This window comes from Arenimonas composti TR7-09 = DSM 18010 (assembly GCF_000426365.1).
Lineage (GTDB): Bacteria > Pseudomonadota > Gammaproteobacteria > Xanthomonadales > Xanthomonadaceae > Arenimonas > Arenimonas composti.
On record NZ_AUFF01000012.1, the window covers coordinates 1 to 54,037 of the forward strand.

Sequence of the window (54,037 nt, forward strand, 5' to 3'; positions counted from 1 at the left end):
GCGCGCTCGGGCCATCATGAATATCCGCGGGTCGGGGCCTATCGTTCAAAGCGGCTTCGCGAGCCGGAATTGTTATCGGCCTTGCCCGACCCGGGGACCGAACCCTTCGTCATGACTCGGATCGTGGTGCACTCCTGGCGGTGAACCGGTTCAGGGCTTGCGGCTGATGTGCTTCGGATCGAACGCGGCGCCGTGTCGATCGATCGCCCACAGGCGTCGTGCCAGCTTGTTGGCGACCGCCACGGCGGCCTTGTTGTGTCCCTGGCGCTGCTGCACATCGAGTGCCCAGGCCTGCAGCGGTTCGAGTTCGCGACCGGCCCGTCGTCGCATCGCTGCCGATCTCAGGATGGCGCGGCCACCGTGGATCAGCAGCGTGCGTAGATAGCCGTCGCCGCGTTTGGTGATCTTTCCGAGCCTTCTGTGCTGGCCGGACGAATGCTCGCGCGGCACCAGTCCGAGCCAGGCAGCCAGATGACGTCCGCTGCGGAAACGGCTCCTCGTTCTCGCCGTCCTCCAACGCATCGCGGGCGGCCGGCGCCACTTTCGCCGCGCCGTTGGGAATGACGACGCCATAGTCGCGCAGCAGGCCGCGCACCAGATTGATCACTCGCCCATGCGCTGATAGTCCAGCACCACCTGCAGCATCGCCCGCGTACCGACCTTGAGCGCCTCCTCGTCGAGGAAGAACTCCGGCGAGTGATTCGACGGCGCGGTGACCGGATCGGTGCCGCGTGGCGTGGCGCCGACGAAGAAGAAGAACCCGGGCACTTCGCGCGCGTAGAACGAGAAGTCCTCGGCGCCCATGTTGAGGTCCATCTCGACGACGTTCGCGGCGCCGACGGCGCGTTCCAGGCTCGGCACCGCGCGCGCGGTCAGCGCCGGGTGGTTGACGGTGACCGGATTGCCCTTGGTGTCGGGGATGTTCGCGACCACCGACGCGCCGTGCGCCGCCGCCACGTGCTCGGCGACGTTGCGCAGGTCGGCGAACACCGCCGCGCGCATGTCCTCGTCGAACGTGCGGATCGTGCCGACCAGCTCCACTTCGTCGGGGATGATGTTGTAGCGGATGCCGCCCTTGATCGCGCCGAAGCTCACGACCACCGGCTGCTTGGAGATGTTCTGCCGCCGCGACACGATCGTCTGCGCGCTGCCGATCAGGTCCGCCGCCGCGACGATCGGATCGACGCCGCCCCACGGCCGCGAGCCGTGCGTCTGCCGCCCCTTCACGACGATGTTGAAGCGGTCGCTCGCCGCCATCGCCGGGCCGCTGCGCCAGCCCACCTGGCCGGCGTTCAAGGTGCTGAACACGTGCAGCCCGAACACCGCCTCCGGCCGGAAGCGCTCGAAGATGCCCTGCGCGAGCATCTCCTCGGCGCCGCCTTCCTCGCCGTCCGGCGGGCCTTCCTCGGCGGGCTGGAAGATGAAGAGGATCTCGCCCGGCAGTTCGGCCTTCATCGACGCGAGCGCCTCGGCGACGCCCATCAGGATGCCGGTGTGGGCGTCGTGGCCGCAGGCGTGCATCACGCCGACGGTCTCGCCGCGGAACTCGGCGGTCGCCCGCGACGCGAACGGCAGCCCGCTGCGTTCGGTGACCGGCAGCGCGTCCATGTCGGCGCGGATGGCGATGCGCGGGCCGGGCTTGCCGCCGCGCAGCACCGCGGTGACGCCGGTGGTGGCGATGCCGGTGCGCACGTCCTCGAGCCCGAGCGCGCGCAGGTGCTCGGCGACGAGCGCTGCCGTGCGGATCTCCCGGTTGCCGAGCTCCGGATGCTGGTGGATATCACGCCGCCATGCCTGGACCTTCGCGTCGACCGCCGCCGCCAGCGCCTCCACGTCGGCATCGGCCGCCTGCACGGACATCGGCAACAGCGCCGCCAACACGGCAGCCAGCATCGTCTTGCGCATCACGGCACTCCCCTGGGTCATCGCCGCACCGATCCTACACCGCGGACTGGGGCCCGAACTCTTTGCCACGGTCGCGCACGAAGAAGTTGATCACAACGGATCAAAGCCGAAACAGCGGATCAAGCCAATTGAAGATCGGCTCTTATCGGCCTTGATCCGTTGTGAATGCTCCTGCCCTGTCGTGGCAGCAATGAGGTCAGGGCGAAGCGAGGTGGTCGGTGGCGAGCTGGAGCATCGCGCGCACGCCGGTGTGCAGCGCGGCTTCGTCGAGCAGGAACTGCGGGGAGTGGTTGGCCGGCGCGGTCGCGGGGTCGACGCCGCCCCCGGTGCTGCCGACGAAGAAGAAGAAGGTCGGCGCCACCGTGGCGTACTGCGAGAAATCCTCGGCGACCGTGAGCAACGGCATCTCGACCACCGCATCGTCGCCGAGCCCGCGGCGCAGCGAGGCGATCGCGCGCGCCGCCAGCGCGGGGTCGTTCGCGGTGACCGGCGCGTTCTCGACGACGCGCAGCTCGGCCTCGGCGCCCGACGCGGCCGCGAAGTGGTCGGCGATGCGCTGCATGCGTGCGATCACGTCGGCCCGCACCTGCGGGTCGAACGTGCGCAGCGTACCGGTCATGTCGACGCGGTCGGGGATGATGTTGAAGCGCACGCCACCGTCGATCGCGCCGGTGGTCAGCACGACCGGCGAGCGGGTGATGTCGACCTGGCGCGCGAGGATGCCCTGCCAGCCGAGCTGCACCTGCGCCGCGACGCTGATCGGGTCGACGCCGTCCCAGGGCTTCGAGCCATGCGTCTGCTTGCCGCGCAGCACCAGCGTCCACTCGTCGGCGGCGGCCATCGCCGGGCCGCTGCGCACGCCGACCTGGCCGGCCGGCAGCGACGACCACACGTGCAGGCCGTAGACCGCGTGGGGTTCGAACCGCGCGAACAGGCCCTCGTCGAGCATGCGGCGGGCGCCGAAGACCTCGCCGACCTGCGGCGGTCCTTCCTCCGCCGGCTGGAAGACGAACATCACCTCGCCGCGCAGTTCGTCCTTCACCGCCGCCAGCGCCTGCGCGACGCCCATCAGCATCGCCACATGCGCATCGTGGCCGCAGGCGTGCATCACCCCGACCGGCTGGCCGCGGTAGTCGGCGCGCACGGTCGAGGCGAAAGGCAGGCCGGTGGTCTCGGTGACCGGCAGCGCGTCCATGTCGGCGCGGATCGCGATGCGCGGGCCGGCGCGGCGGCCACGCAGGATCGCGCTGACGCCGGTCGGGCCGAGGCCGGTGCGCACGTCCTCGAGCCCGAGCGCGCGCAGATGCGCGGCGATCTTCGCGGCGGTGCGGGTTTCCTGGTTGCCGAGCTCCGGATTCCGGTGGAAATCGCGGCGCCAGCTGACGACGTCGGCGCGCACCGCTTCGGCGAGCTGGTCCAGACGTTCCGGAGGAAGTGCGGCGGCGGGCAGGGAGATCAGCGCGGCGAGGCTGGCGGCGAGGAACGGGCGCATCGCGTGGCTCCTGGATGACGGCGGAATCTTAACCAGTTCGTAGTTCGTACCTCGTACGAACTACGCACTACGAACTACGAACTCTTCCCGGCGGTCAGCGCGAGCGCGAACAGGCTCGCCGCGACGCTCCACATCAGATAGCGGAAGTCGGAACTGGGCGCCGCCAGCACGAGCGGCGCCGCCAGCGCCAACGACGACAGCGCGGTGATGCCGGACAGCGCGCCGAAACCGCCGTCGCGCCGCCACAGCCAGCGCAGCACCAGCCCCGCCGCCAGCAGCAGGTAGACCCAGCCGGCGAACACCGGCGTGTCGACCAGCGCTGACAGCTTCGGCTGCAGCCAGCGGTTCAGCGCGCCGTCGTTGCGCTGCAGCGGCGGGTTGTCGGCGAAGGCGGTGATGTCCGGCGACAGCACCAGGCCGTCGGCGTGTTCCGCCTGGCGCAGCCCGAACAGGAAGGCCGACACGCGTGCGCGGTGGGCGAAATAGGCGCGGGGATGTTCGCGCGGCAGCGCCAGCCAGGCGTCGCGGAGTTCGGCGTACTGCGCGGGCGTGTAGTCGTAGTAGAAGTTCAGGCGCAGCTGGCCGCCGACGAAGCTCGGCACGTTCACCGACGGGTCGAAGTCGCGGCGCAGGTCGGCGACGGTCAGGGTCGGCTCGATCCAGTCGGACGGGAACAGCAGTTCGTCGGCCTCGATCGACACCGCGGCCATGTCCCACAGCGCGATCGCCGGCCACACCGGCATCGGTTTCGCGGTGCTGAAGTTCGCGAGCGCGGCGCCGCCGACCGCGACGATGCCGGCGACCATGGTCGCGGCACCGGCACGCAGCAGATGCTGCCGCGTCGCGCGGCGGCGCGAGTTGCCGCTGCTCAGCGCCGACGGCGTGCTGCGGCCGTCACCGGTGGCGCGCCAGCCGATCCACGCCAGCAGCGGCAAGGCCGCGGTGATCGCGTTCGAACGGAAGGCGATGCCGGCGGCGAGCGCCAGCAGCGCCGCCGCCAGCCAGGCGATCCGGCGGCCGCCGCGCAGCTCCATCGCCAAACAGGCCAGCGCGAGCGCGAACAGCGCCGTCATCCAGACGTCCTTCCACAGGTGCGGCAGCAGCGCCAGCAGCGGCGGCCAGGCGCCGAGCAGCAGCACCGTGAACCCGCGCCGCCACGCGCTGCCGCCGAGCGCGTGCGCGAACAGCGCCACCGCCGCCCACCACAGCGTCGCCTGCACGGCGAACACCCCGCCCGGATCCGGCAGCAGCGCGCGCAGCGCGATCCACGTGCGCACCATCACCGGCGGATGCGCCGGGTCCAGCGGCACCGCGCCGCGCGCCTGCGCCCACTGGTAGGCGGAATCCCAGCTCAGGTAGCCGGGCCAGAACGCCGCGAGGGTCAGCGCGAACGCCGCGAGCGCGAGCCAGAAACCGGGGTCGGAGTACTTTTCCTTCGGCATGGGGGGAGACACCGGGGTCAGGCTACGTTTCCGCCGGATGCGCCTTCGCCGGCATCGTGATCGGGGGCGGAAAAGTACTCCGACCCCGGTTTTCGCACGTGCCCACCCGCCAGGTAGTCGTGGCTGCGCATCTCGATCAGGCGCGAGGCGGTGCGCTCGAACTCCTGCACCAGCTTGCCGTCGGTGTAGAGCCATTCCGGTTCGGCGGCGGCGCTGAGCAGCAGGTTCACGCCGCGGTCGTAGAGCTCGTCGACCAGGTGCACGAAGCGGCGTGCGGCGTTGTCGTTGCGGCCGTCGAACAGCGGCACGCCCGACACCAGCACCGTGTGGAAGTCGGTCGCCAGTTCGATGTAATCGGCCGCCGCGCGCGGGCCCTCGCAGATCGGCCCGAAATCGAACCACACCAGGCCTTCCGCCAGCCCGCGCACCGGCACCGGCCGGCCGTTGAGCAGCAGCGGTCCCGGCTCGGAAGGTACGTCCGCGCTCAGCCGCTGCCAGTGCGCGGCCATCGCCGCCTCGGCGGCGGACCCGAGCGGGCTGACGTAGGTCGCCGCGCGCGTCAGCTGGCGCAGCCGGTAATCGGTGCTGCTGACCAGCTCGTGCACCGCGCAGTGCCGCTGCAGCAGCGCGATCGCCGGCAGGAAGCGGGCGCGCTGCAGGCCGTCGCGGTAGAGGTTCTCCGGCGCGGTGTTCGAGGTCGTCGCCAGGGTCACGCCGCGCGCGAACAGGCGCTCGAGCAGGCGGCCGAGGATCATCGCGTCGGCGATGTCGGCGACCAGGAATTCGTCGAGCACCAGCAGCCGCAGCTCGTCGGCCCAGGCGTCGGCGACCACCGCGACGGTGTCGGCGGTGCCGGCCGGCAGCGCCCGCAGGCGCTCGTGCGTCGCCGCCATGAAGCGGTGGAAATGCCAGCGCTGGTGCGGCACGCCGGCCACCGATTCGACCAGCAGGTCCTCGAGCAGGGTCTTGCCGCGGCCGACCCCGCCCCAGAGGTACAGACCGCGCACCGGCGTGGGCGCGCCGCCGCCGAACCAGCGCCGCCAGCCGCCGGCGCGGGCCGTCCCCGCGCGCAGTTCGCGGGCGATGCGGTCGAGTTCCTGCAGCGCCGCGCGCTGCGCCGGATCGTCCTGCCAGCGCCCGGCGGCGACACCGGCGGCATAGCGGCCGGAAGGCAGCGTGTGGGCGGCGGCCGTCACTCCGGACTCAGGACTTACGCGGCGGTGGCAGATTCCGGCGGACGCCGTTCTTGATCGCCCCGCGCAGGTCCATCAACCGGCGGTGGAAGAAGTGGCCGGTGTCGGGCATGCGCACCAGCGCGGGCTTCTGCGGCAGCGAATCGATCCAGTCGTAGACCTTCTGCGGGTCGACGATGTCGTCGGCCTCGCCCATCACCACCAGCCACGGGCAGGGCGGCGGCAGCACGCCGTCGAAGGCGCGCAGGCCGACCGGCGGCGCGATCGAGATCATCTGCTTCACCGGCACCTGGCGTGCGCCCTGCAACGCGACCCAGCTGCCGAACGAGAACCCGGCCAGCCAGAGCTGGTCGTCGGGGCGTTGCCTGCGCACCCAGTCGGTGACCGCGAGCAGGTCGAGCACCTCGCCGCGGCCCTGGTCGAAGCTGCCCTCCGACTGGCCGACGCCGCGGAAGTTGAAGCGCACCACCGCCAGCCCGAGCTCGTTGAGCGCGCGCCCGGTCATCGTCACGACCTTGTTGTGCAGGGTGCCGCCATCCGGCGGATTCGGATGGCAGATCACGGCCACGCCGGCACGCTCGGTGCCCGGCTCGGGCAGGTCGACCATCAGCTCGAGGCGACCCGCCGGACCGGCGAGGTACAGCGGGCCGGATTCGTCCGGGAACGCGGGAATGCTCATGCGCGGATCTTAACCCTCGTCGCGCAGGTCGAAGCCGAGCAGCACCGGGTCGTGGTCCGAGGCCCGCCACGGGCCGGGCGTACCCGGGCGTTCGGTACGGTAGTCGAACAGATCGGCTTCGGCGGCGTTGACGTTCCAGTACGCGACGCCGCGCAGCCGTTCGCTGAGCACGCCGCGCAGCAGCGCGTGGTCGAGGCGGCCGCGCTGGCCGCCGTAGATGAACGAATACGGCCGCTCGCCGCCGGTCGGCGGCACCAGCGCGAAGGCGTCGCGCCAGCCGAAGTTGCGCAGCAGGCGCACCGGGTCCTCTTCCGAATAGGCGTTGAGGTCGCCGATCACCACCGTGCCGACCGGGCTGGCGCCGGTCGGGTTCTCCTCGAGCCACATGTGCAGCGCGCGTGCCGAGGCCTGGCGGGTGTCGTTCCAGCAGCCCTGGCCGTCGTTGCGGTCGACGTCGTCGCCGCGGGCCTCGTCGCAGCCGCCCTTCGACTTGAAGTGGTTCACCGCCACCGCGAACACCGGGCCGCTACCGGCGCGGAACGCCTGCAGCAGCGGTGCCCGGCTGCGTCCGGCGAACGGGCCGGTGAGCAGCGTCTGGGGGTCGCCGACCGGCGCCACGCGCTCGCCGCGGTAGACCAGCGCGACCCGGATCATGTCCTCGCCGGGACCGGCGCCGGCATCGACGAAGCGCCAGTCCGAATGCGGCCCGGCGGCATTGAGCGCGGCGACGAACTGGGCGATCGCCGATTCCGGCCCGAAGCCGTCGTTCTCGATCTCCATCAGGCCGATGATGTCGGCATCCAGGCCCTGCGCCAGCGCGACCAGCTTCTTCTGCTGGCGCTGGTACTCGCCGGCATTGCGGGCGCCGCGGCCTTCCTCGAAGGCGCCGCCGCGGCCGTCGCCATTGAACAGGTTCAGCACGTTCAGGCTGGCGATGCGCAGGTCGCCCGGCACCTGCGGCGGCGCCGGCCGGTCGGCCTGGGACACCGCGCCGAGCTTGTCGGTGAGCTGGATGCGCCAGCCGCCGAAGCGCTGGTCGACGACGCCCTCGATGCCGGTGATCCGGCTGCCGGCGCGCAGCGGGGCGACATCGCCCGGCTTCGCCGGCAGGTACCAGAGCGCGTCCGGATCGCGGCGGCTGCTGCCGTCGTCGAGACGGATCGTGCGGGCGGCGTTCTGCGCCGCGATCGCGCCGGCGCCGGCGGGCGCCGACAGTTCGGTGGGGACGTACACCGGGCCGTCGAAGGCGACGGCGAGTTCGCCGAAGCGGCCGAGGCTTTCCAGGCCGACCACGTCCAGGCCGATCTCGATGCGCACGCGCATGCCCTCGAGCGCTTCCCAGTCGGCCGGCGGCGCCTCCAGTTTCAGCGGCTGGAAGGCGACGCCCTGCGCCAGCACCTCGACCTGGGCATCGGCGAGCGCGGTGAGGGTCGCGTCGCCCTCGCCGATCTCGGCGACGGTGCCGGTGGCGCGCACGTGGTCGCCGGCGCGCAGGCGCGGTTCGGCGTTCTCCGGCCGCGGCAGCCACAGGCCTTCGGAGGTCGCCGGGTTGCCGTCGTCCTGCAGCGACTGGATGAAGACGCCGCCGAGGCCGCCGAGGAAGGGGCCGGTGACGACGCCTTCGACCACCGCGTACTCGCCGACATAGGCGCTGCGCGCGCCGGTGCCCTGCAGCGCGGCGATCGTCGCCGGGCGTGCCGGCCCGGTCGGCGCGGCGGGGGCGGCCGGGACCGCACTGGCGGGCAGCGGCGCTGGCGCTTCGCCTTCCGGGCCGCTGCAGCCGGCCAGCAGCAGGCCGAGGACGAACAGGGGGGAACGACGCATCACGGCCTCCGTTCGGGCGCTCATCGGGGTTCGGGCAGGGCCCGGAAAGGACGACGCCGCCCGGAGGCGGCGTCGTGGGCCGGGCAGTGCCCAGCATAGTGCGTTCGCGCCCGGCGGGCGCCGAAGCTCACTGCAGGTTGTCGAGCATCCAGTCGACCGTGGCGATCACCTGCTCGTCGGTCAGGGCCGGGTTGCCGCCCTTGGCCGGCATCAGGCCGGCGTTGCCCTGGAAGCCTTCGATCGCGTGCTTGTGCAGGGTGTCCACGCCCTGGGCGATGCGCGCGGCCCACTCGCCACGGACCAGCTTCGGCGCGCCGGCGGCGCCCGAGGTATGGCAGGCGCTGCAGAGGGCGCTGTAGATCACCGAGCCGTCGAGGGTGCCGTCGTAGGCGACCTGGCCGGCCGCCGCCTCGCGCGCCGCGGCCTGGGCGGCCGCCTGCGCGGCGGCACCGGTGGCACCGGCGAAGACGTCGCCGACCGGGCGCAGGCGCGCGGCGGTCGCGGCCTCGCGGGCCGGGTTCGGCTCGGCCGGCGTGTCGTTCAGGAACCACGCCAGCACGATCAGCGCGATGGTGAGGGCGACCAGAAAGCCGATCACCTGCGAGAAGTGCTTGAGGAATACCAGATCGTGATTACGCACAGTTTGCTCCCCGGCCACGGGCCAGGGCCCTGGAAACGAAAGCCGGGATTATATCGGCCCCGTCCCGGGCAAGGAAGGCGCGTGCGCAGCACTTCACGCGCGGGAGTCCGGAGGGGCATGCTGGCCGGACACGGGGACGTCGGGATCGGGACCGGATGGCGCGGGATGCGCTGATGAAGTTGCAGGTGGCGGCGACGGGCGACTGGCGGCGCTGGCTCCTGGTTGCGGGCGTCGTGCTGCTGGCCTGGCTGGTGCTCGAGCGCCTGTCCGGGCAACTCTGGTTCCTGCCGGCCGGGCTGCGCCTGGCCCTGCTGTGGCTGGTGCCGACCCGGCGCTGGGGCTGGCTCGCCGCGGCCGAGGTCGGCGGCCAGCTGATCAAGACCCTGGTGCTCGGCTACTCGCCGTCGACGTGGACCTTCGTCGCGGTCTGCGTGCTGCCGTGGTTCGTCTACGCGACCGCGGTGCGGGTGATGCGCGGCCCGGAGCCGGCGCCGGCGATCGACGGCCCGGGGCGGATGATCGTGCTGCTGCTGACCGGCCTGATCGCCGCGGCCGCGGTGTCGCCGCTGCTGTGGACCTTCCTGGTCACGGTGCCGATGAACGCCGCCGACACCCTGGTCAGCATGTTCGCCTTCCTCTACGGCGACCTGATCGGCCAGCTCGTGCTGGCGCCGCTGGTGCTGGTGCTGGTGCACGGGCTGCCGGAGCGGCGGCGCCCCGGCTTCTGGCGCGACATCGCCGCGACCGTGCTCGGCGGCCTGACGGTCTGCCTGCTGCTGCAGGCCTATGGGCGGCTCGCCGATTACGTGCTGCTGCTGGCCTTCGCGCCGCTGTTCTTCCTCGGCTTCCGGCACGGCTGGGAGGGCGCGGCGATCGGCACGTCCCTGCTCGGCGGCGTCGTGCAGGTGGTCGCCGGCACCGCGGTGCTGACGATCAGCGTGTCGATGCTGCAGCTGGTGCTGATCGTGGTCGGCGCCGGCGCGCTGGTGCTCGGCGCCGCCAGCACGGCGCTGCGCGAGAGCCACGCGATCCTCGCGGAACGTCATCGCGAGCTGGCGACCAAGAACGACGAACTGGCCGGCCTGGCCGAGGAATTGCGGCAGATCAGCCAGCGCCTGGTGCGCGTCGAGGAGCAGGGCCAGCGCGAACTCGCGGCCGAACTCGATTACGAGCTCGGGCATGCGATCCACGCGCTCGGCACCCGCATCAGCCTGGCCTTCCGCGACACCCGCGACGAGCAGGTCACGCGCCTGCTGGAGTCGCTGCGCGAGCAGGTGCGCGAGATCCAGGACAGCCTGCGCCGCGCGCTGCGCCAGCTGCGGCCACCGATGCTCGACAGCCACGGCCTGCGCCACGCGCTCGAGAACGGCCCGCTGCGCGACATGCTCGACGATGCCGGCGTCGGTTTCGAAACCCGCTTCGAAGGCCCCCTCGACGCGCTCGACGACGACACCCGCACCACCGTCTACCGCATCTGCCAGGCGGTCGTGCGCGAAGCGGTGCGGCTGGAGACGGTGCACCAGGTCGCGCTGCACGTCGCGCTCGGGGCGTCGCGGCTGCACGTGGCGGTCGACATCGACTATTCGCCCTACGCCCGCGACCTGCCGCCGCTGCAGGCGCTGCCGGCGATCCGCGACCGCGTGCTCGCCGAGCGCGGCCAGTACCTGGTCGAGCCGCTGGTGCACGGACAGCGGCATTGCGTCGATCTCGCGGTGAACTGAGCAACCCCGGCGGGCGTCGTCGTGCGTTCAGCCATCCACCCGCGGCTCGCCGCCTGCCAGGAACCTTCGATGCCGACGTCCCGGATCCGCACCGCCCTGATCGCCGGCCTGCTCGCGGCGGCGTCCCTCGTCCCGGCGCACGCCGGTGAGCCGGAGCGCCCTTTCATCGAGCGCAGCCTGGTGCTGGCCCCCGCGCGGGTGGCCGGCTGGCGTCTCACCAAGGCGCAGGACTTCGAGGGTCGGCCGGAGCTGGGCGTCGGCTTCAGCTACCGGCACGGCGACCATCCGGACGTGCTGGTGTCGGTCTTCGTCTATCCGCACGGCCGCCAGGAAGGCGTCGACGTGGTCGGCCAGCTCGCGCTGGCGATGCGCCGGGAACTCGAGGATGTCGCGGCCGGAGGTACCTACGAGGACCTGGTGTTCGGCGAGGAGACCGATTTCCATGTCGTGACGCCGGTGAAGCAGGCCGAAGCAGCGAACGAGGCGGCGAACGACGCAGGGAACGACGCAGGGAACGACGCGGTGGAACCGCGTGACGGCGCGGAGTCCGGGGACATCGCGATCGCCGCGATCGAGGAGGTCGAGGCCGAGCTGGCGGTCAACGACCCCGACCGCGGTCGCCGGCAGCCGGTGACGATGACGCGCGCGGGCGAGCCGATCCTCTCGGTGTCCTACCTGTTCCACCGCCAGCTCTACGCCTTCAAGCTGCGCATCAGCGCGCGGCAGGAACACATCGACGCCGCCACCTTCGCGGCCTTCGCCGACATGGCGGTGCACGCGATCGCGCCGCTGATCGACGTGCGCAATACCGGCGGCTGTGCGTCCGCGACGATCCACGTGGACGGATCCGCCGGCGAAGCGTCCGAGGGCTTCGCCGATTTCGTGCGCCAACTCGCGCGCGCCAAGGCCCGCGGCGAGCGCGAGGGCTGCGCGCCGACGCTCGACACGGCCGTGCCGGCGGGCTTCGAAGGCATCGAGCTGGACGTCAGCGGCCTCTGGGGCCGGCGCTGAGCCTCGCAGCGGCAGCGCACGTGCCGCCTTCCTGAATGTACTCCGACCCCGGTTTTTCCTTGCCGGGCGCGGGTTTGCGGGCCGTCGTCACGCGCGGCCGACAAGGACTTCACGGCGTCTCGCAGGCGGATGCGGAGGCTGGCGCCCAGGTTCGCGGGCCCGGCCTGCCGACCCATCCCCCACGAAAGGAGTAACGCCATGAACCGCATGACCCTGAAGGCTTCGATGCTCGCCACCGCCCTGGCCCTCGGCTTCGGCGCCCCGTCGGCGTTCGCGCAGGACGACAACGTGACCGATCGCGCCGAGCGCAGCGCCAGCCAGGTCGCCACCGATGCCGCGATCACCGCCGCGCTGAAGGCCAAGCTGCTCGCCGACAGCCGCACCGAGGGCTTCGACATCAACGTCGACACCTACAACGGCATCGTCACGATGACCGGTGGCGCCGACACCCAGGCCGCGAAGGACGCCGCGACCGAACTGGCGAACACCGTCGACAACGTCGTGCTGATCAAGAACGAGCTGGTCGTGGCCGCCGACGGCAGCGCCGAGCGCATCGCCGCGAACTCCGCCACCGCCTCGGGCGCCGTACGCGAGGCCGTCGCCGATGCCACCGACGGCGTCGACGAGGAAGGCAACAACCCGGACCTCGATGTCGACGGTGACGTCGACGGTACCCCGCCGGGTGGCGACGCCTGGATCACCAGCAAGGTGAAGGCGCAGCTGCTGGCCGATGCGCGCGTCAAGGGCCTGGACATCGACGTCGACACCGAGAACCAGGTCGTGACCCTGACCGGTACCGTCGAGACCGCCGAGGCCCGCACCGCCGCGATCGAGATCGCCCGCACCACCTCGGGCGTCAAGAACGTCGTCGCCGACGCCCTCGTCGTCCAGTAACCACGACCGTAACGGTGCCGCGCACGGTTATCGCGGGATAACGGTGCCCGGCACCGTTAAGCTCGGGATAACGGTGCCCGGCACCGTCACGCTGTCTGCGCAGGGGGGGAGCCATGAAGAATCGCCACGTCTACGTGCTGCCGTCGGCGGCGATGCTGGAAACCGCGCTGGAGGTCGCGCGCCGGGTCGGTGTCGACGATGCCGATCTCGCGGTCGTCGCCCGCCACGACATCGAACTGCAGCTCGATCCCGAGCCGCTGATGCAGGAAACCAGCCGCCTCAGCGGCGTGCTCAACGGCCTGAGCGCGGTCACCGTGCCTACCCTCGGCGTCAGCGTCGCCGGCGCCGGCTTGCTGGCCCAGCTCGGCGACAACCTGGCGAACTGGTTCCCCGCGCTCGCCGGCCACGACGAGGCCGACGTCCGCCGCGCCTACCACGACCGCGTCGAGGCCGGGCAGATCCTGCTGGTCATCGATGCCGGCCAGGAGCTGTGGAATGCCGTCGTCGCGGCGCTCACGGTCGAGGTCGGCGGCGAGGCGCTCGCCTAGGGTTTTGAAGGCTCCACAAGCGGAACACGGATGAACACGGACGAGCACGGATCGCACGAATAGGGCGGATCCGCGGCAACAATCGACAGCTTTGTCCGTGCTCGTCCGTGTCACTCCGCGCTCGTCCGCCGATTTATGCTCCTGGTTCGGACCAGACCGAACCAGAGCCGCCATGCGCCTTGCCCTGCTGATTTTCCTGCTCGCCCTGCCGTGCCTAGCATCGGGCGCGGCGCCGGCGACGCTGCGCGTCGACCTGCAGCACGGCGGCGACGCCACCCGCGAGCACTATGCGCTCGAACGGGTGGTGATCGAGCCGCTGCCCTGGCCGGGCAATCCCGACCGGCCGATCGACGACAGCAACCGCGGCATGAACCTGTTCGAGGTCGTCGACCCCGACAGCGGCGCGGTGCTGTATTCGCGCGGCTACAGCACGATCTTCGGCGAGTGGCAGTCGACCGACGAGGCTAAGGCCACCGCGCGCAGCTTCCAGGAATCGCTGCGCTTCCCGCGCCCCGACGGCCCGGTGGAACTGCGCGTCCACGCCCGCGACGAGACCAACGGCTGGAAACAGGTCTGGAGCCTGCGCGTCGACCCCGACGCCCCCGACGTCGAGCGCGTGCTCGCGCCGGCCCCGGCACGGCCGATCGCGATCCACCACAGCGGCGATTCCGCGCACAAGGTCGACCTGCTGATCCTCGGTGACGGCTATGCGGCCGACGAGCTCGACGCGTTCGAGGCCGACGCGCGGCGCATGGTCGCCCACCTGTTCACGGTCTCGCCGTTCCGCGAGCGCCGCGACGACTTCAACGTCTGGGCACTGACCGTGCCGGTGCCCGAGAGCGGCGTCAGCCGGCCGTCCACCGGCCTGCACCGCGCCAGCGCCACCGGCCTGCGCTACGACATCTTCGGCAGCGAACGCTACGCGCTGAGCGTCGACAACCGCGCGTGGCGCGAGCTGGCGCAGTACGCGCCGTACGAGTTCGTCGAGATCATCTTCAACAGCGAGACCTACGGCGGCGGCGGCATCTTCGGCATGTTCAGCACCGCCGCAGCCGACAGCGACTGGGCCGACTACCTGTTCGTGCACGAGTTCGGCCACCACTTCGCCGGCCTCGCCGACGAGTACTACACTTCGCCGGTCGCCTACGACCACGCGGCGCCCGGCGAACGGCCCGAACCCTGGGAACCGAACGCCACCGCGAACACCGACCCGGCGACGCTGAAATGGCGGGAACTGCTGACGCCGGGCACGGCGTTGCCGACGGACTGGCCGAAGGCCGAATTCGAGGCCTTCCAGCGCGAGAACCAGGCCGAACGCGCGCGCATCCGCGCCGAGCGCCGGCCGGAAGCGGAAATGAGCGAACTGTTCCGCCGCGAGCAGGCCTTCATCGACGCGCTGTTCGACCCGCATGCCAACCGCAGCGTCGTCGGTGCCTTCGAAGGCGCGAACTACCAGGCCACCGGCTATTTCCGGCCGCAGCTACAATGCCTTATGTTCACCCGCCACGACGCGTTCTGCGATGTTTGCCGGGATGGGGTCGAGGAGATCATCGACCTTTATTCAGGAGGTAGGAGGTAGGAGGTAAGAGGTATTGGGCGGTACGACGCGCTGCCGGGCATGCGCTTTCCCGACGAGACTCCCCGCTCGCACGGCTGGACTACCTCTTACCTCCTACCTACTACCTCCTGTTGGTCGCCATAGATCCACCGCGAAGTCCCCCTCGTACGGCGGCACATTGCATTCGATCACGTCGCCCGGCGCGATCTTCAGGGTGATGCCGACGATGTCGGCATGCACCGGCAGGCGGTGGCGCTGGCGGTCGACCAGCACGGCGGCGTGCACCGCGGCGGGCTTCTGGGTGGCCAGCCATTCGAAAACGCGGAACAGCGAATAGCCCTGGTAGAGGACGTCGTCGACGACGATCACGCGGCGGCCGAGCAGGTTGCACTCGGCCGGCGCCTCGAGCGCGGTTTCCGGGTGCAGCAGTTCGAGGTTGTCGGCGTAGCGCTTCACCTTCAGGTCGAGGCGGGTGATCTCGGCCCAGGGGGCGTGCACGCGCACCCGCGCCAGCAGCCGGTCGGCGAGCGGGGCACCGCGGCGCAGCATGCCGAGCAGCACGGTCGGGGTCGGGTCGAGCAGGGCGACGGTCTGCCGCGCCATGTCGTCGATCACCGCATCCAGATCGGCGTCGGAATACAGGCGGTAGCGGTCGGGTGCGGTCATCGGGCTCCTCCCTCGAAGGCGGCCCAGCCTACCTGACGCCCCGCGGAGGCGTCTCCGGCCGGGGGCCGGGGAGCGGGATAACCTGACAATCCATCGCCGATAACCTGTCAATCACGACGCACGGGCATACAATCCGCGCATGGCCCGCCCCAGCCGCCGCCACGAAATCGACAGCGCCCTGCTGGCCGCGGTCGGCGCGCATCCGCGCGACCTGGTGCGGGTCGTCATGAATGCGTTGGGGCTGAGCCGCCCGCAGGTGCTGGCACGCGTCGATGCGCTGATCGACGCCGGCTTCCTGGCGCGCGACGACAACCCCACCCGGCCGTCGTACCGCCATGGCCCGCGCCGGCGGCATTCGTTCACGCGCGCGGTCGCCGGCGCCGAGGAACACGTGCTCTGGGAGCATCAGCTGGCACCGCTGCTCGCCGGGCTTCCGCGCAACGTCTACGACATCTGCCATTACGGCTTCACCGAAATGGTCAACAACGTGGTCGACCATTCCGGGGGCCGCCGGCTGGTGACGAGCGTCGACCTCGAGCCGGGACGCGTGGCGATCACCGTGCAGGACGACGGCGTCGGCATCTTCCGCAAGATCAGCCGCCACCTCGCCCTGCCCGACGAGCGGCTCGCCCTGCTCGAGCTCGCCAAGGGCAAGCTCACGACCGACCCGCGCCGCCATTCCGGCGAGGGCGTGTTCTTCACCTCGCGGGTGTTCGACCACTTCATGATCCTGTCGGGCGGGCTGAGCTTCGACCACGACCACCGCCATCCCGAGGACGTGTTGTTCGACGATGACGACGGCAGCGAAGGCACCACCGTGGTGATGGAGATCGCGGACGACAGCCGGCGCACCTGCGCCGGGGTCTTCGCGCGCTTCTCGAGCGGGCCCGAAGACTATTCGTTCGCGCGCACGATCGTGCCGGTGCGCATGGCCGGTCTTGGCGACGGGAACCTGGTGTCGCGCTCGCAGGCCCGGCGCGTGCTGCAGCGGGTGGACCGCTTCCGCATCGTCGTGTTCGACTTCGCGGCGGTGACGGCGATCGGCCAGGGATTCGCCGACGAGATCTTCCGCGTCTTCGCCGCCGGACATCCAGAAGTCGAGCTGGAGTTCATCAATGCCGATGCGGCGGTCGTCGCGATGATCCGCCGCGCGCAAGCCGCCGCCGCCGAGTCCTGGCGCATCGAGGAAGCGCAGGGCGACCTTTTCGAGGAGCCGAAACCATGAAGAACCGCAACGAATCCGACGACGACGCCTGCCGCCTGGCCGTGCTGATCGACGCCGACAACGCCCAGCCGGCGGTGATCGACGGCCTGCTCGCCGAAGTCGCGCGCTACGGCGTCGCCTCGGTGAAGCGGATCTACGGCGACTTCACCTCGCAGCGCCTGCAGGGCTGGAAATCGGTGCTGCTCGACCACTCGATCCAGCCGATGCAGCAGTTCGCCTACACCAGCGGCAAGAACGCCACCGACTCGTCGCTGATCATCGACGCGATGGACCTGATGTACACCCGCCGTTTCGACGGCTTCTGCCTGGTCAGCAGCGACAGCGACTTCACCCGCCTCGCCCAGCGCCTGCGCGAGGAAGGCCTGAAGGTCTACGGCTTCGGCGAGCGCAAGACGCCGGATGCCTTCGTGCAGGCCTGCGACAAGTTCATTTACACAGAAGTCCTGCGCCCGCGCGCGGCTTCCGGCGCCGCCGCGAAGCCGAAGGGCGACGGCGGCAGGCCCGAGCCCGCGAAGCAGGACGCCAGAGCGGAGGCGAAGCCGGCCGGCAAGCCCGCGAAGGCGAGCAAGGCGGCGAAGAAGCCGGCACAGAAGACCCAGCCCCAGGGCGGCCCGGTGAAGCCCGGCAGCGTCGGCGACATCGCGGCGGCCGCGGCGAAACCGGCGGCGCTCAGCGAGCAGACCGTGCTCGACGCGCCGTCGCCGGAGCCGTCGGCGCCGCTGCCGATCCCGCGCGCGCTGCTCGAACAGGCGATCGACGAATGCGGCGACGACCAGGGCTGGGCCCACCTCGGCGCGGTCGGCAGCTACCTCAACAAGCTGCGGCCGGACTTCGACACCCGCCTCTACGGCCACCGCAAGCTCAGCGACCTGATCCGCGCCCGCCCCGACTGGTTCGAGGTGCAGGAACGCGGCGACGGCCAGAACAAGTCGCTGCACGTGCGCGTGCGCTGAACCGGACTTGCGGACGGTGCGCCGGGAGGAACGCGGATTTCGCGGATCAGAGCGGATGGACGCAGATCGAAAGCCGACGACGATCCGTACGCCGACCCGACGGATTGCCGACCCCGCCCGAGCCCACCAGAGTGACGCCTGATCCGCAGTGATCCCCTGAATCTGCGGAATCTGCGTGCAATGACTTCGCCTCACTTCGAGAGGAACACCCCATGCTGCGACGCCTGACCCTGCTGTCCTGGCTCACGCTGCCGCTGGCTGCGCAGGCTGCGATCAATCCCGCGGAGTTCACGAAGGGCGCACCGGTGCAGGTGCAGCTGCGGCCGGTGGTGCAGATCGTCGAGCACTTCCAGCGCGACGGCGACACGCACCGGCGCACGACGATCGTCGCCACCGTCGTCGCCGAACACCGCGACGACCCGGAGATCGAGGTCGGTGACACCGTCACGATCGACTGGACGGTCAACACGGACGCCCTGAAGCGCGCCGCCGCCGACTACAACGAGCGCATGGCCGGCATGGTCGGCCCACAGTTCATGTACGCGCCGAACCCGCCGCAGCCCGATGCCGACGGCCTGATCTGGGCCAACCTCGAGCGCGACCCGGCCGCGACCGCCGAACTGCCGCCGGCCGCGCTCGACCGCGAGACCGCGCACGACGCCGACCGCCGGGTGGGCGAGGTGTTCGTGCCGGCGGCCTCGCAGCACTCCTTCGACCATCCCTGACCACCCAAGGCGCTCCGCTGTAGGAGCGGCTTCAGCCGCGATTCTCCCTGCCCGCGCAAAGCGCGGCCTCCCCCACCGCCTACCCCCACCCCGTCCTGTAGCATTCGCGCCCCCTCCCGCGCCCCGCCCGCCGTGTCCGCAGACCCGAACGACCTCACCGCCCGCCTCGCCGCCGCCGCCGATCTGCTGAACGAGATTGCCGCCGACCGCAGCGCCTTCGAAGCCCTGCCGCGCGAGGTGCAGAAGCAGCTGCAGGCGGCGGTCGGGCGTTTCCACAACCCGGATCCCGAGGCCTACCGGAAGAACCGCAAGGCGAGGGCGCGCGAGGCGGCGGCGGCGAAGATCGCGGCCGAGGAGGCGATCCTCGATCGAACCGGCATCCGCGAACTGCGCCGGCGGCCGGTGTTCACGACACCGAACTACCTGCCGCCGGGCGGTTTCACCGCGGCCGGCTCGGGCGAGTTCGTCGGCGGCGACGTGCACATCGCCGGCGACGAACCGGCGCCTCGCGAGGCGCTCGAGCCGCGCCACTGCTACGTCTGCAAGCGCAAGTACACGCGCCTGCATCCCTTCTACGACCAGATGTGCGTGGAGTGCGGTGACTTCAACTTCATCAAGCGCACCGAAACCGCCGACCTGCGTGGCCGCGTCGCGCTGCTGACCGGCGGCCGGGTGAAGATCGGCTACCAGGCCGGCATCAAGCTGCTGCGCGCCGGCTGCCGGCTGATCGTCACCACCCGTTTCCCGCGCGACAGCGCCCAGCGCTACGCCGAGGAACCCGACTTCGCCGAATGGGGCCACCGGCTCGAGATCCACGGCCTCGACCTCCGCCACACGCCGAGCGTCGAGGCCTTCTGCGAGCTGCTGCTGGCGAAGGAATCGCGGCTCGACTACATCGTCAACAACGCCTGCCAGACCGTGCGCCGCCCGCCGCAGTTCTATGCGCACATGATGGCGCTCGAGCGCGCGGCCCAGGCCGACATGCCCGAACACGTGCGCGGCCTGCTCGGTGCCTACGAGGGCCTGCGTGCGGTCGAGATGCTGCCCGGCGTCGACCCGACCGCGCTGGCGAACCTCGCCGCCGCGCCCGGCATCACCCGCGCCGCCGAACTCTCGCAGGTGCCGCTGCTGGCCGAGGAACTGCTCGGCCAGGCGCATCTGTTCCCGGAAGGCCGGCTCGACCAGGACCGCCAGCAGGTCGACCTGCGCGGCCGCAATTCCTGGCGCCTGCTGATGCACGAGGTGTCGAGCGTCGAGCTGCTGGAAGTGCAGCTGGTGAACGCGGTCGCGCCCTTCATCCTCAACGCGCGCCTGAAGCCGCTGATGCTGCGCACGCCCGAGCGCGACAAGCACATCGTCAACGTGTCCGCGATGGAGGGGCAGTTCTACCGCAACTTCAAGACGACGCGGCACCCGCACACCAACATGGCGAAGGCGGCGCTGAACATGATGACGCGCACGTCCGCCGCCGATTACTTCAACGACGGCATCCACATGAATGCCGTCGACACCGGCTGGATCACCGACGAGGACCCCGTCGAGATCGCCGAGCGCAAGCAGCGCGAGGAACGCTTCCACCCGCCGCTCGACATCGTCGACGGCGCGGCGCGGATCGTCGATCCGATCATCGATGGCGCCAATACGGGGCGGCATGTTTGGGGGCAGTTTCTGAAGGACTATAGGCCGACGGACTGGTGATGCTTAGTTCGTAGTTCGTACGAGGTACGAGGTAGGCGGCGTGGGTGGGGTGGCTCACTCGTCCGTGGAGGCCGGCAAGCGGGTAGATGGAGGCGGAGGGTCGGGCTCGGTGCCGGCCTTCTCTGAGGTGCTCCATTTGCGGCGGAGGGCGGTGAGCATCCGTCCGATTTCGTCGGCGAGGGCGAAGGCGGGTTCCGTCTCCTGCGGATCGAGCCACTGGATGCGGCAGCAGAGCAGCAGCTGGGTGTGCAGTTCGGCCAGCGAGCCGTGGGCGATCGCGAGGAACTGCACCTTCTCGCGCCGGGACTCGCGAACCCAGCCCTCGGCGATGTTGCTCGGCACCGACGTCGCCGCGCGCGTCAGCTGACTGCGGATCCCGAACCGCTCGTCGCGCGGCAACCGCCGCGAAAGCAGCAGCACGAGCTGCGCGAGCCGCATCGACTTCGCCCAGACGACAGATTTCGCATAAACGAGCGACCGTTCCATACCCTGCAGCCTGCCAGCACGCGGCCGCGCACGCCTGCGAAACCACCCCGAAGCCCGGTCCGCCTTCCCTACCTCGTACCTCGTACGAACTACGAACTCAGGATCAGGAATCCGCCTTCCGCCACGACGTCCCCATTCACTTGCACTTCGACGCTGGCCGCCCCCGCATGCATCCTCCGCGTCGTGACCGGCCGCAGCGACAGCTTCCGCCGCAGCGTGCGCGCGTCGCGGCCGGCGAGGCGGAACGTCCAGCCCTTGAAGACCTTTCGGGTCGCGCCGCCGGGGCGCGGAAAGTGCACGATCAGGTCGATCGCGAGGACCTGGCTGCGGGTCGCTTTCGCGCGGAGGTGCAGTTCGAGTTCGACGGCATCGCCGATCGCGACTTCGGCCGGCGTGATCGCCAGCGTCGCGGCGCCGGTGTAGCGGCCGCCGAGTCCCCACGCGGCGAGCGTCGGGCGGTGGCCGTGCTTGAGCAGGGTGCGGCTGGCGTGTTTCAGCAGCGCGCGGCGCGGCGGCTGGGCGTCGGGGAGGAACTCGGCGAGCCAGTCGACGACGCGCTGCGGGTGGTCTCGGGCGATGTCGTTGAGGTGGTTGGCGACGCTGCGGCGCACGTAGGCGCTGGGGTCGTCGACCAGCGCGCGCAGGATCGGCTCCGTCGGCGTCGGGTCGGCGATCAGCGCCTTCAGCTGCAGGCCCCACGGCAGGCGCGGGCGGCTGCCTTCGCTGGCGAGGCGGCGCACGTGCGCCGACGGGTCCACCGTCCAGCGCTGCAGCGTCGCGAAGACCAGGTCCGGGTACGCGACGATCAGCGGGCGGATCGCGAACTCGCCGCTGAAGCGCTGCGTCAGCGCGTGCAGCGCCACGAGGGCGCGGCGCGCGTGCGCCTCCGACGCCACGCCGCGGCGGGCGATGAACTCGCCGAGCGGCCAGCCGATCCAGCCGGCGAGGCCGGCGTCGGTGGTGCGGAAGCCGAGGCTGTCGTCATCCGGCGCCGGCGCGGGCGCGAGGCTGGCTTCGATGACCGTCGCCGCGTGGTCGAAGTCGTCCGGCAGCGTCGCCTCGAACGCGTCGGCGATGTGCATCGCCCGCGCCTTCATCTCGAGCGCCTCGAGCCCGTCGAGGGCATGCGCCTCGAAGCGCGCGCGGTCGAACCCCGGCCACGCGCGGGAAAGATGCGCACCCGCGACGCGCACGAGTTCGGGACTCAGCAGGTTCTTGAACGGCTCCGCCATCGCGCAAGTGTGGCAGAACCGCGCCCCACTACCTCGTACCTCGTACGAACTACGAACTCGCGATCAGTTGTCCACGCCCGGCACCGTCGGCGCCTGGTTCACATCGATCGCGTGCCGTCCGGCCGGCGTCAGCGCGCCGTCGGGGCCGAGCATGCCCTTCGCGGCCAGCGTCTCGAACACCGCGTGCGGCACCGCCGCCTCGTCGCCACGCGACAGCGCGCGCAGCGCCGCGAGTTCGGCGACGTCGAGGACGCAGGGCTGGTCGCTGGTGGTCATGGCGGCATCGTCGCGCGGGCCGCGTCGGGCGGGTGTGAGCGCGGCGAGGTGCGCGAGCAGCGCCACCAGCGACCGCACGTCGGTGTGGTTGTGCTGCAGCACGCGGCGCAGGTCGGTGGCGTCGCCGCCCTGCAGGTACTCGCGCCAGGCGCGCGGGGCCTCGCTGCCGGGCAGGTCGTCCTCGCGCAGCACCTGCAGCACGCGGCGTTCGATCGTCGCCAGCCGGCAGTTCTCCCAGACGCCGCGCCAGCGCCGGCGCGCCGGGTGCAGCAGGTCGAGGTGGGCCAGTGGCGTGATCGGGCACGGCAGTCGCGCCAGCCGGTAGCGGGTCTTCAGCAGCGGCGCGTCGTAGCAGCGGCCGTTGTAGCTCAGCAGCACGGTCGATTCCTGCAGCCAGCCGGCGAAGGTGCGCAGCATCGCGGGCTCGGCGGCGAGCGTGGTGGTCAGCAGCTGGCGCACGCGCAGGCGGCCGTCGACCACGTCGGCGGCGCCGATCATGAACGCGCGGGTGCCGGTGCCGCCGGCGAGGCCGGTGGTCTCGGTGTCGAACGCGAGCACGTGTGCCGCCTCGATTTCGGCGAAGTCCTTCGCGAACGAGCAGTCCAGGCGCGGCGGCAGCGGCGGCGGCGCGTGGTGCGATTCGAGGTAGCGCAGGCCGGGCGCGATCTCGTCGCCGGGGAGCGTGCGGTCCGGCGGGCGGCGGGGGCGCGCCGGCAGCGCGTTCGGCAGGTTCGCGCGCAGGCGGATGCCGAGCAGGCGCCGGATCTCGTCCGGTACCGCCGGTCTTGCCCCTGTAGGAGCGCCTTCAGGCGCGAAGCTCTTCCCGCTTTCCGCCGGATCCGGCAAGGGCTTCGCGCCTGAAGGCGCTCCCACAGGGGGCGCGGTCCCGGCCTGCGCGCGCAGGCGGGCGAGGCGTTGGGCGAGGGCGCTCATGCGTCGGCGGTGGAGAGGAGGGCGAGGACCTGGAGGGCGAGGGATTTGGGGGAGGGGCGGGCTCGGGCGTCGCCGATGGAAAGCTTCGCGCCTGAAGGCGCTCCTACAGGGGTGGGGGCCGGAGCGTCGGCTTCATCGGCTGCCAGCACCGGGCCGACGCAGGCGGGGCAGCCGGCCTTGCAGTCGCAGGCTTCCACGAGCTCGCGCGCGCGCAGCACGATCTCGGCCTGGCGCCGCCACAGCGGCTCGCTCTGGCCGATGCCGCCGGGGTAGTTGTCGTACAGGTACACGGTGGGCGTGAAGCGCTCGGCGACCAGCGGGTTCTCCGCTTCGGCGCCGGCACCGCGCAGCTGCCCGCGGCCGCGGCCGTCGGTGTGCGCGGTCCACGCCCCGTCGCCGGAACCGACCGATTTCTGCAGGTCGCGCCCCTCCGCCATCACCGCCAGTGTCGCCACCAGGTGCAGCACGTGCGCCGCGCCGAGGAAACCGTCCAGCGCGTCCTGCCGCGACACGAACGCGCCCTCGAGCACCCCCTGCGGCAACTGCCACCACACCGCGGTCGTGTGCAGTTCCTGGTCCGGCAGGTTCACCGGCCCGTAGCCGATGTTCTCGTGCGTGTAGTAGCGGATCTTCTTGTAGCCGCTCACCCGCCGCACCACATGCACCTCGCCGTGATGCGCGGTGCCGGCGCCGGCCACGCAGCCGTCGAACTTCTCCAGCACCTTCAGCTTGGTGTAGTCGATCGCGTCGGTGTAGTAGTCGACATGCGTGCGCGTCACGTAGGCCTTGCGGCCCTCCCAGTCCAGCCGCTCCACCTGGAACGGCGTGCTCTGCACCATGTGGATCGCGCCCTCGTACAGCGTCAGTGCGGCGGCGGAGTAGTCGACCTCGGCGATGATCTTCTGCTGCCCGTCGCTGCGGTCGACGACGACGAAATTGCCGTCGGCCACCGAACGCAGCGACACCGCATTGGCCGGATACGAATCGGCGATCCAGTCCCAGCGCCCGCCCTCGCCGTGCAGCACGCCGCTCTCGCCGAGTACTTCCAGGAACGGCGACGGATCCACCGGCCCGAAGGTGTCGCCGGCGATGAACGGCAGCTCGAAGGCCGCGCAGCGGATGTGGTCGAGCAGGATCAACGGCTGGTCGGCGTGCAGGCGCGCGTGTTCGGGCGGCGCGCCCTCGAAGGACTCCGGATGCCGCACCAGGTACTGGTCCAGCGGATCCGACGACGCCACCACCACGCCCAGCGCCGGTTGCTGCCGCCGCCCGGCGCGGCCGAGCCGCTGCCAGGTCGCGGCGATCGAGCCCGGATAGCCGTTGAGCACGACCACATCGAGCGCGCCGATGTCGACGCCCAGCTCCAGCGCCGAGGTCGAGACGATGCCGTCGATGTTGCCCGCGCGCATCGCCTTCTCGACCTCGCGCCGCTCGGTCGGCAGGTAGCCGCCGCGGTAGGCGCGGATGCGCGGCGGCTTGCGCGGGTCGTGGTCGAACACGTCCTTCAGGTATTTGGTCAGCACCTCGACCATCGTCCGCGACTGCGCGAACACCAGCGTCTTCAGCCCCGCCTTGATCGCCAGCCGGGCGATGCGGTTGCTCTGCGAGCGCGCCGACGCGCGCAGCCCGAGGTCCGGGTTCACCACCGGCGGGTTCCACAGCAGCACCGTCTTGTCGCCGGATGGAGCTCCTGACCGAGTAATCGCCGTCACCGGCGCCTCGATCACCGCCTCGGCGTGCTGCTGCGGGTTGCCGATCGTCGCGCTGCACAGGATGAACTGCGGCTGCGCGCCGTAGAACGCGGCGACGCGCTTCAGCCGCCGCAGCACGTTCACCAGGTGCGAGCCGAACACGCCGCGGTAGGTGTGGATCTCGTCGATGACGACGTACTTCAGGTTCTCGAAGAACTGCGCCCACTTCGTGTGGTGCGGCAGGATGCCCTGGTGCAGCATGTCCGGGTTGCTGACGACGATGTCGCCGTGCAGCCGCACCGCCTGCCGCGCGTCGCCGGGGGTGTCGCCGTCGAAGGTGCAGGCGCGCAGGCCGAGGTCGCCGGCGCGGTTGAGTTCGAGGAGTTCGGCGACCTGGTCCTGCGCCAGCGCCTTCGTCGGGAACAGGTACAGGGCCTTTGCGTTCGCCTCCATCGCGCCGGCGACGACCGGCAGCGTGTAGCAGAGCGTCTTGCCCGACGCGGTCGGCGTGACGACGCAGACGTGCTCCCCGCGCCGCGCCGCGGTCCAGGCCTCGGCCTGGTGGCTGTACAGCTGGGACACCCCGCGGGCGCGCAGCGCGTCGGCCAGCTTCGGGGGGAGGTCGGCCGGGAAGGGCGCGTACACGCCCTCCCTCCCCGGCACGTGGAGGGCGCCGGTGATGCGGTCGCCGTATTTGGACTGCAGCCGCGTCGTCAGCTGCCGCGAGCCGCGCGCCAGCACAGTGCCGGGGGCGAGGGGATCGGCGGACGGCACCATCGCGAGGGTGCGGGCGTCGAGGCGGGCGAGGGAACTGGCGGGCGGCGGAGTCATGCCGTGATTGCAACGCGCGAACGTCTCACGCCGTGAGACGCCGGTAGGGTTGGATCCCGTCCTGGGCAACCCGCACGCGCGTCCGCCGCCGTCATCTCTCCGGCCGCGCTCCGGAGGGTCCATAGTGGCCGCCAGGCCCGCTTCCCGACGGCGCCCCGGGGACCCTCACGCATGCGCCTGGCCGACTTCATCCACCACGACATGGAACGCATCCTCGTCCGCTGGGAGGCGTTCGCCACGACGCGGCTGCACGCGAAAGGCATGACGTCGCTGGCGCTCCGCGACCACGCCAGGGAGATCCTGCTGGCCATCGCCCGCGACCTGCGGACCCCGCAGACACGCGAGGAACAGAGCGAGAAATCGATGGGCCGGGCCCCGGCCGATCCCGCCGCGCCGGAGACGGCCGCGCAGACGCACGCGACCCTGCGCGCCGGCAGCGCCTTCGACATCGAGGAACTGGCGTCCGAATACCGCGCGTTGCGCGCGAGCGTGCTGCGGCTCTGGGCCGACCACGGCGGCGGCGAGGCGCTGCACGTGGAGGACATGGTCCGCTTCAACGAGGCGGTCGACCAGGCGCTGGCCGAGTCGATCCAGTTCTTCGACGCCCAGGTCGAACGCTCGCGGAACCTGCTGCTGGGCATGCTCGGGCACGACATGCGCGGGCCGCTGCAGGCGATCCTGATGACCGCCCGGACCCTCGACGCGATCGATGCCGGCGGGGCCGTCGCCGTCGCGTCGTCACGGCTGCTCCGCAGCGGCGAGCGGATGCGCGTGCTGCTGGACGACCTGGTCGACTTCAACCGCAGCAACTTCGGCCTGGGCATCGCGATCCGGCCGGCACCGGCCGACCTCGCGGTCGTGTTCTCCGACGAAGTGGAGGTGCAGCGCGCCGCCCATCCGGGCCGCCGTTTCGAACTGGCGACGTCGGGGTCGACGCAGGGCACATGGGACGCGCCGCGGCTGCAGCAGTTGCTCGGCAACCTGCTGGAGAACGCCGCGAAGTACGGCGACCCGGGGTCGACGATCCGCGTCGCGGTCGTCGACGACGCCGAAGGGGTCCGCTTCGAGGTGGCCAACGACGGGCCGGCGATCGCGACGGACAACCTCGATGCGCTGTTCAGTCCGCTCCGGCGCGGGCCTGGCGCGCACGCGCGTGGCCCCGACGGCAGCCTGGGGCTCGGCCTGTTCATCGCCCGCGAGATCGCCCGCGCGCACGGGGGCGAGATCGGGGCCACGTCGGCGGACGGGGAAACGGTCTTTTCGGTGCGGCTGCCCCACGCCGCATGACGAAACGGCGGCGCCCGAGGCGCCGCCGTTCCGGTACCGCACGCGCGGGAACGATTACTGCCTGGTCGGCAGATTGACCTTGTCGATGCCGTGCAGGTAGCCGTTGCTCGAGTCGATGTCGGCGACCGTGATCCGTGCGCGGCCGACGGCGAGCTTGCCGTCCACCGTCGTGACCGGCGTGGTGCCGCCACCGATCATCTTCGCCGACGGCCACTTGCCGATTTCGGCGACGCCCTTGCGGCCGCGCAGCAGGTGGCCGTTGATCAGCGCCGCCAGCTCCGGCTTGTTCTCCGGCTGGAACAGGAACTCGAGCTTGCCGGCAGGCAGCTGCTCGAAGGCCGCGTCGGTCGGCGCGAACACGGTGAACGGGCCGGGCGCGGAGAGCGTCTCGGTGAGGCCGGCCTGCTCGACGGCGCGGCCGAAGGTCTTGAACGAGCCGTTCGATGCCGCGTTCTGCAGCAGGGTCGGCACACCCGGGTTCGCGGCGGGTGCGACCGGCGGGGTGACGGCGTTCGGAACGGAAGTGCTGGACGGGTTCTTCATGGGTTGCCTCAGGGTGCGGTGCCGCGGAACGCGCGGACCGGAGCGGCCGTAGCCGTGGTCCTGCCGCGAGGCAGGACAGCGAGGCTCAGTGCGGGGTGGGTGGGCGGAAGCGTGGCGCGGCTGAGTGGCCGTTACGACATGGCGTCGTAGTGCCGGCGGACAGTGCGCGCGGAGATGTCGGCGGGGCGTGAGCGCCGCGTGCGCCGCCCCTCGCGCGGCGCGACGTCCGTGTCATCGACGGCGCCGCCGCCGACATCCCAGCTTCCGGAGTTCGCCGGGCCGTCGATTCCCGGGCACCATGGCGGCATCGCGGTGCGCCGCTGATTCGTGGGAACCCCGATGTCGATCCACTCCAAATCCCGCCGCGACGCCCGCCGGAAGAACGCGAAGTCCGCGCCCGCCCAGCGTCCGCCCACCGAACACGCGCACCTCGTCGACGGCCGTGGCGCGGTCTTCGGCGGTGCCGTGTGCCGCGCCGGCGCGTGGGTGCTGGTGCTCGGCGGCAAGCCCGCGGCGCGCACCGACAGCGCGGCGATGGTGCTGGCGATGCTGAAGCACGTCGCGAGCCTGCGCGAAGGCGCCGGCGACGCGGTGCGGCTGACGCTGTCGACGCAGCTGCGCGACGCCGCCACCACCGAAGCCGCGGAAGACGGCAAGACGCTCGACGAGTACCTGGCGCAGCTCGCGGCCGAGCGCGAGGAACGCCTCGCCGAACGGCGCCCGTCCTAGTCGTCGATTCGCGGCGCCGGCTGGTCGCGGCCGCCCTGGTGCAGCACCAGTCCGGTCACCCGGCCGGACGCGTCGGCGACGAAGCTGATCTGCGCGTCGACGGCTTCGAGGAAGAACTTCGACGGCGTCTCGGCGAACAGCGGGAATCGCGGCTGGTCGCCGAGGCGCAGGTGCAGCTGGCCGTCGACGAGCGTGATGTCGAACACCAGCGCCGGCGTCAGCCGGTAGCGACCGACGTAGTGGGCCAGCGCCTCCGGCGCCAGTTCGATCGCGACGCGCCGGTTCGCCAGCAGGTCGTAGCGCGCGAACACCCGTTCGGCGCGCGCGCCGGCGACCTCGCGGCGATCGCACAGCGGCCAGTCGTACTCGTTCGCCACCGCGGCGATCAGCAGGGGCACGAGCGCGTGCCCGCCGTCCGCGTTGGTCATGACGACGATGCCGTCGCCGGTATCGGCCAGCATCTCGAAATGCGCGAAGTAGCCGGCGTTGCCGCCGGAGTGGGCGAAGTAGCCGTGGGCGTCGCCGTCGCGGACGACGAAGCCCAGTCCGGTTCCGTCGTTCTGCGGCGCCAGCGCCGCGTGCGCGGTGGCCGGCGCCAGCAGGTGGCCGCTGTCGCCGCGTCGTGCTTTCGCGATGTCGATGACCAGCGTCGCCAGGTCGGTCGGTGTCGTCCACAGGCCGGCGGCCGCCAGTTCCGGATGCCGGCGCCAGCCGCCTTCGAGCGGTGTGCCGGTACCGGTGTGCCCGTGCGCGGCGCGGGCGCGCATTCCCTCCGGCAGCGGCAGCGCGAACGTGCTGTCGTGCAGGCCCAGCGGCGCCAGCACGGTGTCGTGCACGATGTCGGCGAAGGGGCGTCGCAGCTCGTCTTCCAGCGCGAGCTGCAGCAGCGTGTAGCCCAGACCGCTGTACGCGACCTCCGTGCCCGGCGGCGTCAGCACCCGCGCCGGCGGGTTGTTGGCCGGCGCCGTGCCGGCGAGCACGTCGACGAGCGTGGGCAGCGCTTCGTCCGGCCCGTAGCCGGCGAAACCGCCGGGCGTGATGCCGCCGGCGTGCGCGAGCAGCCGGCGCAGCGTCACGTCGCCCCCGGCACCGGCCCCCGGCTCCGGCGCCGGAAGCGTCCACGACCGCAGGTAGTCGCCGATGCCGGCGTCGAGGTCCATGCGCCCGGCGTCGACTTCGCGCAGCACCGCCAGCGCCGTCACCGGCTTGGCGATCGAGGCGGCCTGGAAGAGCGTGCGCGACGTCACCGGCGATTCCTCCGGGCCGGTGCGGCCGACGCCGTAGCTCCGGATCCAGGCGATGCGGTAGTCGTCGATCACCGCGATGCCGACGCCGGGCACGCCGAGCGCCTGCATCCATTGTTCGAGCGACAGCTGCAGGCGGCGTTCGCCGTCGGTGACCGCGGGCAGCGCGGACGCGATGCGCTGGATGCGTGCATCGGCCGCGGGATCGGGCCGCGGCGGGGTCGCCACCGCCTGGCCGAGCGTCGTCGCCAGCAGGAAGAAGATCGCCAGGCCATCGAAAGGCCGCGCTGCACGTGTCATCGGTTCCCCCGTCGCGTGGCCGCCCGGCCGGCGGCCGCGTCGGACCCGGGCGGGCCTCGACCGTTGCACACGCGTTCGAGCGGGGTCAACACGCACCGCGCGACGGCTCTCCCGACCCGCGTGTCCGCGCGGAACCGGTGGGAGTACAGTCCCGGGCGAGCCCCGACGTACGCGGCGCTCGCAGCTCGCGGCGCGGATGCCCGAGCACGCGCTGTGGAACCGCCGTCGTCGTCGCGCATACAGTGCCGGCGAACGGGTCCGCACCGGGAAACGCCCGGTTCACGCGCGGCGTGGAGGATTCCGCCATGCGCCTGATTCCGCCATTCCTCGCGTTCGCGACGCTTTCCGCCGGCGGGTGCGCGGCGCCGGTGCCCTCCGCGTCCGCGCCACCCGCCGATCGCCCGCGCCCCGCGGAACCCGCCGCGCCCACGGAACCTGCGCCACCCGCGGAACCCGCCGCGCCCGTCGCCGGCGCGAAGCCCGCGGCCGTCTCGACCCTCCCGCCCGCGGGCCGGGACACCTGCCGCGCCGGCGACTACCGCGCGCTGATCGGCGTCGACCACCGCGACGTGCCCGCGGCGCCCGACGACCTCGTCCTCGGCCAGCCGTTCCTGCTGCTGCGCGGCGGGCCGCAGTTCCCGTTCACCGAAGCCGTGAGTTTCCAGGTCGCCATCGACGACCAGGCGGAAACGGACCGGCTGTGGAGCGCGATCGTCGACACCGGCGGCCAGGAATCCGACTGCGGCTGGTGCAAGGACCGCTACGGCCTGAGCTGGCAGATCACGCCGCGCCGCCTCACCGAACTGATCAATGCCGGCGGCGAGACGGCCGCGCGCGCGTTCGGCGCGATGATGACGATGCGGAAGATCGACATCGCCGCGCTCGACCGCGCCGTCGCCGCCGGCTGATCCGCCACGGTTGACCTTTCCACGGTGACCTGGCGGGCGCGTCCAGGCACCTGGAACGCGCGCGCATCCTGGGCCATCGCTTCGTGATCCCGCATGTGCGCAGCCACGTCGCGACGCAGCGCGTGTTCGCCGTTGCGCTGCCGCATGCGGCGGCGGTGGTGAGAAAGGCCGCAGTTCACCGGCCGCGCGCCAGGGTATCGGGTTCCCCTCGCAGAACGCGCACGGGGGCGTGGGAACGATCCGCGACCGCCGGTGGATGCCTCCGGATGCGCTCCCTGGACCTCACCATTGGCCGGTTCACCGGAACGTCATCGACCTCGACGGCGATCCCCACGTTACCCGCGTCCCTGGCGGCGGCGTGTTATTCATCCGGTCGTGACCGGACGTTGCCCGAGATGAGCCGATGCCGACCCGCCCCTGCGTCGCGGCGCTGACCACCCTCGTCCTGCTCGCGCTGCCGTCCATCGCGCTCGCCAGCGATCCGCGGGGAGCCTTCTACGCGCTCGTCGCCTGGCCGATGCTGGCCCTGCAGGCGCTGTTCCTGGGGCTCGCGCTGCGCTTCCCGAAGACGACCCTGGTGCTGGAGGCGATCTGGCTGGTGCCGGTGCTGCTGCTGCTCGCCGCCGCGCTGCAGGCCGGCGGCGTCGACGGGCTGATGCGCGACATGGGGCCGCTACCGGAATTCATCTTCGGCGGCCTTTTCGCCGCGCTCGTGGTCTGCGGCTTCGCCTGGGCGCGGCTGCCGGTCGCCGCTGCGAAGGCCGGCCGCGCTGGCGATGTTCACGCAGGTGATCGCCGCGACGGCGAATCCTAGCCACCATGGCGGCCATCGCGGCCCGCCGCACCGCATCGAGGAAACGCCCATGTCGATCACTTCCAAGGCCCGCCGCGACGCCCGCAAGCGGAGAGAGAAGGCCGCGCCGCGCGGACGGCCGCTGGTCGAACACGCGCACATCGCCGACGGCAGCGGCGCGGTCTTCGGCGGCGCGGTGCGCAAGGGCGACGAGTGGGTGCTCGTGCTCAACGGCAAGCCGGCCGCGCGCACCGACAGCGCGGCGATGGTGCTGGCGATGCTCCGCCACATCGCCGCGCTGCGCGACGGCGCCGGCGATGCCGTGCGGCTGACGATGTCGACCCAGCTGCGCGACGCCGCCACCGCCGAGGCCGAGGCCGAGGGCAAGACCCTCGACGCGTACCTGGACCAGCTCGAGGCGGAGCGGGAAGAGCGGGCGGCGGAGAAGGCGGCGGGTGGTGCGGTCGCGCCCGGGGCGATGCACTGACCCGCCATTGCGACCGGGTGAAGACCCTGCGCGGCGAACCTGCTCCGCGAAGCGCGACAAGACTTCCGGCTAATCGTCGCGGCGCAGCACGATCGCGAACGGCAGCAGGTGGTCCAGCCGCGCCGGCGACGCATACGCCACCACCGCCCCGTCGAGCCGATCGCCGCTGCGCACCAGCTTGAGCAGCAGCAGCGGCGTTTCGCCCGCGGCAAGATCGCGCGCGGGCAGCCGCCCGGGCAGGGCGGCGATGAAGATGTCGCCATTGACCATCGCGCCGAATTCGGCGGTGAAGTCCTCGCCGTCGGCACCGGGCAGGGCCAGCGCACCGCTGCCGTCGGCGCGCAGCTCGAGCGAGGCCGGCAGCGCGCGGCCGTCGACGTGGACCTCGCCGCGCCAGCGGCCCGGGAAGCCGTCCTGGCCGGTGAACGGCGCATACGCCGCCACCGGCACCAGCGCCTCCGCCTGCGCCGCCGGCAGCAGCGCGACCAGCGCCGCATCGGCGAGCGCCTGCGTGAGTGCGTTGACGTCGCTGCGGTTGGCGAGCACGACGATCGCGATGCCGTGCTCCGGATCCAGCCGCAGCAGGCTGCTGGCGCCGGGCATGCCGCCTTCGTGCCAGACCTCGCGGCGGCCGTCGCCGGTGCGGCGCAGGTACCAGCCGAGGCCGTAGGCGGCGTCGCCATAGACGTGCTGGAAGGCGCCGGGGTCGGCGACCTGCTGCATGCGCGCGACCGTCGCGCGATCGAGCCGGGGACCCTCGCCGCCGCGCAGGTGGAAGTCGGCGAAGCGCAGCAGGTCGCGGGCGCTGGCCCAGCCGTTGCCGGCGCCGGGGGTGTCGTTGTGCAGCGGCGGCAGGCGGGCGCCGTCGCTGCCGTAGCGCACGGCGGCGTCGCGGCCGGGTTCCGGTTCGCCGATGAAGCTGTTCGTCATCGCGAGTGGCGCGAACACTTCGGCCGCCATCGCGTCGGCGAAGTCGCGGCGGGCGTGGATCGCCACGAATTCGCCGAGCAGGCCGTAGCCGAGGTTCGCGTACTCGGCGACGCGGCCCGGCGTCGCCACCAGGGTGCCGTAACGCGCGAACTGCGCCATCAACGGCGGCCCGGGGCGCGCGTCGCCGTAGTGGATGCGCGCATAGGTGGCGAGGCCGGCGGTGTGCCCCAGCAGTTGGCGCAGGCTGACGTCGCGCGCGTGGCCGGCGGCGTCGCGGAACACGAAGACCGGCGCGTGCGCGTGTTCCGGCATGTTCGCCATCACGGGGGTGTCGAGATCCAGGCCCTTGCGCTGCACGACCGCCATCACCGCGGTCGCGGTCAGCGGCTTGGTCAGCGAGGCCAGCGGGAAGGCGGTGTCCGGCGTCGCCGGTGTTCCTGCCTCGACGTCGGCGAACCCGAAGCCGCGGGCGTACAGCACCTCGCCGTCGCGCGCCACCGCGACGACCAGCGAGGGCGTGCTGCCGTCGGCGACCGCGCGTTCCGCGAGCGCATCGACGCCGCCGAAATCCGGCGCCTGCGCCGTCGCCTGCGTTCCGGCCGCGAGCGACAGCACGAAGACCAACAGGCGCAGGGACATCGCGATCTCCTCGGATCAGGGCGGCGTGGTCGCCGCGAAGCGGGCACGGAACGACGACGGCGGCACGCCATAGTGGCGTTCGAAGGCGCGGCGGAACACGTCGGTGCTGCGAAAGCCCACCGCGGCGGCGACCGCGTCGATGCCGGCGCCGGCGAGCAGGCGTTCGCCGGCCTCCTCGACCCGCAGCCGTTCGACGCAGGCGGCGGGCGTGATCCCGAGCGCATCGCGGAAACGCCGCGTCAGTTGCCGCGGGCTCACATGGCAGCGTTCGGCGAGCCGTTCCACCGACAGGTCGCCGGCGAGGTTCGTGAGCATCCACTCGCGCAGTTCGGCCAGCCGGCCGGCGCTGCCGCCCTGGAACGCCAGGCGTTCGGAGTACTGGCGCTGGCCGCCGGCGCGGCGCACGTGCACGACCAGCTCGCGCGCGACCGCCAGCGCCAGGCGCGGGCCGTGGTCCTGCTCGATCAGCGCCAGCGCGAGGTCGATGCCGGCGGTGACGCCGGCGGACGTGTAGCAGCGGCCGGCGCGGATCCAGATCGCGTCGGCGTCGACGTCGACAGCCGGATAGCGCGCCGCCAGTTCGGCCGCGAAGCGCCAGTGCGTCGTCGCGCGCCGGCCGTCGAGCAGGCCGGCCTCGGCCAGCGCCCAGGCACCGGTGCACACCGAAGCGATGCGGCGGGTCGCGCGCTGCCGCGTACGCAGCCAGCCGGCGGCGGCGCGCAGCCGGCGCGGCTCGCGCAGGCCGGCACCGCCGGGCACGATCACGGTGTCGAGCGCCGGTGCTGCCGCCATCGCGCAATCGGGCTGCAGGCGCAGGCCCGGCTCCGAGGCGAAGGCGGACTTTCCATCGACTCCCAGCACGAGCAGCCGGTACGGCCGCGGTGTCGCGCCGCCTTCCCGGCCTTCGCCGGGCAGCAGCGCGTTCGCGGTCGCGAAGGCCTCCAGCGGCCCGGTCAGGTCGAGCGCGGTGATGCCCGGATAACCGAGGAAACCGATGCTGCGCGGGCGGGGAGCGGCCATGTGGCGATGCTGGTCCGGCGCGGGCGTGGCCGCAAGGACGGGGTTCCGACGAATCCGGACGCCGGATCGGGTCAGTGCGGCGCTGGCCGGCGGGCCTCGACCGGTGCGGTACCGGCGCCTACAGTTCCCGCATCCCCGACGGAAAACCCCGAATGTGCCTCGCCGTCTACCTGGCCAGCACCATCGCCGTTCCGCGCGAACGGCACGGCGACCCCGCGCTGCCGTCGGTGCACCTGCGCCGGGTCGGCGACGACGATCCCATTCGCCGGCAGGTGTTGCTGCCGCACGTGTACTACGTCGCCTCGCATCAAGGCTGCGGCTGCGGATTCCTGAAGGAGCCCGGCGACGACATCGCGTCGAAGCAGGCGAATCGAGTCCAGCTCGCGCAGCTGATCCGCGACATGCAGGATGCGGGCGCCCGGCTCGAGGTGTTCGCATGCTGGGAGGGCGAGCAGGGCGAGCCGGCCGAGGTCACCGAAACGCGCACGGCCGACGAGATCGCAGCGGAGGATTTCAGGATTCTCGAGTCGCACCACATCACGCTGGCCACGGAGCTCGTGTCATGCCGACCCCGGTAACGCCGGCCCTTTCGCGCGCCCGCCAGATCGCGATCACCGTCGCCGACGTCGAAGCGACTTGCGCCGCGCCGCTGTCCGGCCACGCACTGTGGATCGGCTTCCTGCGGGCGATTCCGCTCGCGCTGCTGCTCTCTGCCAGCCCGGTCACGGCGCATGCGGGCAGCGAACCGCCACCGACGCCGCTGCCCGAACGCGTTCCGGCGGACGAATGCCCGGTTCTCGAAGGCCGCTGGCAGTCCGACCGCGAGCGCACGATGGCCTGGATCGACCGCCACCTGCAGATGAATGCCGAGCTCAAGGGGATGGTGCGGGAAATGAGCGGCCGCGCCGTGCTGGAGATCGGCGCCGACACCATCACCGCCCGCATCGATGCGTGGACGCTGGCGATCGGGGAGGTGCAGGTGCCGATGGAGGCCACCGAACTCGCCTGGCGCTACGAGCTCGTGCACTGCACCCGCAGGGTCGTGGTCACCCGGCAGCCGCAGGCGCAGACGGGTGAGGAGCAGGTCGTCGTCTACCACTTCGAGGCCCCGGACCTGATGTGGACGTACAGTGGCGGCGCCGACTCCGAATCCCCCGACTCCGCGCAGCGCGAGTACTACACCCGGATCCGGGACGTACACCGTTAATCGGGACGTACACCGTCAAGAAGCCATGCCGAGGATCCTGCCGTCGCCTCCGGCGCGGCCCGGGCATTCGGAGATCGCGATGAAGGCAGTCCTGATCCTGGCGGCCCTGATGACGCTACCGGCGCAGGCACACGACGCCGCCACCACGGTGCCCGCGGCTTTCGTCGGCCGCTGGGCCGGCAGCCCCGCGGCCTGCGCGGACCCGGGCGCCGACGACCTTCGGCTCGACATTGCGCCCGACCGCATCGCCTTCTGGGAAAGCGCCGGGCCGCTCCGCGCGGTGGTCGTCCGAGGCGATCAACTCGCGCTGATCGCCGAGCTCTCCGGCGAGGGCGAAACCTGGCTGGCGGCGAGGTCCTTCGAGCTCGCCCACGACGGCCGCCGGCTGATCGATCGTGCCAGCGTTCCTGGCGAGGAGATCGTGCGTCATCGCTGCGGCGATCCACCGCCACCCCTCGCCTCCGGCACCCACGACTTCGAACACCGCTACGCCGAACACCCCGACATGCCCAGCCTCCGCCTGCGCGTGCGCATCGACGGTAGTCACGTGATCGTCGATAACCCGCAGGCCGCGAACCCGTTCCCTGCCGGCGTGATCGACGAGGGCAGGCTGATGTGGCACCCCGTCGCGAAGCGGTGGATCATCGGCCACGAGGACAGCGACCGCCTTCGCCGCGATGTCGGCGGCTGCAGCGACGGCGCGCACGTCATCGAACTGGAGAAGCGGGTGTTCTGGACGTGCTGATGGGCGCCGCGCCCTGCCGCGTCGATATACAGTTGACCGCCGAGCCGTGAACGCCGCTGCGCGTTCCGCTCCCGTCGACCGACAGAAGGGGATCACGGCAATGGGGAACATCCGGACACTCATCGGAACACTGCCGCTGCTGCTCGCCGGCTCGCTCGCCGGCGCCGCCACGGTCTGGGCACCGATCGCCTGCGGCTGCGCAGCGCCCTGGCAGGCGATCGCCTGGCAGCTCGGCCGCAATGACCTGCGCAGCGCCGATGAGCTCGACCCGAAGGTGATCGCCGACGGCATCATCGCGACCTGGCGCGGCAAGCCGGTGCGCGCGTGGGATCTGCCGGTCGCGACCTCCAGCGAGGACTGCGTCGACGCGGCGTCGCGGCAGGCGATCACCTGCACCTGGTGGATCTGGGAGTCGCCGGTCGGCAAGCGTGGCTTCGGGGTGGTCGTGTTCGCCGATGCCGATGGGGTGTTCGAGGACGTGCACGTCGAGCGGATCGAGTGGCTGGCGCCGGTGCCGGGCGACGGTTCCTGAGGCGCTGACCGCGCTCTGCCGACCGGCGCTGGCTGCGGGAACGGCGGCAACCTTTCTAGACGCTGCCCTTGCGCTCCACGACGAGCACCCGTGCCGCGCCGATCGGATGCGCGACGTGCTCGGTGCCGACATCGGCGTGGAAGAGGTCGCCGGGCTCGAGGATGCGGCAGTGTTCGCCGTCGCCATCGGCATCGCGCCAGCGCATCTCGACGCGGCCGTCGAGCACGACGAACACTTCCTCGCCGTCGTTGACGTGCCAGCGGTAGGGCTGGTCGGTCCAGTGCAGGCGCACGCTGGCGCCGTCGATCTCTGCGATGTCGAGCGCGCCCCAGGCGCGGTCGGCGGTGAAGTCGCGGCTGCGGATGAACTTCATGGCGGGGCGAAGTTGGTCAAAACCGGGGTCGGAGTACATTCCCGGCGGCCGGGGTCGGAGTAAATTGCCCGGGAATGTACTCCGACCCCGGTTCTGCGCCCATGACGCCACTGGTACACAGCTTCCACGACCCGGCGACTTTCACCTTCACCCACGTGGTCTACGACCGGATCTGCGGCCGCGCGGCGGTGGTCGACCCGGTGCTGGATTTCGATGTCGCGTCCGGGCGCACCTCGACCGCCTCGGCCGAGCAGGTGCTGGCCTTCCTCGGCGAACACCGGCTGAGCCTGGACTGGGTGCTGGAGACGCATGCCCACGCCGACCACCTCAGCGCCGCCGCCTTCCTGAAGCGGCGTACCGGCGCGAAGGTGGCGATCGGCCGCGGCATCACCGCGGTGCAGGAACGCTTCAAGACGCTGTTCGGGCTCGAAGACGACTTCGCGACCGACGGCCGCCAGTTCGACCGGTTGTTCGACGACGGCGACACTTTCGCGATCGGCGCGCTGCGGGCGCGGGTGCTGGGCACGCCGGGGCATACCTCGGACGGCGTCAGCTACCAGGTCGGCGATGCGGTCTTCGTCGGCGACACCCTGTTCGCGCCCGAGACCGGCACCGCCCGCGCCGATTTCCCCGGCGCCGATGCGCGCACGCTGTACACCTCGCTGCGCCGGCTGCTGGAACTGCCGCCGGAGACGCGACTGTTCCTGTGCCACGACTACCCGTCGCAGACGCACACCGTGCAGGCGATGACGACGGTGGCCGAGCAGCGCGCGCGCAACATCCACGTCGGTGGCGGCGCCGGCGAGGACGCCTACGTCGCGCTACGCACCACCCGCGATGCCGCGCTGCCGGTGCCGAAGCTGATCCTGCCGGCGCTGCAGGCGAACATCCGCGCTGGCGAACTGCCGCCCCCTGTTGCCAATGGCGTCAGGTACCTGCGGCTGCCGCTGGACCAGATTTAGCAAGTGGGGTTAACAACTGGGGTCGGATTCCTTCGTTAAGACGGGCGCCGCCCGTCTTAACGAAGGAATCCGACCCCGGTTGTTAAGCCCAGTTGTCAAGGAGCCACCATGACCAACACCATCACCTGGGACGACTTCACCCGGGTCGAACTGCGCGTCGGCCGCGTGCTCGAGGCGCGCGTTTTCCCGGATGCGCGCAAGCCCGCCTACATCCTGCACGTCGACTTCGGCCCGGAGATCGGCATGCGCAAGTCGAGCGCGCAGATCACCGACCACTACACGCCGGAATCGCTGGTCGGGCGGCTGGTCGTCGGCGTCGTGAACTTCCCGCCGAAGCAGATCGGGCCGCTGCGCTCGGAATGCCTGGTCACCGGCTTCCACGATGCCGACGGGCACGTGTGGCTGTGCGTGCCCGACGGCGAGGTGGCGCCCGGAACGCGGCTGCTCTGACGGCCTGCGCCATCCGACCAAGATCGATACCCTCGCGGAATCGCCCAACGAGGAGTTGCCCATGCGCCGCCTGATCGCCTCCACCTTCGTGTCCCTCGACGGCGTGATGCAGGCCCCCGGCGGGCCCGACGAAGACCGCGACGGCGGCTTCGCGCACGGCGGCTGGACCTTCCCGCACTGGGACGAAACGATGGATGCGGGCGCCGCCGGTTTCGACGCCGCCGGCCGCGAACTGCTGCTGGGCCGGCGCACCTACGACATCTTCGCCGGCTACTGGCCGAACCAGCCCGCCGACGACCCGACGGCGCGCACGCTCAACGCGGTACGCAAGCACGTGGCGTCGCGCACGCTGGCGTCGGTGGCCTGGAACAACGCGACGCTGCTGCGCGGCGAGCTGGTGGAGGCGGTGCGGGCGCTGAAGGCCGCCGATGGCCCCGACCTGCAGATCATCGGCAGCGGCACGATCATCCAGCCGCTGCAGCGCGCCGGCTTGATCGACGAGTTCAACGTGTGGACGTTCCCGGTCGTGCTCGGCGGCGGCAAGCGGCTGTTCGAGCCGGGGGCGACGGCGACGGAACTGCGGCTGGTGTCGTCGGCGGTGTCGAACACCGGGGTGGTGATGAGCCGCTACGAGACCGATGGCGCCGTGCGGACGGGCTCATTCTGACGGGAATAACGGTGTCAGAGACAGTTACCGCCGACGGCCTTGGCCGACGCGACACCGCCGGAGTAACTGTCTCTGACACCGTTATTCCGCGAGCCGGCTGCCGAGCCACACCGCGAACAGGCACACCCCCACGCTGCCGAGCACATACACCGCCGCCAGCGCGGCGTCGCCGCGGCGCATCAGCGTCAGCGTCTCCAGCCCGAAGGCCGAGAAGGTCGTGAATCCGCCCAGCACGCCGGTGACCACGAACAGCCGCAAGGTGTCGCCGTCGGGCGCCCGCGCCAGCACGCCGGCGACCAGGCCGATCAGCAGGCAGCCGAGCACGTTCACCGCGAAGGTCGGCCACGGGAAGCGCGCGGCGCTGCCGGCCAGCGCCAGCGACACGCCGTAGCGCGCGATCGCGCCGAGCGCGCCGCCGAGACCGACCCAGAGCCAGCCGGGCATCAGCGCGTCTCCGGATGCACGCCGGGGATCAGCTCGCGCAGGCGGTCGTCGATCGCCACGAAGACGTTCGCGGACAGGTCGTTGCGCAGTCGGTCGTCGGCGCCGACGGCGTTGCCGCCGGCGTCGGTGGGAATCTGCACCCGGTCGCTGCTGGCGGCGGTCACCCGGAAGCCGCCGAGCAGGGCAGCGTCGGCGAGGCGGAACAGCAGCACGTCGCCGTCGAACGCGCCCGGGCTGAAGTCGCGGTCGGCGCCGACCGACGGCGCCAGCTCGCGATGCACGCGCAGCACGAACACGTACTCGGCACGCGCGCATTCGCCCATGATCAGCGGCGCGCCGCGGTGCAGGGTGCCCGCGTCGGCCGGCAGGTACTCCGCGCAGCTCTGCACGGTCCGCGCGTGCGTCGTGCCGAAGCCGTCGCTGCGCACCGGCGCGGCGGCGCGCACCGCCGGTTCCAGCGCGGCGATGCGCTCGAACACCTGCTGCACCTGCGGGCGCAGTTCCGCGACCTGATCGGCGACCGTTTCGCCGCAGCCGGCGAGCACCAGCGCCGACGCGAGCACCGTCGCCAGCACCGGGGAAAGGATCCTGGCCATCGACACCTCCACGCACAGAAACCGCGGTCGGAAACCGGGGTCGGAGTACATTCCGGGGGCCGTTACTCCGGGTCACGGCAGCGCAAATGTACTCCGACCCCGGCTTGCTCACCGTTGACGTCGAGATCCTCGGCACGCGCTTCATCCTGCTGCGCGGCGGCCCGCAGTTCCGCTTCAGCGAGGCGGTCAGCTTCCAGGTCGCCACCGACGACCAGGCCGAAACCGACCGCATCTGGCATGCGCTCGTCGACGCCGGCGGCGAAGAATCGATGTGCGGCTGGTGCAAGGACCGCTACGGCCTGTCCTGGCAGATCACCCCGAAGCGCCTGATCGAGTTCACCACCGCCGGCGGCGAGACGGCCGCGAAGGCCTTCGCCGCGATGATGACGATGCGGAAGATCGACATCGCGGCGCTGGAGCAGGCGGTCGTGGCCTAGTTCGTAGTTCGTACGAGGTACGAGATAGTGTAGGAGCGGCTTCAGCCGCGATCCCTTGCTTCCCTCCCGACCTGCAGGAAGGGCATCGCGGCTGAAGCCGCTCCCACAGGGGCGACTGATTACTCGTCGGAAAGCGTCGCCCCGCGCATCCACTCGGTCATCAGTTCCAGCGCGGACCGCGAGAAGGTCTCCTCGATCGCGAAGTACTCCGCCGGCGAGCCGGTGTTCGCGGTCTGGAAGTTGTGGTTCAGGCCGGGCAGCTCGCGCACCTCGGCGCGCGGATTGCCGGCGAGTACGCGCCGCAGCTCCGCCAGGTTCTCGGCCGGCGGCACCTGCAGGTCCTTGCTGCCGATCAGCGCCAGCACCGGCACCTTCACTTCGCGCAGGTAGGCGCGCGGGTCGAGTGCGAGGAAGCGGCGGTACCACGGCGACAGCATCCACTCGAAGGCCTCGTCCGGCAGCCCGTCGGCGGGCAGTTCCAGCGTCGTGCGCACGTCCTCGGGCAACGCGGCGGTGGCCGCGTGCATCGCCGCGAGCGCGGCATCGTGGTCGAGCGGGCCGGCGGCGATCTCCAGCAGCTCGCGCTCCTGGTCGCGGTTCATCGCGATCAGCGCCTCGTCCATGCCCTCGGCGCGGCGCAGCGCGGCATCCTGCAGGCTCTTGTTGTCGATACCGGGCAGGCCGGTGCCGCCGAGCAACACGATGAAGGCGACGTCTTCCGGCGCGTCCGCCGCGACCATCGCCGCGATGATGCCGCCCTCGCTGTGACCGGCGAGGCCGACCCGGCCGCCGTCGACGAACGGCTGCATCCGCAGGAACCGCACCGCTGCCAGCGCGTCACTGGCGTAGTCGTCGGTGGTCGAGCCGGGGTGTACCTCGCCGCCGGTGAGACCGACGCCGCGCGTGTGCGGGCCGGTGCCGGCGACCAGCACCACCGCCGGGAACGGGCCGGGGCCCATCGGATACGTCAGCGTGCCGACCGGGGCGACGCCCGGCGTCGGGGTCGCGAACACCACTTCCTGTTCGCGGTAGGGCAGCGCGACCACCGGGTGCTGCGGACGCAGGCGCACGGCGTAGGCGTGCAGCTTGCCGTCGCCGTCCTGTTCGAGCGCGAAGCGGTTCACGTTGCCGCTGCGGCCGGTGATCGTGAAGAAACGGGTGCCACCGCTTGGCGGCGCCTCCACCGCGAAGTCCGCCGCGGCGCCCATCGCCACGAAGCGTGCCTGTACCGCGGCGAGGTCGTCGGCCGAGAACATGTAGCGCTTGATCGCGTTCGCCGGCCAGGCGGTGAGGGGCGCGGCGGCCGGCGAGGCAGCGGCTGCGGAGGCGACGGCCACGTGGTCGGCGGAAGCGGCGGCATCGGCCGCGACCGCGGCCGCCGATGCGGCGAGCCCCAGGGCGATCGCCAGCCCGAGCGCCAGCCCGCGCGAGCGCGACGCGCGCGCGCCGGGCGCCGTGCTGCCGAAGTCGTCGAAAGCGGAAACGTTCATGGGTCCTCCGAGGCGCGTGGGGTCCCGGTGAGGCTAGGCAGCGCCGGCAGCCGCGCCCAGTGCTTTTCGTCCGTCCCCGGATTCCGGCGTCGCGACTACGAACCACCTCTTACGGACTACGAACTACGTCTTGACCTTGCCACGGTGTCAGCCCCGAGCCTCACGCCACGGCATTCCGCCGTCCAGGAGAACCCCGTGAGCACGATCGAAGACACCGCCACCACGCCCTGCCCCTGCTGCGCCTGTGGCGACTGCACCTGCGGCGACTGCCGCTGCTGCGACTGCGCCCCGTGCGGCTGCGGCGGCGACGAGTGAGCCTGCGCATGCCGTCCGCGCGCCGCGCCGCGTTCGCCGCCGAGTGGCAGGCGGCGGCGGACGCGCGGGCGGCCGGCGACCTGGCGCGCGCGTTCCGGCATCTGGAACGCGCGCACATCATCGGCCAGCGCTGGACGATTCCGCACGTGCGCAGCCACCTCGGGATGCTGGCGATCGGCTGGTCGCGCCGCGATCGCCGCGAGGTCCTCGGCCAACTCGCGCGCATCGTCGCCGCGGCGCTGTTCTCGCGGGTGTGGGTGCCGGAAGGCAACACCGGCGGCGCCGACGTGCCGGCGATGCGGAGGATGGAGGTGCCGCGGGATCTGAGGCTCTGACTCACTCGCCCAGCGCGGCGTAGTGGTACAGGGCGTAGCGGTAAGGCAGGGCCGCGCGCACCGCCTGCGACACCGGTTCGTGCAGGGCCGGATCCCAGGTCGTCCACGTCCTGATGAAGGCTTCGGCGCGCTGGCGGTCGCCGGCGGCCTGCACTTCGAGCACCTCGCGCAGCAGCGATTCCACCGCCGCCGGGTACTTCGCGTAATCGATGCGCATGTGCTGGGTCGCCGGGTCGAAGGCGAGCACGCCGCGGTCGAGGAACCAGTTCCACTGCATCAGCTGCATCGTCTGGTAGGGCTGGTCGCGGCGCGGCTTGTTCCGCTGCAGCACGCGCAGGATGCCGGAGGCATAGACCGCGCGCGCATCGTCCGCGCTGTAATAGCCGTCGGCCTGCAGGCGCGGGATCGCATGCAGCGACACCAGGTCCGCCTTCATCTCCTCGAGCAGGTCGGCGGCGTCCTGCAGCGAATCGCCGAGCACGCGGCCGTCGCGACTGCGGTCGACGCCGAGGTAGTGGCCGATCTCGTGCCACAGCGTGCGCTGCACCGAACCTTCGGGCTGCAGGTCATCGGCATGCGCCGGATCGATCGCCGCCGCCCAGGTCGCCGCCGCGATGTCCTGCACTTCCGGGTGCCTCATGATGTTGTCGCGCATCAGGATCGTGCGGCCGTAGCGCGCCGCGTGCAGCGGATCGTTCGGCAGGATGCTGGCGGTGTTGCCGCCGCGCGACTGGCCGAAGTCGGCGACGACGTCGTAGACGCCGACCGGGATCTTCGCGCGCACCTCGCGTTCGTAGTCGACCGGCAGCGCATCGTGGATCGTCTGCAGGCCGCCGAGGGCGCCGGCCACCGCATCGGATTCGGCGTCGCGGCGGACCAGGATCGACATCGACCACGAGGCACGCACGCCGAGCAGCTCGTCGTCGTAGGTCTCGTAGGCGCCGATCTGGGCGTTGAGGTGGCGGAAGCGCGCGGTGACCCAGATCGCGTCGCCGGCTTCGTAATCGTCGGCGAGCAGGTCGCGGGCGCGGGCGCGCAGGTAGCCGGCGAATTCGCGGTCGTCGGCCTGCACCGCCTCGGCGGCGCGCATCAGGTGGTCATGGATCGCCATCGTCTCCGCCGGCCAGGCCAGCGAATACGGCAGGCCGTAGAGGCTGCCGCGGCCGCCATCGCGCGCGGAAGCCGCCGCCGCGCGCAGGGCCTCGAGACGCGTGCGCAGGCCCGGGTGCAGCACGTCGAGCGCCGGATACTTCGCCAGCGTCGCCAGGTCGGTGTCGAGCTGGGCAGCGGTCGCGCGACGGATCACCGTGCGCTCGCCGAGCAGTTCGTCGCGGCGCTGCGGATTCGCGGCGATGAAGGCGTCGAGTTCGGCGCGGCCGAGGTCGGCCGGGTAGAAACCTTTCGCCGGGGTGTTCGCCGGCACGTCGACGAAGCGCATCCGGGTGTTGTCGAGCGTCGTCGCCACCGGACCCTTGAACAGGCGGTAGAGGGTTTCGGCCTGCTCGCGCCCGGGGCCCGCCGGCAACGCCGCGATCCGCGCCCGTGCGGCGGCGGCATGCGGGTGCACCTGCAGCTCGTAGAGCTGCTGCACGATCTCGCCGGCGGCGAGCAGGTGCGGCAGCGCCGCCTGCTCCCCCGGGCCCAGCGTCGCCAGGTCGGGCGCCAGCCGCAGCATGCGCGTCTGCGCCAGGATCGCCTCGCGCTGGTCGGCGTCGAGCGGTCCGGACGGCGCCGCGGCGGCGTGGTCGTGGGCGACGGCGACGACGGTGCTGGCAGTGAAGGCCGGAACGGCGAGCAGCAGTGCGACGGCGAGCGCACGCAGGCGCGGGGTGCGGATGGTCATGCGGAACCTCGGCGGTGAACGATCCGCCCGAGGATAGCGGCTCAGGCGTCGGCTTCGCGCTGGCGCGCGACGTCGGCGAGCAGGCGCTGCACGCGGGCGGCGGCATCGCGGTCGTCGCCGCTCCAGGCCAGGCAGCGGCCGCGCACGGTCTCGCGCCAAGTGCGGAAACTGCGGCGCGGCGCCAGTCGGGTGCCGTCGTCGGTCGCGATCAGGGCCTTGTGCGGCTCGCCGGCCCAGCTGACGTCCTCGACCTGCTCGCGGCGGAACACGTGCAGCGCATCACCGCGTTCGCCGAGCGGGATCGTCAGCACGCCGGCGATCCCGGCCGCAGCCGCGGGTTCCGCCAGCCAGGCCTCGGCGGCGTCATCGGCGACCACCCCGCCGGCCGTCGCGGCGCGCGCGCTCAGCGCCGGCAGCAGCGCTTCGGGTGGCGTGGTGCCGGCGGCCGTCATGCCGTCACCGTGCACCAGCAGGGCGCCATCGCCGCGCAGCAGTTCGACGACGGCCGGCAGTTCGGCGGTGATCGCGGCGTGCGGCGTTCCGCCTTCGCCCAGGCGTGCGCGCAGGCGGTCGGCGAGGCGGTTCGCGGCCTCGCTGCGCTGCAGCGCCAGGTCCTGCAGGCGGCCGGTGACGCGCATCGACACGTACATGCCGAACAGGTCGGCGATCGCGCGCAGCGCCGCCGGTACCCGCCGCGGATTGCGGTGATGGCAGGCGAACAGGCCCCATAGCCGGGCGCCGGTGATGATCGAAATCGACATCGACGCGGTGACGCCCATGTTCGCCAGGTATTCCAGATGCACCGGCGACACGCTGCGCAGCACGTGCTGGCTCAGGTCCAGCGGCGGCTTCGCCGCCGGCAGGATCGGCACCGGCCGGTAGCTGCCGTCGGGGATCACCCGCACGCGGTTGTAGAGGTACAGCCGGCGCGCCTGCGCCGGGATGTCGGTCGCCGGGAAGCGCAGGCCGAGGTAGGGCTCGACGTCGTCGGCACGCGCCTCGGCGACCACCTCGCCGGCGTCGTCGTCGCGGAAGCGGTAGACCATCACCCGGTCGTAGCCGGTGAGTTCGCGCACCAGCGCGGCGGCGCGTTCGAACAGCGCCTCGCCGACCTCGAGCTGGGCGATGCCGGCGATCATCCGCTGGGCGTCGATCACCGGCGGCGCGTGGCTGCGCGCCGGCGCGTTCGCCTCGATCTCGACGTGCACCAGGCCCTGCTGCACGTGCGCGGTCAGGTCGCAGTAGCGGCCGGTCGGGCCGAGGTTGCCGGCGGCGACGAAGCGCGCGGCCAGGCCCGGCTCCATCGTCGGCAGTGCCGTGGCGAGGGCGTCGACCAGTTCGCCGTCGATGTGTTCGCGCAGCGAGCTGCCGAGCAGTTCGTCGGGCTCGAGTTCGAACAGGTCGGCGACGTTCGCGGAGAGGTGGCGGATGGTCCAGTCGGCCGGATCGCAGCTCAGCAGCCAGCCATGCGGCTGGATCGCGCCGGAGAGGTGGATCGGCTCGTCGGCGCAGTCGACCGGCGGCTTCTTCGGGCGGGGGCTTCGGCTCATGCCGGGACTCCTCGGGACATGGCCGCAATGGCGCGGCGAAAAGCGGCTTCGGCCGCGGCGAAGGCCGCGTCGGCGGCGGCGAGCACCGCCGCGACCTCGGCAGGCGGCGCGGTGGAACCGGTCAAGGCGGCGAAGAGCGCCCGCCAGCCATCGCCCTGTGCGTGCGCGGCGAGGAAACGGGCGCCGTGGTCCGGACTGGCGCCGAGCGCGGCGGCCTGGCGCTGCAGTACGCGGGCGCCGAGCGAGGAGCCGTGGATCACGTAACGCCAGCCCAGGCGCTGGGCCTCGCTGTCCGGCAGGGTCGGCGCCGTCGTCTCGATCGCATCGGCGGCGAAGGTCTCGGTATCGACCACGGAATCCGCCGCGATGCTCCGCAGATCGTCCTCGAGCAGCGGCAGCAGCGGGGCCAGTTCCGGCAGCCGAGGAAGCAGCAGGCTCAGCAGCGCCCGCATCCCGAGCAGATAGGCGGCGTAACCTTCACGACCCGTGAAGCCCTCCCCGAACAGCGCATCGACACGGGCGTGCCGCGCCCGCGTGCTTTCCCGCAGCAATGTCCGGAGATCGGAATCGGGCAACTTGCACGGTCCGGGGGTGATGGGGGGCCATTAGACACTACTTGCGCCGCGAGCGAGTGGAGGCGCTTCCGGCCAGGTCATCGAGGATCGGGCAGTCGGGTCGCGCGTCGCCGCCGCATCGTTCCGCCAGTTCGACCAGGGTGCGCTGCATCGACTGCAGTTCGGCGATGCGTCCGGCGAGTTCGGCGGCGTGCTGCTCGGCGAGTCGCTTGACGTCGCAACTGGCGCGGCCGGTGTCGTTCCACAGCGCGAGCAGGGTGGCGATCTGCGCGATCGGGAAGCCGAGGCGGCGGGCGCGCTGGATGAAGCGCAGGCGGTGCACGTCGGCATCGCTGTAGAGGCGGTAGTTGGCGAAGCTGCGCGCGGCCGGCGGGATCAGCCCGGTCGCCTCGTAGTGGCGGATCATGCGCGCGCTGACTCCGCTGGCGGCGGCCGCCTCGCCGATGTCGTGCAGGCCCTCGCGACGGGCATCGGCGAGTTCCGGGCGGGGCGCGTGGCGGCGGCTTGGCGTCGGCCGGGATGAGGTCGGGCGGGTCGGCGTCGGGCGTGGCGGGACGGGGTTCATGCGGGCCTCCTGCGGGATGGCGGGAGCGTGGGCCCCGACATCATGGCAAGGTCCAGCCTAGCGCCTTAGTTTCAGCGTGAGTCCGCGCAGGAAGTTGCGCAGCATCTGGTCGCCGCAGGGCCGGTAGTTCTTGTGGCCCGGGGCGCGGAAGAGCGCCGACAGCTCGGGCTTGGTGACCGGGAAACCGGCGTCCGCGAAGCAGCGGGCGACGTCGACGTCCTGCATCGCGAAGGCGACGCGCAGCTTCTTCAGCACCAGGTTGTTGTCCACGCGCGGCTCGACCGGGCGCGGCGGCCGGCTGTCGTCGCGGCCGCGCAGGTGCACGATCAGGCCGTCGAGGAAATGCGCGAGCACACGGTCCGGCATCGGCGCGTAGCCGGGCTCGTCCTCCTTCTTCAGCCAGGCCTGCACGTCCTCGCGCGAGATCGCGAGCGCCGGGTCCGAGAGGTGGGCGATGTCGGCGACGTGGGCATCGCCGAGGTCGAGCATGAAGCGCAGGCTGCGCAGGATGTCGTTCGGAATCATCGCCGCAGTGTACCCGTGGGACGTACACCGTTAAGCGAAGGCATAGCCGCCATCACGTGATTTGCATCGCCGCTGCGTAGGCTGCGCGCCGGACCGAACGGCAGGAGGCGGCGATGGCGGCACAGGGACGTGACAACGACGACATCGTGCGGGTGCTCTCGCGGCTGATCGCGATCGAGCGCGGCGCCGCGCCGTGGCCGAGTGCGGCGAACGACGATCCCGCGAATCCGCTCGCCGTGGTCGAAGCCCAGGTCGCGCCGGCGGCGGCGCCGACGCTCGCCGACTTCCTGCGTGACCACGCCCACAACGCCGCCGAGCTGCCGCGGGTGCTGGCGGAGCTGCAGCGCGGCGCCTGAGGCGTGCCGCCTGCCTGAAGTGTGCCGCGCACCGTTAATCCGGGTTAACGGTGCGTGGCACGGTTAAGCCGTCGATCTTCAGCCGCAGCGCACGCGCAGCACGCGGTCGTCGCCGTCGACGTCGATGTTCACCCGATCCTCGCGGTAATCCATCGTCGCCATCATTCCCGGCTTCAGCACGCGCACGCCTTCGCTGCCGGTCGCGACGCGGATGCGTTCGATCAGGTTGGTATCCAGCAACAGGCCGACGGCCCAGGCCGCCGGGCCGGAATCGCAGACCGACGGGGTGGCGGGGGCGGGTTCGGGTTTGTCTTCGGCGCGGGGCATCGGCGTCGGCTCCGGTTCGGGGACGGGGGCGGGGGCGGGGGCGGAATCGGCGGGCGGCGGCTCGGCCGGGCCCGAGGCACAGGCGCCGAGGCTCATTGCGGTGGCGAGCAGCAGCAGGGGCAGGCGCAGCGGGGTCATCGTGAAGGCTCCGGAAGTCGGGTTGGTAGGCAGCCTAACCCGGCGCCCGTGAGCCCCGGCTAATCATCCGGCGTTCCACCACGACAACGATGGATTGCCGGCGGCGCAGCTTGTTGCAGAAGCGCCCAGGGGCCAAGACTGGTCCACCCTCCCCGGAGCCCCGTCCATGAATGCCCTGTATACCCCGCTTTCGAGTCCCGCCCTGCGCCTGAAGAACCGCATCGCGATGGCGCCGATGACCCGCTCCCGCGCGCTCGGCAACGTCCCCAACGCGCTGATGGCGACCTATTACGGCCAGCGCAATGAGGCCGGCCTGATCATCAGCGAAGGCACCTCGCCGTCGCCGGACGGCCTCGGCTATGCCCGCGAACCGGGTGCCTTCAGCGCCGAACAGCTCGTCGGCTGGGCCGCGGTCGCGGCCGCGGTACAGGCCGGCGGCGCGAAGTTCTTCATCCAGCTGATGCACACCGGCCGCATCGCCCACCCGGCCAACCTGCCGGCCGGCAGCGCGGTGATCGCACCGTCCGCGGTCGCCGCCGCCGGCGAGATCTGGACCGACACCGCCGGCATGCAGCCGCACCCGCTGCCGAAGGCGATGGACGCGGCCGACCTGGCGCGGGTCCGCGACGAATTCGCCGCGTCCGCCGCGCGCCTGGTGGCGGCCGGCGTCGACGGCGTCGAGCTGCACGCCGCCAACGGCTACCTGCTCAACCAGTTCCTGAACCCGCGCAGCAATCGCCGGGACGACGCTTACGGCGGCAGCGCCGACAACCGCCGCCGCTACCTGCTCGAGGTCGTCGACGCGACGATCGCGGCGGTCGGCGCCGAACGCGTCGGCGTGCGGCTGAGCCCGTTCAACGGCTACAACGACCTGGAAGCGGGCTTCGACGGCGAGCGCGGGGAATTCCTCGACACCGTCGCCGCGCTCGCCGCCCGCGACATCGGCTACCTGCACCTGGGCGGCGGCACCGTCGCCGGCGAGCTGCTCGACGCGGTGCGCGCGCGCTTCCCGGGCCTGCTGATCGTCAACGGCGGCTACGACGCGGCGAAGGCGGAGGACGTGCTGGCGCGTGGTGTGGCCGACATCGTCGCGTTCGGCGCGCCCTTCGTCGCCAATCCCGACCTGCCGACCCGCCTGCGCGCCGGCGCCCCGCTGGCCGCGCTCGACCCGGCGACCCTCTACAGCGCCGACGCGAAGGGCTACACCGACTGGCCGCGGCTGGAGGCGGTCGCCGCCTGAGCGGGGGAATCGGGGACGCGTCCTCGGGGACGTACCCCTTCGGTCCGAAGCTACGGTGTCAGCCGTCGGGCGTCCTGTCATGGAGGACGGGGTACGTCCCCGAGGACGGGGTACGTCCCCTACCCCCGTCCCCTACCCCGACGCAGTGCAGGGGCAGGGCGAAGCCGTCGGCGTGCAGCAGGGCCACCGAGGTCTCCCGGTCGAGCAGCACGGCCACGTCCGCCGGCCGCGGCGCGTCTTCGGGCGCGGTCGAGAATGGCAGTCCGCGGGCGCTGACGGTGAGGTAGCGGTCGTCGCCGTCGGCGCGGCCGCGGCCGTCCCAGCAGCCGGTGTAGGCGCAGACGCTGATCGCGCCGTCGTCGGCGAAGGCCACGCTAAGCGGGGTGGATTCGCCTTCGCCGGCCACCGCGCAGCTGCCGCCGCCGCAGCGGATCTCGAGGTCGTTGCGGCAGTGCCAGGACTCGACCGCGAACGCCGGCATCGCCATGCCGGCCATCAGCGCGGCCATCAGCGCGGCGAACCGCGCGGCGAACCGCGCGGCCCGGGTACGGGCAAACGTCGCGCCGCCACCGGGCAGACATGCGCCGCGGCACCGACGCCCCCGGCTCTGCGGATCCGCATGCGAACGCCTCCTCTTCGATCCCCACCCGACTCCAGCCCGCGCCGCCCCCGGCGCGACGATCGGCCCATACGGTCCGCGACCCCCGCATGCGAAACTCACCGCCATGACCCGATTCCTCCGCGCGCTGGCCGCCGTGCTGGCGCTGGGCGTGCTTTCGGGGTGCGCGACCACGCCCGCGCGTCCCGACCTCGCCCGCCTCTACGAAGCCGACGTCGCGAACACCCGGCAGCCGCCGGTGATCCTGATCCACGGCCTGATGGGCTCGACCCTCGTCGAGCGCGATACCGGCCGCGAATTCTGGCCGGGCTCGCTCGGCGCGCTCGCCTTCAGCGATTATCGCGACCTCGCACGCATGAAGGAAGCCGAGGCCCGCGGCGGCGGCCTCGTGCCCGGCGACCTGTTCTACGGCATCGGCCTGGCACGGGTGGACTACTACCGGGCGCTCGTGGACACGCTCGAGAAGGCCGGCCGCTTCCGCCGCGCCGAACCCGGGCAGCCGGTGCAGGGCGATGCCGACCGCCGTCGCTACTACGTGTTGCTGTACGACTGGCGCAAGGAGAACCTGGATGCGGTGCGCCGCCTGCACGCCCTGATCGACGCGATCCGCCACGACTACGGCGACCCCGACCTGCCGGTCGACATCATCGCGCACAGCAACGGCGGCCTGATCGCCAACTACTACCTGCGCTACGGCCCGAACGACGTGCTGTCGAGCGGCGACTTCAGCAACTGGGACGAAGGCGCCCACCGCGTCCGTCGCGTCGTCATGCTCGGCTCGCCCAGCCTCGGCGCGGTGACCAGCCTCGAGCGCCTGCAGCGTGGGGTCGCCGTCGGCCTGCGCACGGTGCCGGTCGAGGTGCTGGTGACCTTCGCGACCCCGTTCGAGACCCTGCCGCACCCGCAGGCGCAGGTGGTGTTCTCGCGCGCGGGCAAGCCGCTCGCGTTCGACTTCTGGTCGGCCGACACCTGGCGCCTGCGCCGCTGGGGCGTGTTCTCGCCGGAGGTCGAGGCGCGCGTGCTCGCGCAGGCCCCCGACCGCGAGACCGGCGAACTGCGCATGGCCGAGCTGCAGGCGCATTTCGTGCGCAACCTCGAGCGCGCACGCCGGTTCCAGGAAGCGATCAATGCGCCGGTGCGCGGCAACGGCGTCGAGGTCGCGGTGTTCGGCGGCGACTGCGCGCCGACGCCGGGACGCGCGGTGCTCGACATCGGCCCCGACGGCCGCGAGCGCCTGGTGATCCGCCCGAACGAAGTGCACTCCCGGATCGACGGCGTCGACTACGAACGCCTGCTGCTGCTCCCGGGCGACGGCCTGGTGACCCGCGACTCGATGCTCGGCCGCGACCTGCCGGAAGTGTTCGGGCGCCCGTCCGGCGTTTTTCCGATCGCCCAGAGCCTGTTCCTCTGCGAACAGCACGACCAGCTGACGGTCAACCCGTGGTTCCAGAACAATCTGCTGAACTTCCTGCTCGCCCGCTGAGGGCTCCGGAGCCGATTGCATGACCCGACGCCTCGCCACGCTGCTCGCCTCCGTGGCGATGCCCCTCGTTCTCGCCGCCACCGCCGCCACCGCCAGCGCCGCCGCTGCCGCCGCACGCGCCGCCACCGCCGAGCCGGACCCGCCGCCGGTCGAACTGCCCGAGGTCGTCGTCGGCGTGCAGCCCGGCCCGGGCCTCTGGACGGTCGAGGCGGCGAACGGCAACCGCATGCTGGTGCTGGCACGGGTGTCGCCGCTGCCGGCGCGGATGGCGTGGAATTCGCTGGCGATCGAACGCCGCATCGCCGAGTCCGGCGTGGTGCTGCTGCCGCCGCGCGCCGAGGTCAGCGCTGGCGACGCCTGGTTCGGCGGCGTCTTCCTGATCCCGCGGGCGATGCGCGCACGCAACAACCCCGACGGCCGGAGCCTGCAGGACGTGCTGCCGGCCGCCGACTACGCACGCTGGCAGCGGCTGAAGGCGCAGTGGATCGGCCGCGACCGCGGCATCGAGAAGCGGCGGCCGATCGTCGCCGGCAGCGAACTGCAGCAGCGCGCGATCGAACGCAGCGGCCTGTCCTACGACGACATCGTCGGCAAGGTCGTCGACCGCGCCGCGCGCCGCCACCGGGTGCCGGTGCAGCGCTCGACGATCGCGGCGGTGATCCCCGAAGCCAAAAAACTGCTCCGCGAGTTCCAGCAGACGCCGCTGGGCGACGTCGACTGCTTCCGGCGCATGCTCGACCAGGTCGAGAACGACCTCGGCACATTCGCCGCGCGCGCCAATGCGTGGGCGATCGGCGACATGGCCACCCTGCAGTCGCTGACCTGGACGCAGACCGGCGAAGCCTGCGGCGCGCTCTTCACCTCCGGCGCCCTGGCCGAACGCGCCGGTCTCGCCGACCTGCCGCAGCGCATCGAGGCCACCTGGCTCGCCGACGCCGAGAAGGCCCTGCGCGAGCACCCGCAATCCTTCGCGGTGGTGGCGATGGCCGAGGCGGTCGATGCCGACGGCTGGCTGGCCCAGCTGGCCGCCCGCGGCTACCGGGTGATCCCGCCCGCTCGCTAGAATCGCCGCATGAAGGATCTCCGCAACCTGCTGATCGACTGCCGTATCGAGCTGCGCAAGGCGATGCGCGATTTCCAGAAGTCGGAAATCTGCGAGCGCCTCGACCTCGCGATCCAGGCGGTCGCGAATGCGCAGGATCCGCAGGACGTCGAGCTCGAGCCGCCGGCCGAGGGCGTCGCCCACCTCGGCGACAAGGTGCAGACCGTCAGCCAGGTCGCACTGGCCTGGCAGACCGCCGCGCGCGACCTGAAGTTCAGCGATCCGGCGATCCACGCCCGCCTCAGCGACAAGGTGATGCGCCTGCTCGGTGCGAAGACCCTGGTCGACCCGAGCACCGAGATCGTCCAGCTCGAGCAGCAGGTCGCCCAGCTGCGCGCCCAGTTCGAGGCGCAGGCGAAGCTGCAGCAGCAGCTCGAAACCGAACGGGACGCGATCCTCGGCGCGCTGGCTTCCGCGGTGCCGGCACTGAAGGACGGCGGCGACCGCCTCGGCGTCGCACTCGCGCGCCTCGAATGGCTGAAGGCCGAGGCCGCGCGGGGCGGCACCGGCGGTGGTGGTAGCGCTGGCGGCGGCGGTTCGGCTTCGGCGCCGCGCCAGGCGCCGGCGGATCCGATGCCGTCGCCCGAACACCTCGCCGCGGTCGCCACCCGCGCGGCGGCGCTCACGAAGGAACAGCGCGAGTGGTGCGTCGGCGAGG

53 protein-coding genes and 4 pseudogenes (1 of these 57 cut by a window edge) are annotated in these 54,037 nt (G+C 71.9%); 28 read left to right on the forward strand and 29 right to left on the reverse strand.

The features are described from left to right. Positions 1-150 precede the first annotated feature (150 nt). The 9 genes and pseudogenes from K311_RS18465 to K311_RS0112315 form a co-directional block, all read right to left on the reverse strand. Positions 151-495: pseudogene (locus K311_RS18465) on the reverse strand (transposase); the annotation flags it as partial. A gap of 4 nt (positions 496-499) precedes the next feature. Beyond that, positions 500-604: pseudogene (locus K311_RS18980) on the reverse strand (IS110 family transposase); the annotation flags it as partial. Next, positions 604-1,905, reverse strand: a complete 1,302-nt coding sequence (locus K311_RS0112285) for an amidohydrolase (RefSeq protein WP_026817562.1) — start codon at positions 1,903-1,905, stop codon at positions 604-606. The pseudogene K311_RS18980 and the gene K311_RS0112285, both read right to left, overlap by 1 nt. A 196-nt stretch (positions 1,906-2,101) precedes the next feature. Further along, positions 2,102-3,397 (reverse strand): amidohydrolase, encoded by a 1,296-nt coding sequence (locus K311_RS0112290; protein ID WP_026817563.1) that lies wholly within the window; start codon positions 3,395-3,397, stop codon positions 2,102-2,104. A gap of 74 nt (positions 3,398-3,471) precedes the next feature. Then, positions 3,472-4,839, reverse strand: coding sequence for a hypothetical protein (locus K311_RS0112295; protein ID WP_026817564.1), 1,368 nt, complete (start codon positions 4,837-4,839; stop codon positions 3,472-3,474). Positions 4,840-4,937: 98 nt separating this feature from the next. Then, positions 4,938-6,035 (reverse strand): annotated as a pseudogene (gene zapE, locus K311_RS16815) (cell division protein ZapE); the annotation flags it as partial. A 7-nt stretch (positions 6,036-6,042) separates the two neighbouring features. Next, the gene (locus tag K311_RS0112305; RefSeq protein WP_026817565.1) at positions 6,043-6,711 is read right to left on the reverse strand and encodes an alpha/beta hydrolase; all 669 of its coding nucleotides are present in this window, start codon (positions 6,709-6,711) and stop codon (positions 6,043-6,045) included. 9 nt (positions 6,712-6,720) lie between these two features. Beyond that, on the reverse strand, positions 6,721-8,535 hold the full coding sequence (locus tag K311_RS16820) for an ExeM/NucH family extracellular endonuclease (protein WP_052049153.1): 1,815 nt from the start codon (positions 8,533-8,535) through the stop codon (positions 6,721-6,723). 127 nt (positions 8,536-8,662) lie between these two features. Beyond that, on the reverse strand, positions 8,663-9,175 hold the full coding sequence (locus tag K311_RS0112315; protein WP_026817566.1) for a c-type cytochrome: 513 nt from the start codon (positions 9,173-9,175) through the stop codon (positions 8,663-8,665). A gap of 173 nt (positions 9,176-9,348) precedes the next feature. On the opposite strand from K311_RS0112315, the gene K311_RS17845 reads away from it, so the two are divergent. The 5 genes from K311_RS17845 to K311_RS0112340 all read left to right on the forward strand — a co-directional run bounded on the left by K311_RS17845 (position 9,349) and on the right by K311_RS0112340 (position 14,928). After that, positions 9,349-10,896: an MASE1 domain-containing protein gene (locus K311_RS17845; protein WP_161627320.1), complete on the forward strand. Its 1,548-nt coding sequence runs from the start codon at positions 9,349-9,351 to the stop codon at positions 10,894-10,896. Between the two features lie 69 nt (positions 10,897-10,965). Then, positions 10,966-11,907: a hypothetical protein gene (locus K311_RS0112325; protein WP_026817568.1), complete on the forward strand. Its 942-nt coding sequence runs from the start codon at positions 10,966-10,968 to the stop codon at positions 11,905-11,907. A gap of 198 nt (positions 11,908-12,105) precedes the next feature. Then, on the forward strand, positions 12,106-12,801 hold the full coding sequence (locus K311_RS0112330) for a BON domain-containing protein (RefSeq protein ID WP_026817569.1): 696 nt from the start codon (positions 12,106-12,108) through the stop codon (positions 12,799-12,801). 113 nt (positions 12,802-12,914) lie between these two features. Beyond that, on the forward strand, positions 12,915-13,349 hold the full coding sequence (locus K311_RS16835; protein WP_051240098.1) for a hypothetical protein: 435 nt from the start codon (positions 12,915-12,917) through the stop codon (positions 13,347-13,349). Positions 13,350-13,521: 172 nt separating this feature from the next. Further along, positions 13,522-14,928 carry an IgA Peptidase M64 gene (locus K311_RS0112340; protein WP_026817570.1) on the forward strand — a complete coding sequence of 469 codons (1,407 nt, stop codon included), beginning with the start codon at positions 13,522-13,524 and terminating at the stop codon, positions 14,926-14,928. A gap of 93 nt (positions 14,929-15,021) precedes the next feature. On the opposite strand, the gene K311_RS0112345 is transcribed toward K311_RS0112340, so the two are convergent. Continuing rightward, positions 15,022-15,573 carry a phosphoribosyltransferase family protein gene (locus tag K311_RS0112345; RefSeq protein WP_026817571.1) on the reverse strand — a complete coding sequence of 184 codons (552 nt, stop codon included), beginning with the start codon at positions 15,571-15,573 and terminating at the stop codon, positions 15,022-15,024. A gap of 139 nt (positions 15,574-15,712) precedes the next feature. Here K311_RS0112345 and K311_RS16840 point away from each other — a divergent pair, with 139 nt between their 5' ends. From K311_RS16840 to K311_RS0112365, 4 genes are all read left to right on the forward strand, one after another. Next, positions 15,713-16,798: an STAS-like domain-containing protein gene (locus K311_RS16840; protein ID WP_081683447.1), complete on the forward strand. Its 1,086-nt coding sequence runs from the start codon at positions 15,713-15,715 to the stop codon at positions 16,796-16,798. Beyond that, positions 16,795-17,751, forward strand: a complete 957-nt coding sequence (locus K311_RS0112355) for an NYN domain-containing protein (protein ID WP_026817572.1) — start codon at positions 16,795-16,797, stop codon at positions 17,749-17,751. Before K311_RS16840 ends, K311_RS0112355 begins: the two co-directional genes overlap by 4 nt. A 212-nt stretch (positions 17,752-17,963) precedes the next feature. Then, positions 17,964-18,476, forward strand: coding sequence for a hypothetical protein (locus K311_RS0112360; protein WP_026817573.1), 513 nt, complete (start codon positions 17,964-17,966; stop codon positions 18,474-18,476). Positions 18,477-18,608: 132 nt separating this feature from the next. Further along, complete coding sequence (locus K311_RS0112365) at positions 18,609-20,174, forward strand: SDR family NAD(P)-dependent oxidoreductase (protein WP_026817574.1); 1,566 nt, start codon at positions 18,609-18,611, stop codon at positions 20,172-20,174. A 54-nt stretch (positions 20,175-20,228) separates the two neighbouring features. Here the strand turns inward: K311_RS0112365 and K311_RS16845 are convergent, their stop codons facing one another. From K311_RS16845 to K311_RS16855, 4 genes and pseudogenes are all read right to left on the reverse strand, one after another. Further along, a complete protein-coding gene (locus K311_RS16845) occupies positions 20,229-20,660 on the reverse strand; it encodes a four helix bundle protein (protein WP_051240102.1) in 432 nt (143 codons plus the stop codon). Positions 20,661-20,749: 89 nt separating this feature from the next. Next, a complete protein-coding gene (locus K311_RS0112375) occupies positions 20,750-21,892 on the reverse strand; it encodes a DNA alkylation repair protein (RefSeq protein ID WP_026817575.1) in 1,143 nt (380 codons plus the stop codon). A 321-nt stretch (positions 21,893-22,213) separates the two neighbouring features. Continuing rightward, positions 22,214-23,101: pseudogene (locus K311_RS16850) on the reverse strand (ribonuclease H-like domain-containing protein); the annotation flags it as partial. After that, positions 23,098-25,569, reverse strand: a complete 2,472-nt coding sequence (locus K311_RS16855) for a DEAD/DEAH box helicase (protein WP_051240118.1) — start codon at positions 25,567-25,569, stop codon at positions 23,098-23,100. The pseudogene K311_RS16850 and the gene K311_RS16855, both read right to left, overlap by 4 nt. 225 nt (positions 25,570-25,794) lie before the next feature. Between K311_RS16855 and K311_RS0112390 the strand changes: the two genes are divergently transcribed. After that, a complete protein-coding gene (locus K311_RS0112390) occupies positions 25,795-26,910 on the forward strand; it encodes a sensor histidine kinase (RefSeq protein WP_026817576.1) in 1,116 nt (371 codons plus the stop codon). 54 nt (positions 26,911-26,964) lie between these two features. Here the strand turns inward: K311_RS0112390 and K311_RS16860 are convergent, their stop codons facing one another. Further along, positions 26,965-27,453 carry a fasciclin domain-containing protein gene (locus K311_RS16860; protein ID WP_043798167.1) on the reverse strand — a complete coding sequence of 163 codons (489 nt, stop codon included), beginning with the start codon at positions 27,451-27,453 and terminating at the stop codon, positions 26,965-26,967. Positions 27,454-27,792: 339 nt separating this feature from the next. Here K311_RS16860 and K311_RS0112400 point away from each other — a divergent pair, with 339 nt between their 5' ends. Then, complete coding sequence (locus tag K311_RS0112400; RefSeq protein WP_026817577.1) at positions 27,793-28,182, forward strand: hypothetical protein; 390 nt, start codon at positions 27,793-27,795, stop codon at positions 28,180-28,182. Here the strand turns inward: K311_RS0112400 and K311_RS16865 are convergent. Further along, positions 28,179-29,726: a serine hydrolase gene (locus K311_RS16865; protein WP_051240104.1), complete on the reverse strand. Its 1,548-nt coding sequence runs from the start codon at positions 29,724-29,726 to the stop codon at positions 28,179-28,181. The genes K311_RS0112400 and K311_RS16865 overlap by 4 nt on opposite strands. A gap of 305 nt (positions 29,727-30,031) precedes the next feature. Here K311_RS16865 and K311_RS18790 point away from each other — a divergent pair, with 305 nt between their 5' ends. From K311_RS18790 to K311_RS0112420, 3 genes are all read left to right on the forward strand, one after another. Beyond that, on the forward strand, positions 30,032-30,634 hold the full coding sequence (locus K311_RS18790; protein ID WP_081683449.1) for a VOC family protein: 603 nt from the start codon (positions 30,032-30,034) through the stop codon (positions 30,632-30,634). Between the two features lie 403 nt (positions 30,635-31,037). Continuing rightward, the gene (locus K311_RS0112415; RefSeq protein ID WP_026817578.1) at positions 31,038-31,448 is read left to right on the forward strand and encodes a hypothetical protein; all 411 of its coding nucleotides are present in this window, start codon (positions 31,038-31,040) and stop codon (positions 31,446-31,448) included. Between the two features lie 49 nt (positions 31,449-31,497). Continuing rightward, a complete protein-coding gene (locus K311_RS0112420) occupies positions 31,498-31,914 on the forward strand; it encodes a hypothetical protein (RefSeq protein WP_026817579.1) in 417 nt (138 codons plus the stop codon). 69 nt (positions 31,915-31,983) lie between these two features. Here the strand turns inward: K311_RS0112420 and K311_RS0112425 are convergent, their stop codons facing one another. Together K311_RS0112425 and K311_RS0112430 are read right to left on the reverse strand one after the other, a co-directional pair. Then, on the reverse strand, positions 31,984-33,483 hold the full coding sequence (locus K311_RS0112425; protein WP_026817580.1) for a serine hydrolase domain-containing protein: 1,500 nt from the start codon (positions 33,481-33,483) through the stop codon (positions 31,984-31,986). A 15-nt stretch (positions 33,484-33,498) separates the two neighbouring features. Then, positions 33,499-34,503: a GlxA family transcriptional regulator gene (locus K311_RS0112430; RefSeq protein WP_026817581.1), complete on the reverse strand. Its 1,005-nt coding sequence runs from the start codon at positions 34,501-34,503 to the stop codon at positions 33,499-33,501. A 152-nt stretch (positions 34,504-34,655) separates the two neighbouring features. Between K311_RS0112430 and K311_RS0112435 the strand changes: the two genes are divergently transcribed. The 4 genes from K311_RS0112435 to K311_RS0112450 all read left to right on the forward strand — a co-directional run bounded on the left by K311_RS0112435 (position 34,656) and on the right by K311_RS0112450 (position 36,987). Continuing rightward, entirely contained in the window at positions 34,656-35,081 is a 426-nt protein-coding gene (locus K311_RS0112435) for a hypothetical protein (RefSeq protein ID WP_026817582.1), read from the forward strand. Continuing rightward, positions 35,066-35,710, forward strand: coding sequence for a hypothetical protein (locus K311_RS0112440; protein ID WP_026817583.1), 645 nt, complete (start codon positions 35,066-35,068; stop codon positions 35,708-35,710). The genes K311_RS0112435 and K311_RS0112440 overlap by 16 nt, the downstream gene beginning before the upstream one ends. 79 nt (positions 35,711-35,789) lie before the next feature. After that, positions 35,790-36,455: a hypothetical protein gene (locus K311_RS17850; RefSeq protein WP_051240105.1), complete on the forward strand. Its 666-nt coding sequence runs from the start codon at positions 35,790-35,792 to the stop codon at positions 36,453-36,455. Between the two features lie 100 nt (positions 36,456-36,555). Continuing rightward, positions 36,556-36,987 carry a hypothetical protein gene (locus tag K311_RS0112450; protein WP_026817584.1) on the forward strand — a complete coding sequence of 144 codons (432 nt, stop codon included), beginning with the start codon at positions 36,556-36,558 and terminating at the stop codon, positions 36,985-36,987. A gap of 55 nt (positions 36,988-37,042) precedes the next feature. Here the strand turns inward: K311_RS0112450 and K311_RS0112455 are convergent, their stop codons facing one another. Continuing rightward, positions 37,043-37,360: a cupin domain-containing protein gene (locus K311_RS0112455; RefSeq protein ID WP_026817585.1), complete on the reverse strand. Its 318-nt coding sequence runs from the start codon at positions 37,358-37,360 to the stop codon at positions 37,043-37,045. 101 nt (positions 37,361-37,461) lie between these two features. On the opposite strand from K311_RS0112455, the gene K311_RS0112460 reads away from it, so the two are divergent. The 3 genes from K311_RS0112460 to K311_RS0112470 all read left to right on the forward strand — a co-directional run bounded on the left by K311_RS0112460 (position 37,462) and on the right by K311_RS0112470 (position 39,439). Next, a complete protein-coding gene (locus K311_RS0112460) occupies positions 37,462-38,322 on the forward strand; it encodes an MBL fold metallo-hydrolase (RefSeq protein ID WP_026817586.1) in 861 nt (286 codons plus the stop codon). 108 nt (positions 38,323-38,430) lie between these two features. Continuing rightward, positions 38,431-38,772: a tRNA-binding protein gene (locus K311_RS0112465; RefSeq protein ID WP_026817587.1), complete on the forward strand. Its 342-nt coding sequence runs from the start codon at positions 38,431-38,433 to the stop codon at positions 38,770-38,772. Between the two features lie 61 nt (positions 38,773-38,833). Then, complete coding sequence (locus K311_RS0112470; protein ID WP_026817588.1) at positions 38,834-39,439, forward strand: dihydrofolate reductase family protein; 606 nt, start codon at positions 38,834-38,836, stop codon at positions 39,437-39,439. Positions 39,440-39,520: 81 nt separating this feature from the next. Here the strand turns inward: K311_RS0112470 and crcB are convergent, their stop codons facing one another. Further along, complete coding sequence (gene crcB / locus K311_RS0112475) at positions 39,521-39,883, reverse strand: fluoride efflux transporter CrcB (RefSeq protein ID WP_026817589.1); 363 nt, start codon at positions 39,881-39,883, stop codon at positions 39,521-39,523. Further along, complete coding sequence (locus tag K311_RS0112480) at positions 39,883-40,479, reverse strand: hypothetical protein (protein WP_154659551.1); 597 nt, start codon at positions 40,477-40,479, stop codon at positions 39,883-39,885. The genes crcB and K311_RS0112480 overlap by 1 nt, the downstream gene beginning before the upstream one ends. 104 nt (positions 40,480-40,583) lie before the next feature. Here K311_RS0112480 and K311_RS16880 point away from each other — a divergent pair, with 104 nt between their 5' ends. After that, complete coding sequence (locus K311_RS16880) at positions 40,584-40,916, forward strand: VOC family protein (RefSeq protein WP_245570664.1); 333 nt, start codon at positions 40,584-40,586, stop codon at positions 40,914-40,916. Between the two features lie 119 nt (positions 40,917-41,035). Here K311_RS16880 and K311_RS16885 read toward each other — a convergent pair whose 3' ends face one another. Further along, positions 41,036-42,406, reverse strand: coding sequence for an alpha/beta hydrolase family protein (locus tag K311_RS16885; RefSeq protein WP_051240108.1), 1,371 nt, complete (start codon positions 42,404-42,406; stop codon positions 41,036-41,038). A gap of 323 nt (positions 42,407-42,729) precedes the next feature. On the opposite strand from K311_RS16885, the gene K311_RS0112495 reads away from it, so the two are divergent. Continuing rightward, complete coding sequence (locus K311_RS0112495; RefSeq protein WP_026817591.1) at positions 42,730-43,056, forward strand: DUF3703 domain-containing protein; 327 nt, start codon at positions 42,730-42,732, stop codon at positions 43,054-43,056. A 1-nt stretch (position 43,057) separates the two neighbouring features. Here the strand turns inward: K311_RS0112495 and K311_RS0112500 are convergent, their stop codons facing one another. The 5 genes from K311_RS0112500 to K311_RS0112520 are packed head-to-tail and all read right to left on the reverse strand — an operon-like array spanning position 43,058 to position 48,114. Continuing rightward, complete coding sequence (locus K311_RS0112500; protein ID WP_026817592.1) at positions 43,058-44,899, reverse strand: hypothetical protein; 1,842 nt, start codon at positions 44,897-44,899, stop codon at positions 43,058-43,060. A 41-nt stretch (positions 44,900-44,940) separates the two neighbouring features. Next, positions 44,941-46,449 carry a GAF domain-containing protein gene (locus K311_RS16890; RefSeq protein ID WP_043798163.1) on the reverse strand — a complete coding sequence of 503 codons (1,509 nt, stop codon included), beginning with the start codon at positions 46,447-46,449 and terminating at the stop codon, positions 44,941-44,943. Then, positions 46,446-47,024: a biliverdin-producing heme oxygenase gene (locus K311_RS17855; RefSeq protein WP_154659552.1), complete on the reverse strand. Its 579-nt coding sequence runs from the start codon at positions 47,022-47,024 to the stop codon at positions 46,446-46,448. Before K311_RS17855 ends, K311_RS16890 begins: the two co-directional genes overlap by 4 nt. A 37-nt stretch (positions 47,025-47,061) precedes the next feature. Continuing rightward, a complete protein-coding gene (gene cueR / locus K311_RS0112515) occupies positions 47,062-47,589 on the reverse strand; it encodes a Cu(I)-responsive transcriptional regulator (protein ID WP_081683450.1) in 528 nt (175 codons plus the stop codon). Positions 47,590-47,646: 57 nt separating this feature from the next. Beyond that, the gene (locus K311_RS0112520) at positions 47,647-48,114 is read right to left on the reverse strand and encodes a YehS family protein (protein ID WP_026817594.1); all 468 of its coding nucleotides are present in this window, start codon (positions 48,112-48,114) and stop codon (positions 47,647-47,649) included. 113 nt (positions 48,115-48,227) lie between these two features. On the opposite strand from K311_RS0112520, the gene K311_RS0112525 reads away from it, so the two are divergent. Then, positions 48,228-48,470 carry a hypothetical protein gene (locus K311_RS0112525; RefSeq protein ID WP_026817595.1) on the forward strand — a complete coding sequence of 81 codons (243 nt, stop codon included), beginning with the start codon at positions 48,228-48,230 and terminating at the stop codon, positions 48,468-48,470. Positions 48,471-48,548: 78 nt separating this feature from the next. On the opposite strand, the gene K311_RS17860 is transcribed toward K311_RS0112525, so the two are convergent. Next, on the reverse strand, positions 48,549-48,935 hold the full coding sequence (locus K311_RS17860; RefSeq protein WP_051240112.1) for an I78 family peptidase inhibitor: 387 nt from the start codon (positions 48,933-48,935) through the stop codon (positions 48,549-48,551). Positions 48,936-49,101: 166 nt separating this feature from the next. On the opposite strand from K311_RS17860, the gene K311_RS0112535 reads away from it, so the two are divergent. Beyond that, a complete protein-coding gene (locus tag K311_RS0112535) occupies positions 49,102-50,175 on the forward strand; it encodes an alkene reductase (RefSeq protein ID WP_026817596.1) in 1,074 nt (357 codons plus the stop codon). Positions 50,176-50,233: 58 nt separating this feature from the next. Here K311_RS0112535 and K311_RS16905 read toward each other — a convergent pair whose 3' ends face one another. Beyond that, a complete protein-coding gene (locus tag K311_RS16905) occupies positions 50,234-50,683 on the reverse strand; it encodes a hypothetical protein (RefSeq protein WP_051240114.1) in 450 nt (149 codons plus the stop codon). A 217-nt stretch (positions 50,684-50,900) separates the two neighbouring features. Between K311_RS16905 and K311_RS0112545 the strand changes: the two genes are divergently transcribed. The 3 genes in view from K311_RS0112545 to K311_RS0112555 are tightly spaced (at most 19 nt apart) and all read left to right on the forward strand, a layout consistent with a single transcriptional unit that may run on beyond the window. After that, the gene (locus K311_RS0112545) at positions 50,901-52,277 is read left to right on the forward strand and encodes an esterase/lipase family protein (protein WP_026817597.1); all 1,377 of its coding nucleotides are present in this window, start codon (positions 50,901-50,903) and stop codon (positions 52,275-52,277) included. A 19-nt stretch (positions 52,278-52,296) separates the two neighbouring features. After that, positions 52,297-53,340 (forward strand): TraB/GumN family protein, encoded by a 1,044-nt coding sequence (locus K311_RS0112550; RefSeq protein ID WP_026817598.1) that lies wholly within the window; start codon positions 52,297-52,299, stop codon positions 53,338-53,340. A gap of 9 nt (positions 53,341-53,349) precedes the next feature. Beyond that, on the forward strand, positions 53,350-54,037 hold the 5' portion of the coding sequence (locus K311_RS0112555) for a hypothetical protein (protein WP_026817599.1). The gene runs 104 nt beyond the window's last position; only the first 688 of its 792 coding nucleotides appear in the window; it begins with the start codon at positions 53,350-53,352; its stop codon lies off the right edge, out of view.

Coding starts and splice junctions, on each gene's coding strand:
- K311_RS0112285 (WP_026817562.1), bottom strand. CDS start 1,905: ATGCGCAAGACGATGCTGGCTGCCGTGTTGGCGGCGCTGTTGCCGATG.
- K311_RS16890 (WP_043798163.1), bottom strand. CDS start 46,449: ATGAGCCGAAGCCCCCGCCCGAAGAAGCCGCCGGTCGACTGCGCCGAC.
- cueR (WP_081683450.1), bottom strand. CDS start 47,589: ATGAACCCCGTCCCGCCACGCCCGACGCCGACCCGCCCGACCTCATCC.
- K311_RS0112390 (WP_026817576.1), top strand. CDS start 25,795: ATGCGCCTGGCCGACTTCATCCACCACGACATGGAACGCATCCTCGTC.
- K311_RS0112305 (WP_026817565.1), bottom strand. CDS start 6,711: ATGAGCATTCCCGCGTTCCCGGACGAATCCGGCCCGCTGTACCTCGCC.
- crcB (WP_026817589.1), bottom strand. CDS start 39,883: ATGCCCGGCTGGCTCTGGGTCGGTCTCGGCGGCGCGCTCGGCGCGATC.
- K311_RS0112330 (WP_026817569.1), top strand. CDS start 12,106: ATGAACCGCATGACCCTGAAGGCTTCGATGCTCGCCACCGCCCTGGCC.
- K311_RS17850 (WP_051240105.1), top strand. CDS start 35,790: ATGAAGGCAGTCCTGATCCTGGCGGCCCTGATGACGCTACCGGCGCAG.
- K311_RS16905 (WP_051240114.1), bottom strand. CDS start 50,683: ATGGCCGCGCTGATGGCCGGCATGGCGATGCCGGCGTTCGCGGTCGAG.
- K311_RS0112355 (WP_026817572.1), top strand. CDS start 16,795: ATGAAGAACCGCAACGAATCCGACGACGACGCCTGCCGCCTGGCCGTG.
- K311_RS18790 (WP_081683449.1), top strand. CDS start 30,032: ATGCGCCTGATTCCGCCATTCCTCGCGTTCGCGACGCTTTCCGCCGGC.
- K311_RS16820 (WP_052049153.1), bottom strand. CDS start 8,535: ATGCGTCGTTCCCCCCTGTTCGTCCTCGGCCTGCTGCTGGCCGGCTGC.
- K311_RS0112415 (WP_026817578.1), top strand. CDS start 31,038: ATGCCGACCCGCCCCTGCGTCGCGGCGCTGACCACCCTCGTCCTGCTC.
- K311_RS0112455 (WP_026817585.1), bottom strand. CDS start 37,360: ATGAAGTTCATCCGCAGCCGCGACTTCACCGCCGACCGCGCCTGGGGC.
- K311_RS0112460 (WP_026817586.1), top strand. CDS start 37,462: ATGACGCCACTGGTACACAGCTTCCACGACCCGGCGACTTTCACCTTC.
- K311_RS16860 (WP_043798167.1), bottom strand. CDS start 27,453: ATGAAGAACCCGTCCAGCACTTCCGTTCCGAACGCCGTCACCCCGCCG.
- K311_RS0112290 (WP_026817563.1), bottom strand. CDS start 3,397: ATGCGCCCGTTCCTCGCCGCCAGCCTCGCCGCGCTGATCTCCCTGCCC.
- K311_RS0112420 (WP_026817579.1), top strand. CDS start 31,498: ATGTCGATCACTTCCAAGGCCCGCCGCGACGCCCGCAAGCGGAGAGAG.
- K311_RS0112375 (WP_026817575.1), bottom strand. CDS start 21,892: ATGGCGGAGCCGTTCAAGAACCTGCTGAGTCCCGAACTCGTGCGCGTC.
- K311_RS0112470 (WP_026817588.1), top strand. CDS start 38,834: ATGCGCCGCCTGATCGCCTCCACCTTCGTGTCCCTCGACGGCGTGATG.
- K311_RS0112430 (WP_026817581.1), bottom strand. CDS start 34,503: ATGGCCGCTCCCCGCCCGCGCAGCATCGGTTTCCTCGGTTATCCGGGC.
- K311_RS0112465 (WP_026817587.1), top strand. CDS start 38,431: ATGACCAACACCATCACCTGGGACGACTTCACCCGGGTCGAACTGCGC.
- K311_RS0112360 (WP_026817573.1), top strand. CDS start 17,964: ATGCTGCGACGCCTGACCCTGCTGTCCTGGCTCACGCTGCCGCTGGCT.
- K311_RS0112325 (WP_026817568.1), top strand. CDS start 10,966: ATGCCGACGTCCCGGATCCGCACCGCCCTGATCGCCGGCCTGCTCGCG.
- K311_RS0112450 (WP_026817584.1), top strand. CDS start 36,556: ATGGGGAACATCCGGACACTCATCGGAACACTGCCGCTGCTGCTCGCC.
- K311_RS0112345 (WP_026817571.1), bottom strand. CDS start 15,573: ATGACCGCACCCGACCGCTACCGCCTGTATTCCGACGCCGATCTGGAT.
- K311_RS0112480 (WP_154659551.1), bottom strand. CDS start 40,479: ATGGCCAGGATCCTTTCCCCGGTGCTGGCGACGGTGCTCGCGTCGGCG.
- K311_RS16885 (WP_051240108.1), bottom strand. CDS start 42,406: ATGAACGTTTCCGCTTTCGACGACTTCGGCAGCACGGCGCCCGGCGCG.
- K311_RS0112500 (WP_026817592.1), bottom strand. CDS start 44,899: ATGACCATCCGCACCCCGCGCCTGCGTGCGCTCGCCGTCGCACTGCTG.
- K311_RS0112435 (WP_026817582.1), top strand. CDS start 34,656: ATGTGCCTCGCCGTCTACCTGGCCAGCACCATCGCCGTTCCGCGCGAA.
- K311_RS16865 (WP_051240104.1), bottom strand. CDS start 29,726: ATGACACGTGCAGCGCGGCCTTTCGATGGCCTGGCGATCTTCTTCCTG.
- K311_RS0112340 (WP_026817570.1), top strand. CDS start 13,522: ATGCGCCTTGCCCTGCTGATTTTCCTGCTCGCCCTGCCGTGCCTAGCA.
- K311_RS0112400 (WP_026817577.1), top strand. CDS start 27,793: ATGTCGATCCACTCCAAATCCCGCCGCGACGCCCGCCGGAAGAACGCG.
- K311_RS0112425 (WP_026817580.1), bottom strand. CDS start 33,483: ATGTCCCTGCGCCTGTTGGTCTTCGTGCTGTCGCTCGCGGCCGGAACG.
- K311_RS16835 (WP_051240098.1), top strand. CDS start 12,915: ATGAAGAATCGCCACGTCTACGTGCTGCCGTCGGCGGCGATGCTGGAA.
- K311_RS17845 (WP_161627320.1), top strand. CDS start 9,349: ATGAAGTTGCAGGTGGCGGCGACGGGCGACTGGCGGCGCTGGCTCCTG.
- K311_RS0112550 (WP_026817598.1), top strand. CDS start 52,297: ATGACCCGACGCCTCGCCACGCTGCTCGCCTCCGTGGCGATGCCCCTC.
- K311_RS0112525 (WP_026817595.1), top strand. CDS start 48,228: ATGGCGGCACAGGGACGTGACAACGACGACATCGTGCGGGTGCTCTCG.
- K311_RS0112495 (WP_026817591.1), top strand. CDS start 42,730: ATGCCGTCCGCGCGCCGCGCCGCGTTCGCCGCCGAGTGGCAGGCGGCG.
- K311_RS0112295 (WP_026817564.1), bottom strand. CDS start 4,839: ATGCCGAAGGAAAAGTACTCCGACCCCGGTTTCTGGCTCGCGCTCGCG.
- K311_RS0112520 (WP_026817594.1), bottom strand. CDS start 48,114: ATGATTCCGAACGACATCCTGCGCAGCCTGCGCTTCATGCTCGACCTC.
- K311_RS16855 (WP_051240118.1), bottom strand. CDS start 25,569: ATGGTGCCGTCCGCCGATCCCCTCGCCCCCGGCACTGTGCTGGCGCGC.
- K311_RS0112535 (WP_026817596.1), top strand. CDS start 49,102: ATGAATGCCCTGTATACCCCGCTTTCGAGTCCCGCCCTGCGCCTGAAG.
- K311_RS0112545 (WP_026817597.1), top strand. CDS start 50,901: ATGACCCGATTCCTCCGCGCGCTGGCCGCCGTGCTGGCGCTGGGCGTG.
- K311_RS17860 (WP_051240112.1), bottom strand. CDS start 48,935: ATGACCCCGCTGCGCCTGCCCCTGCTGCTGCTCGCCACCGCAATGAGC.
- K311_RS0112440 (WP_026817583.1), top strand. CDS start 35,066: ATGCCGACCCCGGTAACGCCGGCCCTTTCGCGCGCCCGCCAGATCGCG.
- K311_RS16840 (WP_081683447.1), top strand. CDS start 15,713: ATGGCCCGCCCCAGCCGCCGCCACGAAATCGACAGCGCCCTGCTGGCC.
- K311_RS16845 (WP_051240102.1), bottom strand. CDS start 20,660: ATGGAACGGTCGCTCGTTTATGCGAAATCTGTCGTCTGGGCGAAGTCG.